Consider the following 50515-nt stretch of genomic DNA (forward strand, 5'->3'; position numbering starts at 1 on the left):
CATAGGCACGGAAATCACCGAAATACTTCGTGATCGCCGCCGTCAGCGTCGTCTTGCCGTGGTCAACGTGACCGATCGTCCCGATATTGACGTGCGGTTTCGTCCGTTCAAACTTTGCCTTTGCCATCTAGGGCCTCCTGATCGCGGGGCGTGGCTTGACAGGCCCCCGGGTTAGTGTGCGCCGCGATTTATAAGGCGGTCGAGGAAAAATCAAGGGCGCGCGTGGGGTTTGTCACTGCCGCCGCGCCGGGTCTGACACAGACCACGCGACCCGGCGGGAACCGGTTGCCCGCAGCGCGCGTTCGCGTCTGATTGACGCCGCGATCAGCGGCCCGGACCCAACGAGAGGACGTAACCATGAGCTTGATGAAATCGCTTGCCCGTGTCGCCGCCGGAGTGATGCTGGCCAAGGGAATCGGCGCCGTCATGAAGAACCGCCAGTCGGGCTCGGCCGGACAGCGTCCGACAGGTTCGCAGTCAGGTCAGGGCGGGCTGCTGGACAGCATTCTTGGCAACAACACCTCGGGCGGCAGCGGCGGCAGCCTCAGCGACATGTTGGGCCAGGTGCTGGGCGGCCGACAGTCTGGATCGGCTGCGGGAAGCGGTCGACCCTATGGCGGCGCGCATTCCGCTGGCGCCCAGGGGGGGCTTGGCGGCATTCTGGATCGTCTGGGCGGCAGCGGCGGTAAATCCGGCGGGCTCGGCGGCATCCTGGGGCAGCTTGGTGGCGGACGCACCGGTCAGGCCGGCGGCCAGGGCGGACTGGGCGATCTGCTTGGAGGTCTGCTTGGCGGGTCCGCTGCCGGTGCGGGTGCCGCGACGGCAGGCGGGCTGGCGCGCAAGGATTCGCAGGCCAGCAACGATGCAAGCTTCGGCGAGTTGTTCAATGATTCGGTGTCGCGCAACGACGAGCCCGAAATCGCCCCGACGCCGGAACAGAACGCTGTCGCCGGGCTGATGCTGAAGGCGATGATCCAGGCCGCGAAATCGGACGGCACCATCGACGACGCGGAAAAGCAGCGGCTTCTGGGTCATCTGGGTGATGATCTGGATGATGAGGAACGCCAGTTCATCCGCGAACAGATGGCGGCGCCGGTCGATGCACAGGCCCTGGCGCGCGAGATCCCCGCGGGTATGGAATCACAGGTCTACCTGATGTCGCTGCTGGCGATCGATTTCGACAGCGCGGCCGAGGCGCGCTATCTGCACGATCTGGCACAATCCATGGGGCTTGACCGCGACACCGTCAACGCCATCCACCGCGAGGCCGGCGTCACCCTGCTTTACAGCTGAGCGCCGACTTCGGCAGATCATCGCAAGTTCGTGATCCGGTCCGAGTTTGATTGATCGGCGTGGCGGGCTCTGCCAAGTTTCCACAGGAAGTTCAGACGCAGAAAACGTCATCATTTCAGACAGGAGCCAGCCATGCGCCTCGCCACCTCTGCCGCGATCTGCCTTTTCGCCGCACTTCCCGTCATTGCAACGGCACAATCCGCCGAAGACGCGCTGGAGGCGCGTCACGGATACATGAAGATGCTTGCGATCAACATGGGCAAGCTGTCGGCCATGGCGAAAGGCGAGATGGCCTATGACGAGGCTGCCGCGTCAACCGCCGCCGCGAACATTGTCGCGCTGACCCAGTATGACGTGCCGTCCCTGTTCATCGAAGGCACCGCCGAGGGCGAGGCCGAAGGGTCCGAGGCATTGCCCGCGATCTGGGAAAACCCCGACGACTTCGCGACCAAGTTCACCGAACTGGCCGACGCGGCGGCAGGCAGCCCCGAGGCCGTGATGGGCGGGCAGGACAATATCGGCCCGGCACTGCAGAAGCTGGGCGGAGCCTGCAAGGCATGCCACGACGACTATCGCAAGAAAGACTGATGTCAGAGGATCAGGCGCGCAGGGTCAGGATCTGGGATCCGGCCCTGCGTTTCTTCCACTGGGCGCTGGCCGCATTGGTCGTGACGACATGGATTCTGGGCAAGTTCGGCCCCAACGTCATGACCCTGCATTTCTGGTTCGGCTACGCGATCATCGCATTGCTGTTGTTCCGCTTGGTTTGGGGGCTGGTCGGACCCAGATCCGCCCGATTCGCCAGCTTTGTCAGGGGACCGGCGGCCGTTCTGGGCTATGTTCGACATCTGGGCCGGCGCGAGCCAAGTCACTGGCCGGGCCACAACCCGCTGGGGGCGCTGTCGGTCATCGCAATGCTGGCAGCCCTGGCCTGGCAGGTCGGGACGGGCCTGATCTCGGACCCGGACGATTTCATCAATGTCGGGCCGCTGGCAGACAAGGTCGGCGGCGAGACCGCGGGCGACGCGGTCGGCTGGCATCACTGGGGTGCGACAGCGATCCTGATCCTGGTTCTTCTGCATGTCGCCGTGATCCTGTTCTATCGCGTCTGGAAGAACGAGGATCTGGTCGGGCCGATGCTGACCGGCTGGAAATGGGTGCGCAAGCGCTGATCCAGGACACCGATTCGACCGGGCCCTGCCCGGTCACATCGCGCACGCGGCGGGCTTGCCCGCCGCGTTAATCCTGATTGCAGGACAATCAGCAGAAACGAGCGAGGGGACAAGCCCCTCGCGCATGACCTGACCAGCGGCCGTGGGCCGCCGGTCGTAAGGGTCGGCAACGCGCAGCGGATCAGGCGAACTTGTTGTCGCGCGGAAAGCCGCGCGGCGCCATGCGACCGGCGCCCGCGCGCTTGCCAAGCCATTCGCCGAGATCGCTTTCGGTGCGGGTCTTGCCGCCACCCATCGGCCAACTCAGCCCTTCGGCCAGCTTCACGAAGGTGGCATCCGACAGGCTGTCGGCCGCCAGCAGCCCACCGCCACTGCCAAAGCGTTGTAATCTGACCCCCTTGCCGCGCGCCATCTCGGGCAGCTCGGTCAGCGGAAAGACCAGCATCTTCCTGTTGGTGCCGACGACCGCCACATGATCGCCGCTGACCGGCTTGCACAGCAGCGCCTCGCCGTTCAGCACCTGCTTGCCGGTCTTGGTCTGCGCCAGGATATCCGAGGCCGCGACCACGAAACCGTCGCCCGCCTTCGAGGCGACCAGATATCTTTCGCCCTCGCGCCAGGGGAAGACGGCAATGACCTCTGCCTCGTTCGGCAGTTCGACCATAAGCCGCAGCGGTTCGCCCATGCCACGTCCGCCGGGCAGGCCGTTCGCGGGCAGTGTGTAGAACCGGCCGTTCGAGGCAAAGACCATCAGCTTGTCGGTCGTCTCGGCGTGCAGCGCGAAGGCCGGGCCGTCGCCGTCCTTGAACTTCAGTTCGGCATCCAGCGGCTGATGCCCCTTCATCGCCCGGATCCATCCCATCCGGGACAGGATCACGGTCAGCGGCTCACGCTCGATCATCGCATCCATGTCGATCGGCTCGACATCGGCAGCCTCGGTGATCAGCGTCCGGCGCTGGCCCTCGGGCGTGGACTTGCCGAACAGGTTGCGGACCTCCTTCAACTGATCGGCGATGCGCGACCACTGCGCGGCCTCATCGGCCAGCATCGCCTGCAGCGTCTCGCGTTCTTCCAGCAAACCGTCGCGTTCGGCGCGCAACTCGATCTCTTCCAGCTTGCGCAAGGCACGCAGGCGCATGTTCAGGATCGCCTCGACCTGCACATCCGACAGCCCGAACTCGGCGATCATCACCGCCTTGGGATCGTCCTCGTAGCGGATGATCTCGATCACCCGGTCAAGGTTCAGGTAGGCGATCAGATAGCCTTCCAACACCTCGAGCCGGGCTGCGATCTTGTCCAGACGGAAATTCGCGCGCCGGACCAGCACCTCGCGGCGGTGATCCAGGAACGCGCGCAGCACCTCTTTCAGCGAACAGACCTTGGGCACGCGCCCGTCGATCAACACGTTCATGTTCAGGCTGAAACGCACCTCAAGATCGCTGACGCGATACAGCGCGGCCATCAGCTGTTCGGGATCGACATTGCGCGCGCGCGGTTCCAGCACGATGCGGACATCCTCGGCGGATTCGTCGCGCACATCGGCCAGGATCGGGATCTTCTTGGTCTGGATCAGTTCGGCCAGCCGCTCGATCAGACGCGATTTCTGGACCTGGTAGGGAATTTCGGTGACTACGATCTGCCACTGGCCGCGGCCCAGATCCTCCTGCTCCCACTTGGCCCGGACACGGAAGGCACCCCGGCCGGTGCGATAGTTCTGGGCGATCGTATCGGCGCTTTCGACGATCACGCCGCCGGTCGGAAAATCCGGCCCCTTGATCAGCGTCGCCAGCGTGTCGTCGCGCGCATCAGGCGTCTTGATCAGATGCAGGCAGGCGTCGATCACCTCGTGCAGGTTGTGGGGCGGAATGTTGGTGGCCATGCCCACCGCGATGCCCGACGCGCCATTTGCCAGCAGGTTCGGAAAGGCCGCGGGCAGCACGACGGGTTCGTTCAGCGTGCCGTCGTAATTGGGGCGGAAATCGACCGAATCCTCGGTCAGCCCGTCCATCAGCGTCTCGGATGTCTGCGCCAGCCGCGCCTCGGTGTATCGCGCGGCGGCCGGGTTGTCGCCGTCGATATTGCCGAAGTTGCCCTGCCCGTCCACCAGCGGATAGCGCATGGCGAAATCCTGGGCCAGGCGCGCCATCGCATCATAGATCGCCGCGTCGCCGTGGGGGTGATAATTGCCCATCACGTCGCCGGTGATCTTCGCGGATTTCCGGAAGGCACCGTTCGGCGAAAGCCGCAATTCGCGCATCGCGTAAAGAATGCGGCGATGCACAGGCTTCAGGCCATCGCGCGCATCAGGCAGTGCGCGGTTCATGATCGTGGACAGCGCATAGGTCAGATATCGCTCGCCTATGGCGCGGCTTAGCGGTTCGGACTGCGTGTTCCGTTCGGGGTCGATAGGAAGATCGTCGGACATGCCGCATTGGATAGGCCGCGCGGCGATGCCGGTCCAGCCGGAATTTCACCTTCGGAACGGGGCAAGCCGCATGGCGTTGTTCCGGGCGATCGGATAAAGAGGCCACAGTCGGCCATCAGGGGAACGACGGCAGCGAAAATGATACGACTTCTTGTGTTGATGTCCGCGACGCTGGTCGCACTTTACGCCGTCATGTCGGTCTATGGGGCGGGCGATCCGCGCGCGCAGAGACAGCAGACCGCGTCCCCGACGCCGCGCTCCGCCGCGCAGGACGCTGGCGCGCGGGATCTGATCGCGCCCCCCGAAGGCCGCACGCCCCCCGCGACGAACAGCGGCGCACCCACGGCCGGGAACACGTCTGCCGAGGCGCCCTCCTCCGCGCCCGAAGTTGTCAGCGTGGCGGCCCAGACCCCCCAGCGGGTCCAGCAATTTCCCGGACCCGCGCTGCGGCCTTCGCCCGAATATGCAGGGCAGGAGCAGCAAGCAGTCGCAGCACCGCCGCCCGGCGCGCAAGGCCCGATTCTCTACGTCACCGGCAACAGCGTGAATTTCCGCGCCGGCCCCTCGACCGGGGACCGGGTGATCGGTGCGCTTGGTCAGGGGGCGGCGGTCGAGGCGCTGGGGCCGACCGACGGCGCCTGGGTCAATATCCGCGATACAAGCGGACGCATCGGCTACATGTCGGGCCAGTTTCTGACCAGCAACGCGCCGAACTGACATGACCGGACGGGTACTGATCACCGGCTGCTCGTCGGGCATCGGTCTGGATGCCGCGCGCCGGATGCAGGCCGAAGGATGGCAGGTGGTCGCGACCTGCCGTCAGGAAGCGGACATCGCCGCCCGCCGCGCCGAAGGGATGGAATGCCATCACCTGGAACTTGCCGATCCGGAAAGCACAGCCCGGCTGGTCCGGCAGGTATTGTCCGGCGGACGGCTGGACGGGCTGGTGAACAACGCGGCCTTTGCGCTGCCCGGCGCGGTCGAGGATATTTCCCGCGACGCGCTGCGCGCCATTTTCGAGGCCAATCTTTTCGGCACGCATGACCTGACGGCGCGGCTGATCCCGCATTTCCGCGAACATGGCGGCAGGATCGTCAATATCAGTTCGGTCCTGGGTCTGGTCGGGATCCCCTGGCGCGGTCCCTATGTCGCCACGAAGTTCGCGATGGAGGGGCTGACCGACGTGCTGCGCCTGGAGATGCACGGCACCGGGGTGCAGGTCGTGATGATCGAGCCGGGACCGATCGCCAGCCGCATCCGGGTGAACGCGATCCCGCATTTCGAAAGATGGGTGAACTGGCAGGACAGCGCACGCGCCCAGCAATATCGCGACACGCTGCTGAAACGGCTGTATCATCCGCCCGGCAAGGATCGCTTCGAATTGCCGCCCTCGGCGGTCAGCGACCGGATCCTGCGGGCGCTGACCGCGACAAGACCGGCGCCCCGCTATTACGTCACCGCCCCGACCTGGCTGTCGGGCGTCGGCCGCAGGCTGCTGTCCACGCGCGCACTGGACTGGGTCGCCCGCCGCAGCTAGGGTCAGCCGCGAAAGGCGGTGCCCATGCAAGACAAGCCCCTGTTCTATCTGGTCGTGCTGGCCGTTCTGGTGGTGCTGGCGATCTTGGTCACCGGCATCGGCGGCTTTGCCAAGGGCGGTGAATTCAACCGCAAGCATGGAAATCGCCTGATGCGCTGGCGGATCATCGCGCAGGCGGTGGCAGTGGCGCTGATTCTTCTGTTCCTGTGGATGAGGTCCGGCTGATGGTGGTCCTGAACAAGATCTATACCCGCACCGGCGACAAGGGCGATACCGCGCTGTCTGACGGCAGTCGCGTGGCCAAGCATGACCCGAGGGTCGAGGCCTATGGCACGGTGGACGAGCTGAACGCCACGCTGGGGCTGTGCCGCCTGCACGCGGGCGGTCGCATGGCCGACCGGATCGCGGTGATCCAGAACGACCTGTTCGACCTGGGCGCCGATCTGGCACGTCCCAACATGCAGGCGGACGATCAGGCCGGCTATCCGGTGCTGCGCATCGTCGATTCACAGGTCACACGGCTGGAATCCGAGATCGACGAGATGAATGCCGATCTGCAGCCGCTGCGCAGCTTCATTTTGCCCGGCGGCTCGGTGCTGGCGGCGCATCTGCATCTGTCGCGCACCGTCGCCCGCCGGGCCGAACGTCGTGCGACCGAACTGGCGACCGGCGGCGATGCCAACGGTGCCGCGATCCGCTATCTGAACCGGCTCAGCGATTGGCTTTTCGTCGCCGCCCGTCAGGCCAATGGCGGCGGGACCGAAGACATCTTGTGGGTCCCCGGCGCCAGCCGTTAGCGCCCCACAACGCTGCGTCGCGGCAATCCTGCGCCGCAAACGCGGCGTCCGACGACGTTTTTCTGCTGTAAATGGGCAGAACCTGCCGATAACAAAGCCACGACAAAGGACGCAACCAAGGGAGAGCAGCCACATGAAGGTTCTCGTGCCGGTCAAGCGCGTGATCGACTACAACGTGAAGGCCCGTGTGAAAGCGGACGGATCCGGTGTCGATCTGGCGAATGTGAAGATGTCGATGAACCCCTTCGACGAGATCGCTGTCGAAGAGGCGATCCGGCTGAAGGAAAAGGGTGTCGCCGAGGAAGTCGTCGCGGTCAGCATCGGCGTCAAGCAGGCGGCCGAAACGCTGCGCACCGCGCTGGCCATGGGCGCCGACCGCGCGATCCTGGTGATCGCTGCCGATGACGTGCACCAGGACATCGAACCCTTGGCCGTCGCCAAGATCCTGAAGGCCGTGATCGACGAGGAACAGCCCAAGCTGGTCATCGCCGGCAAGCAGGCGATCGACAACGACATGAACGCGACCGGCCAGATGCTGGCGGCGCTGCTTGGCTGGAGCCAGGCGACCTTCGCCAGCAAGGTCGAGATCGAGGGCGAGACCGCCAAGGTCACGCGCGAGGTGGACGGCGGTCTGCAGACCATCGAGGTCAAGCTGCCGGCGATCGTCACCGCCGACCTGCGCCTGAACGAGCCGCGCTACGCCTCGCTGCCCAACATCATGAAGGCCAAGAAAAAGCCGCTGGACGAAAAGACCGCCGCCGATCTGGGCGTCGATGTCTCGCCCCGGCTTGAAATCGTCTCGACCCGCGAGCCCGAGGGCCGCAAGGCCGGGATCAAGGTAGGCTCGGTCGACGAGCTGGTGTCGAAACTGAAAGAAGCGGGGGTCGTGTGATGGCTGTTCTTCTGCTGGGTGAAGTCACGAATGGCGAACTGAACCGCGATGCCACGTCCAAGGCCGTGGGTGCGCTGAAATCCCTGGGCGACGTGACGGTGCTGTGCGCCGGCGCACATGCCAAGGCGGCGGGCGAGGAAGCAGCCAAGATCGACGGCGTCGCCAAGGTGCTGGTTGCCGAGGATGCGCTGTATGGCCACCGGCTGGCCGAACCGGCCGCCGCGCTGATGGTGTCCCTGGCGGGCGATTACGACCATATCGCAGCCCCGGCCACGACGGATGCCAAGAACATCATGCCGCGCGTCGCGGCGCTGCTGGACGCGATGGTGATTTCGGACGTGTCGGCGGTGATCGACGCGGAAACCTTTGAACGCCCGGTCTATGCCGGCAACGCCATCCAGACGGTAAAGTCGAAGGACGCCAAGAAGGTCATGACCGTCCGCACCGCCAGCTTTGACACGGCGGGCGAAGGCGGCCCGGCGCCGGTCGAGGCGATCTCGGCGGCCGAGGATCCGGCGCTGTCGAAATGGGTCGGCGACGAGGTTGCGGAAAGCGACCGCCCTGAACTGACCTCGGCGGGACGTGTCGTGTCGGGTGGACGCGGGGTCGGGTCCAAGGACGATTTCGCGATCATCGAGAAGCTGGCCGACAAGCTGGGTGCCGCCGTCGGCGCATCCCGCGCAGCGGTCGACTCGGGCTATGCCCCGAACGACTGGCAGGTCGGCCAGACCGGCAAGGTCGTGGCGCCGGAACTTTACGTCGCCGTCGGCATCTCGGGCGCGATCCAGCACCTTGCCGGGATGAAGGACAGCAAGGTCATCGTCGCCATCAACAAGGACGAGGAAGCGCCGATCTTCCAGATCGCCGATTACGGCCTGGTTGGCGACCTGTTCACCACAGTGCCGGAACTGACCGAAAAGCTGTAGGCGGCATTCGATCCAGAAAACTTCCCGTCGCTCAGTGCGGGAACCGGGGGCTTGCCCCCCGCCGACCGCCCCCTGCCGGGGGCGGTTTTGCATTGCAGCATCTGGCCGCGCCCCCTATCGTCGCCGCGTCAGCAAGAGAGGTGGGGACATGACGATTCAATCGGTTGGCGTGATCGGTGCGGGTCAGATGGGCAACGGCATCGCCCATGTCTTCGCGCTGGCAGGGTACGATGTCCTGCTGACCGATGTCAGCCAGGACGCCCTGGACAAGGCGCTGAGCCTGATCGACAGGAACCTGGAACGTCAGGTCAGCCGCGAGAAGATCTCGGCCGAGGACAAGAAGGCCGCGATGGGCCGGATCTCGACCACGCTGCGGCTGTCCGACCTGGGAAAGACCGACCTGGTGATCGAGGCCGCCACCGAACGCGAAACGGTCAAGCAGGCGATCTTCGAGGATCTGCAGCCGCATCTGAAACCCGAGACGATCCTGACTTCGAACACCTCGTCGATTTCGATCACGCGGCTTGCCAGCCGCACCGACCGGCCCGAGAAATTCATGGGTTTCCACTTCATGAACCCGGTTCCGGTCATGCAGCTGGTCGAACTGATCCGCGGCATCGCGACCGATCAGGCCACCTTCGAGCTGCTGCACGAGGTGGTCAGGAAACTGGGCAAGACCGCCGCCAGCGCCGAGGATTTTCCGGCCTTCATCGTCAACCGCATCCTGATGCCGATGATCAACGAAGCGGTCTATACGCTGTATGAAGGCGTCGGAAACGTGAAGTCGATCGACGAATCGATGAAACTGGGCGCCAATCACCCGATGGGGCCGCTGGAACTGGCCGATTTCATCGGACTGGATACATGCCTTGCGATCATGAACGTGCTTCATGACGGTCTGGCCGATACCAAGTATCGCCCCTGCCCTCTGCTGACGAAATACGTCGAGGCCGGGTGGCTGGGCCGCAAGACCGGGCGCGGCTTCTACGACTATCGCGGAGAGACGCCAGTTCCGACACGTTGAATGTCGTTTTTGGGCGCGAAGCCTGCAGCAATTCATCATTGACTGGCGGAACAATCAAAAAACCGACAGGAAGGGAAATCCATGACCACCCTGAAGATATCGACCGTTGCGTTGCTGCTGACGGCGACGGCTGCGCCCGTTCTGGCAGACGAAGCTGCGACTTGCGGCACGGTCCGCTATTCCGATCCGGGCTGGACGGACATCACCGCCACGAACGGCGTCGCCGCAACCTTGCTGGAGGGCCTGGGCTACACGCCCGAGATCGCGACACTTTCGGTTCCGGTCGGCTACGAGGCGCTGAAGAACGGCGACACCGATCTGTTCCTGGGCAACTGGATGCCCGCGCAGCAGAAATTCCGCGACGATCTGGACGCGGCCGGCACCATCCAGGAACTGGTCCAGAATCTGGAAGGGGCCAAGTTCACCCTTGCCGTGAACGCGCCGGGCGCCGAGGCCGGCGTGGCGGATTTCGCGGATCTGGACGCGCAGAAGGATGCCTTTGACGGCAAGATCTACGGGATCGAGCCCGGCGCGCCCGCGAACCAGTCGATCCAGGCGATGATCGACGCGGACGAGTTCGGCCTTGGCGACTGGACGCTGGTCGAATCCGGCGAACAGGCGATGCTGGCGCAGGTCGGCCGCAACGCGAATGCCGGAACGCCGACCGTGTTCCTGGCCTGGGCGCCGCATCCGATGAACGAGGCGCTGCAGATCACCTATCTGTCCGGTGGCGACGAACGCTTTGGCCCGGATTACGGCGGTGCGACGGTCCACACCCTGGCGCGCACGGAATGGGTCGAGGCCTGCCCGAACGCCGCCAAGCTGTTCAGTCAGCTTGTTTTCGACGTGTCGATGGAAAACGTCCTGATGGGCAAGATCCTTGACGAAGGCATGGACGCGAAAGAGGCGGCCAAGGGCTGGATCGCGGATCACCCAGAGGTCGCGGCAACATGGCTTGAGGGCGTGACGACGCTGGACGGCCAACCCGGTAACGACGCTGTCATGGCTGCGGTAAGCAAGTGAAACCCAATATCCTGATTCTGATGGCGGATCAGCTGTCGGGGGTGCTTTTCCCCGACGGCCCCGCCGATTTTCTGCACACGCCCAACCTGCGCAGGCTGGCCGAACGCTCGACCCGGTTTGCCAACAGCTATACCGGCAGCCCGCTTTGCGCGCCGGGACGGGCCAGCTTCATGTCCGGACAGTTGCCGCGCCGCACGCGCGTCTATGACAACGCGGCCGAATTCTGTTCCGACATCCCGACCTACGCCCATCACCTGCGGCGGGCGGGCTATCAGACCTGCCTGTCGGGCAAGATGCATTTCGTCGGTCCCGACCAGATGCACGGGTTTGAGGAACGGCTGACCACAGACATCTATCCTGCCGATTTCGGCTGGACGCCCGATTATCGCAAGCCGGGCGAACGGATCGACTGGTGGTATCACAATCTGGGCTCGGTCACCGGCGCGGGCGTCGGAGAGATCAGCAACCAGTTGGAATATGACGACGAGGTTGCCTATAACGCCTGCCGCAAGCTGTATGATCTGGCGCGCGGAAATGACGCGCGCCCATGGTGTCTGACCGTCAGCTTCACCCATCCGCACGACCCGTTCGTCGCCCGCCGCAAATACTGGGACCTGTATGAGGGGGCGCCGGAACTGGCCGCGCCCGAGGCTATTCCCTATGATCGGCAGGATCCGCATTCCAAGCGGCTGATGGATGCCAGCGACTGGCGCAATTTCGACATCACCGACGACCATATCCGGCGGGCAAGGCAGGGCTATTTCGCCAATATCAGCTATGTCGACGACAAGATCGGCGAGATCCTCGACGTGTTTGAAAGCACCGGGCAAGAGGCGATCATCCTGTTCCTCTCGGACCATGGCGAGATGCTGGGCGAACGCGGGCTGTGGTTCAAGATGAGCTTCTTCGAGGGCTCGGCACGGGTGCCTCTGATGATCTCGGCACCGACGATGCAGGCAGGGCTGGTCGAAACGCCGGTCAGCACGATCGACGTGTTGCCCACGATCTGCGATCTTGCAGGCATCCCGATCTCGGATATCGCGCCCTGGACCGACGGTGAATCGCTGGCCGATGGCGGCGCAAATCATGGCCCCGTCGCGATCGAATACGCCGCCGAAGGCAGTATCGCGCCTCTGGTGGGATTGCGGGACGGACGCTGGAAATACGTCGCCTGCAAAGCCGACCCAGAGATGCTGTTCGACCTGCAGGCCGATCCCCTTGAACGCCACAATCTGGCCGACGATCCCGCCCATGCGGAAACGCTTGGCCGGATGCGCGGGATGGCGGATCAGCGCTGGGATCTGGACGGCTATGACGCCGAGGTGCGCCAAAGCCAGGCGCGGCGGTGGATCGTCTACGAGGCGTTGCGCAACGGATCCTATTATCCGTGGGACTATCAACCGCTGATGAAGGCGTCCGAACGATACATGCGCAACCACATGGACCTGAACGTGCTTGAGGAAAACCAGCGCTTTCCACGCGGCGACTAACCACATTCCGCGCAGGTAAACATTCGAGGGGGCCGGTTTCCCGGCCCCCGCGTCTTCGGCTTGACCAGTGGATCAGTTGGCGGGCTTGTCGCCGCGCTGTTCCATGAACTGATCGAACTCTGCCTTGTCCTTGGCCTCGCGCAGCTTCTGCAGGAAGTCGATGAACTCGCGGTGTTCATCTTCCAGGCGCTTCAGCGTCTCGTCGCGATAGGCATCGAAGGCCGAGTTTCCAGTGGGCGCGGCGTGATAGCGCGGCGCGTGGCTGCGTTTGCTGCATCCGAACATGCGTTTGCTCCAGATCATATAGGCAAGGATGGCTAGACCGACCGGCCAGAACAGCACGAAACCAAGGATCATCGCCACGATCCATGCGGCCTTGCCGCGTTCGTCCAGCCAGTCACGGGCGCGGCCCAACGGCCCCGGACCGCGCGAGGCGTTCAGCGGGTAGGCCGACATCTGATACGATGCGCTGTGCATCTGTGTGATCCCTCCATGTTAATGTTAATCACATTTACATAGATGGGTGTCCACAAGCCCGCGTCAAGTGTCGCGCAGATATTTTTCAATCGCCGATCAACCCCAGCCCGCGCAGATAGATGATCACGCCGCTTTCCAGCATTTCGGACGGCTCGACCGGGGTCCGTCCGCCGGGTTTTCCGCGCGAGAACAGTTCGACCACACCGTGGCTCAGCGCCCAGACATGGTTGGCGACCATGCGCGGGGGTGGCCGCCGTTCGGGCGGCAGACGCTGCGCCAGTGCCTCGGCTGCTTTCAGCAACATGCCCTGGGCGCGCTCGGATGCCAGCGCCAGATCTGCGTTTCCGGCGATGGAAATGCCGGATTCGAACATCGCCATGTAATATCCGGGGCGCTGCCGGGCGAAATCCAGATAGGCCTGCCCCATCCGCAGAAACGCCGTCAGCGCGCGCGGGCGCCCGGCATCGAACGCCGCTTCCAGCCGTGCGGCGAAATCCAGAAAACCCTGCCGCGCGACCTCTTCGATCAGATCCTCGCGTCCCTTGAAATGCCGATAGGGCGCAGCCGCCGAAACGCCCGCGCGGCGCGCGGCCTCGGCCAGCGTGAAGGCCTGCGGCCCCAGTTCTTCGATCAACGCGGCCGTCGCCTCGACCAGGGCCTGCCGAAGATTGCCGTGATGATAGGATCTGCGTTCGGACAAATCGGCGGCCTTACATGCCTTCGCCGAAATAATCGCCGACCAGCGCCTCCAGCGCATCGGCCAATGCCTCGGCCTCGGGGCCCGAGACGGTGACGGTGACGGTCGAGCCGCGCGGCGCGGTCAGCATCAGCAATCCCATGATCGAATCGCCCGACACGCTCATCCCGTCCTTCGCGACCTCGGCCTGCGCATCGAAGCGTTCGACGACATCGACGAACTTGGCGCTGGCCCGCGCGTGCAGGCCCTTTTCGTTGATGATTGCCAGTTCACGCGTGACGGTCTGGCTCATCTGGCGGGCGTTCCCATGTCCAGGACGGTTTCGGGCGGAACGTTGTAGGAATTGATGTATTTTCGCCCGGCTTCCTTGGCGAAGGCCACGGCGTCGGCCACGGGAAGATGGCGCGATTTCGCCAGCTTCACCAGCATCGGCAGATTGGCCCCGTAAAGAATGGTCCGGTCCCGGAAGGCGCAGGCCGGCAGCGACAGGTTGGATGGCGATCCGCCGAACAGATCCGTCACCACGACGACCCCATCGCCAAGATCGACGGCATCGGCGGCGGCCCGAATTTCAGAGGTCTTGGCGGCACGATCATGGTCATCCTCGATCGCGACAGCAGCGATTCCGGCCTGCGGCCCGACCACATGCTCTACCGCCGAACGATATTCCCGCGCCAGTCCACCATGCGCTACGATGACAATTCCGATCAACGCGCCCCACCAAGTCCAGAAGCCGGCGCGCCGCGATCATCGCGGTCACGCTCGGACGAATGCTGCGTCTGTGCCGTCCCCCTGCCCCCGAAGGACAGTTGCATCGGCATTCGACGCTCCAGTTCACGATGCCTTATTGACACCGGCCACCCGGCATCTGCAAGCGCGACCGACATCTTCTCCGCCAAAGTGACGGAACGGTGTTGCCCTCCGGTACACCCAAAGCCGATCGACAGGTGCGATTTGCCCTCTTCCAGATGCGCGGGCAGCAGAAACAGGATCAGATCGCGGATACGTCCGAAGAATTCCGCGAATCGGGGATCGGCGGCGACAAAGTCCTGAACCTCGGGATCCTGACCGTTCATCTGGCGCAGCCCGGCTTCCCAATGCGGATTGCTCAGGCACCGGCAGTCGAACATCAGATCGACGCCGCGCGGCACCCCGCGCTTGTAGCTGAAGGAATGCAGCGACACGCTGAGCCCGTGATCGGGACGGATGTCGAACCAGCGGGTCAGTTCCGCCTTGAGGTCGTGCGGGGACAGCTCGCTTGTATCGACCAGCACATCGGCGCGCGACCTGATCGGTCCCAGCAGATCCAGCTCGTTCGTGATCCCGGACAGGGGCGATCCGTCGGGCGCCAGCGGATGGCGGCGACGCGTTTCGTTGTAGCGGCGCACCAGCACATCCAGCGCGCAATCCAGAAACAGCACTTCGGGCGCATAGTCCGGATTGCGGGTCAGCCGGTCGATCATCTCGATCACATTCGCCGCAGAAAAGTCGCGGTTGCGCACATCCAGCCCAAGGGCCAGCGGCGTGGGACGGCCCGGACCGTCCAGCAGCCGCGGGATCAGCGACAGCGGCAGGTTGTCTATCGCCTCGAAGCCAAGATCCTCAAGCACGTTGATCGCGGTCGACCGCCCGGCACCCGATGGCCCGGTCACCAGCACAACCCTTTGTGCCTGCTGTGCGCCGGTCTGCGTGTCGTCCGACGTCGCGACCTCATGCGCCATGCCGCACCGATCCTCCATTCCCGTGTCACTACCTTTCATGCCACGCGCCCGGCCACCAGCAACTGCCGCAACGCAGCATAAAGATGCGGGCGATACGGCCCGAGGACAAGTGGCAAGGCGATACCCAAAAGGTCATGTTCTTGCGATTTCGGCAGCCGATCCGCCTCGGACCGGCCCAGATCGGCAATCGCGGCCAGTTGGACGGGGCCGTGATCCGACGCCGCAAGAATGCCCACGCCCCGCGCCTCGATGCGTCCGCGCAGCGGCGCGGGGCAACTGGCGATCAGCGCCGCGCCATCGCGGGTCACATCGGTCCGGTCATCGGCCACAAGCGCCGCGCCGGCCGCCATCATCTGCAACGCGAGACATGATTTTCCTGCCCCCGACGGACCCAGGATCAGCAGACCGCGCCCGTCGACCGCGATTGTCGTGGCATGAAGCTGCACCATGCGAATCACCTTTCCTTCCCGATCATTGCCGGAATTGGTTAATTTTGCGTCCGAAACGCCGCCGAACGACCCCTGTTGGCGATAACATTTTACGTTTGCGCTAACCGTTAGCGCGCCCGTCTTTTTTCAACTCCCGCGCATGCTATAGGCCGCGCATACTGCGTCATGGAACTGTCGCAGGCGAGCATGAAGTCAGGAGCGTTACAGACATGAACACGCGCGTAAACCCGAACTGCCGACTGGAAGATCAGGGTATCGAGGGCCTCGGCCGGGTTTATTACAACCTGCTGGAACCCGCTTTGATGACCGAAGCGGTCGCCCGCGACGAAGGTCGGATTGGCCTTGGCGGCGCCTTTCTGGTGACGACGGGCGCCCATACCGGCCGGTCGCCCAAGGACAAGTTCGTGGTCCGCACCCCCGATGTCGAAGACACGATCTGGTGGGACAACAACAAGCCGATGGCCCCCGACGCCTTCGACCTGCTGCATCAGGACATGCTGGCGCACATGAAGGGCCGCGACTACTTCGTGCAGGATCTGTTCGGCGGCGCCGATCCCCAGGAACGGCTGGATGTCCGCGTTGTCACGGAACTGGCATGGCACGGCCTGTTCATCCGTCACCTGCTGCGCCGCCCCGAGGCCGAGGAACTGGCGACCTTCAGCCCCGAGTTCACGATCATCAACTGCCCAGGCTTCAAGGCCGACCCCGCGCGCCATGGCTGCCGCAGCGAAACCGTGATCGCCCTGAACTTCCAGAAGAAGCTGATCCTGATCGGCGGCACCGCCTATGCGGGCGAGAACAAGAAATCGGTCTTCACGCTTCTGAACTACATCCTGCCGGGCAAGGGCATCATGCCCATGCATTGCAGCGCCAACCACGCGCCGGGCGATCCCGACGACAGCGCGATCTTCTTCGGCCTGTCGGGCACCGGCAAGACGACGCTGTCGGCCGATCCAAGCCGCGTGCTGATCGGCGATGACGAACATGGCTGGTCGGATAACGGCATCTTCAACTTCGAAGGTGGCTGCTATGCGAAGACCATCAACCTGTCGGCCGAGGCAGAGCCTGAAATCCACGCGACCTGCTCGCGCTTTGGCACCGTGATCGAAAACATGGTCTTTGATCCCGACACGCTGGAGCTGGACTTCGAGGACAACTCGATCACCGACAACATGCGCTGCGCCTATCCGCTGGACGCGATCTCGAACGCGTCGGAAACCAGCCTTGGCGGGCATCCCAAGAACGTGATCATGCTGACCTGCGATGCCTATGGCGTGCTGCCGCCGATCGCGCGCCTGACGCCGGCGCAGGCCATGTATCACTTCCTGTCGGGCTTCACCTCGAAGACTCCGGGCACCGAGGTCGGCGTGACCGAACCTGTCCCGACCTTCTCGACCTGTTTCGGCGCGCCCTTCATGCCGCGCCGCCCCGAGGTCTATGGCAAGCTTCTGGCCGACAAGATCGCCCAGTACGGCGCAAGCTGCTGGCTGGTGAACACCGGCTGGACCGGCGGCGCGTTCGGCGAAGGCTCGCGCATGCCGATCCGCGCCACCCGCGCGCTGTTGTCAGCCGCGCTGGACGGCAGCCTGAACGATGTCGAATTCCGCAAGGATGCGAATTTCGGGTTCGAGGTGCCGGTGTCGGTGCCGGGCGTGTCGGACGTGCTGCTGGACCCGCGCCAGACATGGGCCGACCGTCAGGCCTATGATCGGCAGGCGCAAAAGCTGGTCCAGATGTTCAGCGACAATTTCGCGCAGTATCTGGAGGCCATCGACGACGAAGTGCGCGCCGCGGCCATCGGCTGATCGGCAGCGCAAGACCTGCGAAAAGGCCGCGCCTGCGCGGCCTTTTCTTCATCCGCCGGGCAGGCTGTCCCGGGCGCTCGCGCCGACAAGCCAATGCAGGAACGCGGTCATGGCCGGGGTCGCCCGACGATCCGATGGCCATGCCAGATAATAGCGCCCGGCCGAGGCGCTGAGGCCGAACGGCTGCGTCAGCCGCCCTTGGGCGATGTATCTTTCGAACATGGCCACCGGCAGCAGCGCCGCACCCGCGCCGGATGCCGCCAGTTCGGCAAGCGCCACCGAACTGTCAAGAACCGGCCCCTGCACCGCCGGACAGGCAACGCCCGCGGCGTCAAACCAATCGGGCCATTCCGCGCTGCGATAGCTGCGCAACAGGGTCACCTGCGCCAGATCGGCCGGATCCAGCAACTGCCGCGCCAGGCCCGGCGCACAGAGCGGTGACAACGGGGCCTCGATCAGCGGCACCACCTCGTGCCCGGTCCATCCGCCGGTGCCGAACCGGATCGCCATGTCCAGCCCCTCGCGCAGGATCTCGACCCGGTTGTTGTTGGTCGCGATGCGCAGATCAATCCGGGGATGCGCGCGCCGAAACGCGTCAAGCCGGGGCATCAGCCAGCCAAGCGCAAAGGTCGTGTTCACGCCAACCTGCAGCACCTCGATGTCGCGCCGGGCGTTCAGACGCTCGATCGCCCGTGACATCGCATCGAAACCCTGCTCCAGCGCCGGAAACAGCAGGCGCCCCTCATCGGTCGGTGCCAGTCCGCGCGAGGTGCGCAGAAACAGCTTTGCCCCAATCAGATCCTCCAGCCGGGCGATCTGATGGCTGACGGCAGCCTGGGTCACGCGCAGTTCGGTCGCGGCCTTGGTGAAACTGCCTTGACGCATCGCGACCTCGAACACGCGCAGCGCGTTCAGCGGCAGATCGGGACGGTCCATGCAATTACCTCACCTAATGACAGACCATAAGATTTGTCGTTTGCGCCGCTTCTGCAAGCCGAAATAGAAAAGTCCCATGACATGAACTCATGTCCTGATCCGCGCCCACCGGCGCAAAGCATGAAGGAAATCACCATGCGGTTGACCGCCTATTCCTTGTCGCAGATGGCGGCAGGGCTCGCCCTCGGCCTGTCTCTGGCCGGCGCCTCGCTGGCCGAAACACCCGTTGAAACACTTGCCGCCACTGTCGCGCAGATCGAAAGCCAGTTCGACAGCCGCGTCGGCATCGCCATTGTCGATACCGGGTCAAATTTTACCTGGTCCCATCGCGACGACGAACGCTTCCTGATGAACAGCACGGTCAAGGTGCCGATCTGCGGCGCCGTTCTGGCCCGCGCCGATGTCGGCAGCCTGTCGCTGTCCCAGGATCTGCCGATTCGGCAATCGGACCTGGTGGATTATGCACCGGTCGCGGAAAGACATGTGGGCGGTGACATGACGATCGCGGAACTTTGCCTCGCCGCGATCGACCAAAGCGACAATACGGCGGCCAATCTTCTGATCGATCATCTGGGCGGACCGCAGGCCGTCACCGGGTTCTTCCGCGACCTGGGCGATCCGGTCAGCCGTCTGGACAGGTACGAACCCGCACTGAACAGCTTTGCGCCGGGCGATCCACGCGACACGACGACCCCGGCGGCCTTCGCGGAATCGCTGCGCAGGATGCTGCTTGGCGATGCACTGTCCCCGGCCTCGCGCAATCAGTTGGCCGAATGGATGCGCCATGGCGGCGTGACGGGCAAGCTTCTGCGCCGCGACGCCCGCGCCGGCTGGCGGATCCTCGACAAATCGGGTAGCGGCAGCCACAACCGCGACATCGTGGCCGTCATCAATCCCGATGATGCTGCGCCATGGATCGTGACGATCTTCCTGTCCGACATGGACGCGGACTTCGCCACCCGCGACGCCGCCCTGCAAAGGATCGGCAGCGATGTCGTGGCGCTGATCCGCGGCTGACCGACGGGCATCGGGGCAGAAACACCAAACCCCGCGCCACCGCGCGGGGTTTTCGTATCGCGTCGGGCGGCCATCGGCCGCCCGTCCTTGTGACAGCGGGCAGGATCAGCCGATCTTGCCGCCGCCCTGCTTGGTGATCGCCACGACCGACGGACGAACCGGCATCGCATCGTCGAAATCGGGCCAGCGGGTCGACAGATCCTCGTAATAGGACGGACGACCAAAGCCTTCCCAGTCATCGCCGCCATCGGCCGGATGCTGCACCGCCACGAAGAAGGTCGTCAGATCCGGCGTCGGGCACGGGCCGCACATCTCGGCGCCGACCGGCACGCGATAGAACAGCCGCGAGGTGCCGCGTGCGGCGCCTTCGGTATCCATCGCCCACAGCCCGTCCGTGCGACCGGTATCCGACGGCGAATTGCCGTCAGTCGACACCCACAGCCGCCCGTCGCTGTCCACGGCGCAGTTGTCCGGCATTCCGAACCAGCCATTCGCGGTCGTCTCGGTCGAGAAGGTCGCGCCCACCTCGGCGATCGAGGGGTCGCCGCACTGGACCAGGATTTCCCACTTGCCGGTCAGGGCCGCCAGATCGCCGCCATCCTCGCTGATCTCGATGATGTGGCCGAATGCGTTCTCCACGCGCGGGTTGGCGGCGTTTGCCTCTTCGCGCTTGGTGTTGTTGGTCAGCATGACATAGGCCCGGCCGGTCTCGGGGTTCGGCTGGATATCCTCGGGCCGGTCCATCGGCGTCGCTTCCAGCAGGTCGGCGGCGCGGCGCGTCTCGATCAGCACGTCGGCTTGGCTTTCAAAGCCGTTCTCGGCAGTCAGCGGGCCTTCGCCGTGAACCAGCGGCAGCCATTCGACATTGCCGCCTTCGTCGAAGCGCGCGACATACAGCGTGCCCTCGTCCAGCAGGTCCATGTTCGCGGCGCGGTCATCGGGGTTATAGGTGCCCGCGGTCACGAATTTATAGACATAGTCGAAACGCTCGTCGTCACCCAGATAGAAGACCACGCGACCATCCTTGGCCAGCGCGCTTTCGGCACCTTCATGCTTGAAGCGGCCAAGGGCGGTGCGCTTTTTCGGGGTCGATTCGGGGTCGTTCACATCCACCTCGACGACCCAGCCGAAGCGGTTCGGCTCGTTGGGTTCCTTGGACAGGTCGAAGCGGTCGTGGAACCTGCCCCAGTCATAGCTGCCGCCGGGAACGCCGACGCGCTCGTAATTGGCGGCTTCGGCATGATCGGCCGGCAGTTCGCCGGTGAAGTAGCCGTGGAAGTTTTCCTCGGCCATGATGTAGGTGCCCCACGGGGTCACACCGCCGGCGCAGTTGTTGATGGTGCCCAGCACCTCCGTGCCGGTCGGGTCGGCACTTGTCTGCAGACGTGCGTGGCCCGCGGCGGGTCCGGTGATCTGCATCGGCGTCTTGGCGGTGATGCGACGGTTCATCGCGCCGTCCAGAACAGGCTGCCACTTGCCGTCCACCTTGCGGATCTCGATGACCGTGCCGCCATGGGCCGCCATCTCGATATTGACGCGATCCTCGGTTGCCTCGGCCACGACGATCTCGTCGCCCTCGATGGTGACGATGCCCGGGAACATCAGGTGTTCGTTGGTGTATTCGTGGTTCACGACCAGCAGGCCGTGATCGTCGGCACCCTCCAGCGGGATGAAGCCCACGAAGTCGTTGTTATAGCCGAACTGGCGTTCCTGCGCGGCCTCGGACTGGTTCGTCGGGTCGAATTCGGGCGCATCGGCAAAGACCTTGTCGCCCCAGCGCAGCAGCACATCGGCGTCATAGCCTTCGGCGACGTGATGATCGGCATCGACACCGGCCTGAACCTCGGGGAAATCGAACACCGATCCTTCGACGGCGCCCTGTGCATGGGCGTCGCCGGCCGCAAGGATCGCCATCGGGCTGACCGTGGCCGAGATCGCGACCGATGCCATCGATCCGCGCAGGAAACCGCGGCGCGAGAAGCGGGCGGCGATGATCTCGCCCATGGTCGGGGTCTTGGTGGGGTTCAGGCCGGGTCCGTCGGCCTGTTCCAGCTGGCTGGTCCGGAACACATGGCGGGAAGGCTGATCGTCTTTCATGGCGCTCTCCTGGCTGGATGCTGGGCGCGGCCCACGTCATGCGCAGGCCGGTCCCCATCCGCTTAGGCAAGCTGCGTGACGATCAGGCGACAGTGCCGCAAAGCTTTGGTGACGCGGCGCGCGGACCGAATAACCCGCCGGACAGGACCGGCGGGCGCATCAAGGAACGGTCGCGGATCAGACCCCAAGGCACCAGCGCATGACCGCCTTCTGGGCATGCAGCCGGTTCTCGGCCTCGTCCCAGATCACCGAATGCGGGCCGTCCATCACGGCACTTGTGACCTCGTCCTCGCGATGGGCGGGCAGACAATGCATGAACAGCGAATCGGGCTTGGCGCGGGCCATCAGCGCCTCGTTCACCTGGTAGCCGCGCAGCTGGTTGTGCCGGCGTTCCTTGGCCGATTGCGGATCATGCATGCTGACCCAGGTATCGGCGAAGACCAGATCCGCCCCTTCCACGGCGCGTGCGGGATCGCGCTCGATCGTCACGCCGACACCCTGCGCGCGGGCGAATTCCAGCGCCTCGCGTTCCGGGTCCAGCGGCGGCGGGCCGGTGAAGGTGAAGTCAAAGCCGAACTGGCCCGCCGCGTGAATCACGCTGGCGCAGACATTGTTGCCGTCGCCCACCCAGACCACCTTGCGGCCGCCGATCGGGCCGCGATGCTCCTCGAAGGTCATCACATCGGCCATGATCTGGCAGGGATGGGTGCGGTTCGTCAGCCCGTTGATGACCGGCACATCGGCATATTCCGCCATCTCCTGCAGGGTGGCCTCTTCGAAGGTGCGGATCATGATCAGGTCGACATAGCGCGACAGCACACGGGCGGTATCGGCGATGGTCTCGCCATGACCCAACTGCATCTCGGACCCCGACAGCACCATCGTCTGCCCGCCCATCTGGCGCACGCCCACGTCAAAGCTGACACGGGTGCGGGTCGAGGGCTTCTCGAAGATCAGCGCGACCATGCGCCCGGCCAGCGGCAGGTCGTCGTCCGGCGTGCCCTTGGGGCGATTGTTGCGCGCCGTCTTCATGGCCTGCGCCTGGTCGATGATCGACCTCAGGTCGTCCTTGGCGGTGGTGTGGATGTCCAGAAAATGTTTCATCTTGATGTCTTTCGGCGATTTTCTGCAGCAAGCCCGCTTGTGGCGGGCGGGTCAAGGGGGCGCTGCCCCCGTCGCGCGTTCCGCGCGGGTCCCCAGCGTATCGGGGCAAGGAAGACGGGTTATCGTCGGCGCGTCATCACCCGAACGGGCTGGCCTTCGGAATCCGTGCGGACCAGATCGCCCGCAAACCCGGCCTTTTCATAGGCGCGGATCGCCCTGTGATTGTCGGACGCCGGGTCGATTGCCAGCGTCGAGGCCTCGCGCAGCAGCAGATCGCCCAATTCCCGCAACCATGCCCCGCCCTGCCCGCGTCCCGCAGGCGCACCGAAGACGTCAATGGCGATGCTGTCTTCGGGCAGATCGGCGAAATGCGGCGCGGGCCAGTGTCGCGCCGGATAATACTGGGCATAGCCCAGCGGCACATCGGCGCGGCAGGCGATCACCTGCCGCATGACCAGATGGCCCAGATCCTCGCGGATCAGCCGGATCTGGTGATCGGGGACCCGCCACCAGGCCGCAACCTCTGGCTGCGCCAGCCAGCCCGCCAGCATCGGCAGATCCTGACGGGTGACGGGCCGGAAGCTGAAGTCAGCCATTCAGGCTTGCGGCAGCCCGGTCAAGCCGTTCCACCGCCTCGGCGATTTCGTCGTCGCCGATATTCAGCGGCGGCAACAGCCGCAAGGTGCTGTCGGCGGCGGGCACGGTCAGGATTTCCTGCGCATAGCCCGCCTTGACCAGATCGGCGGGCGCCGCCTTGCATTTCAGGCCCAGCATCAGCCCCTGTCCGCGCACGCCCTCGAACACGTCGGGATGGGCCGCAACCAGCCCCTCCAGCTTCTGGCGGAACAGCGCGGCCTTGCGGTTCACCTCGGCCAGGAACGCATCGTCCGCGACGATCTCCATGACCCGCGCGCCCACCGCGCAGGCCAGCGGGTTGCCGCCATAGGTCGATCCGTGGGTGCCCGCGACCATCGCCTTTGCCGCGTTTTCGGTCGCCAGCACCGCCCCCAGGGGGAAACCGCCGCCGATGCCCTTGGCGACCATCATGATGTCGGGGACGATCCCGGCATATTCATGCGCAAACAGCCGGCCGGTCCGGCCCACGCCGCATTGCACCTCGTCCAGTACCAGCAGCGCACCGGCGCTGTCGCACAGCGCGCGGATCTGACGCAGGTCTTCATCGGCGATCGGACGGATTCCCCCCTCGCCCTGCACCGGCTCCAACATGACGGCGGCGGTGGTCTTGGTGATCGCCTGTTTCAGCGCCTCCATGTCGCCCCACGGCAATTGCCGGAAGCCGGGCATCAGCGGACCAAATCCCTTGACCATCTTGTCCGACGCAGCCGCCGCGATGGCGCCGGTCGACCGGCCATGAAACGCCCCTTCGAAGGTCAGGATCTCGATGCGGTCCGGGTCACCGGCATGGTCCCAGTATTTGCGGACCATCTTGATCGCCAGCTCGGCCGCCTCGGTGCCGGAATTGGTGAAGAAGACCGTGTCTGCGAAGGTCTTGTCCACCAGCAGATCGGCCAGCCTTTCCTGCTGCGGTATCTGGTACAGGTTCGACACATGCCAGATCCGCCCCGCCTGTTCGGTCAGCGCCGCGACCAGATCCGGGTTCGCATGACCCAGCACATTGACCGCGATCCCCGACCCCAGATCCAGGTATCGGGTGCCGTCCGTGGCGATGGCCCAGGCGCCTTCGCCCTTTTCGAAAGAGATCGGCGCGCGGTTATAGGTCGGCAGGACGTGCGACATCATGGCGGGTTCCCCGGATGGCATGACAGATTCTGATGGCAGGCGTGATCGGACGGTGACTGTATCCCGGCAAGGCCGGGCGTCAACGTCGGGGACGGGCGTGTATGGCGGTCCATGCGATCATGGCAAAGCCCATAGCGCCGATTTGCGCGTCGCGCAATCACGGTTTCATGCGGTATCCCGAATTCAGCCAGCGCCAGCCGACCGCCAGGATCGCCGCCACGACCAGCGCGCAGATGATCAGCCCGCGCAGCGGCGGCGCATCGCTGACCCCGGTCACGCCGAACCGCGCACCGTCGATCAGGTAGAAGATCGGATTCCAGTGCGACAGCGTGCGGAACGGCTCGGGCAGGGTCTGAACCGAATAGAAGGTGCCCGACAGGAACGACAGCGGCGTGATGACGAAATTCGTGATCGCCGCCATCTGGTCGAATTTCTGCGCCATGATGCCGGCAAGGATCCCCAGCCCGCCCAGCAGCAGCGCGGCCATCAGCACGAAGGCGATGGCCCACAGCGGATGCGCGATGCCCGCGCCCGTCACGATCACCATGCCGGTGCCGATCACCACCGCGACCAGCCCCGCCCGCGCGACCGACCCGCTGAGATATCCGGCCAGCAACTCGGCCGCTGACAGGGGCGGCATCAGCGTATCGACGATGTTTCCCTGCACCTTGGCCGAGGTGATCGAACTCGAGGTGTTGGCGAAGGAATTCTGGATCACCGTCATCATCAGGATGCCCGGCCCCAGGAACTGCAGATAGGGCAGACCCATGATCTCGCCCCGACCGCGCCCCAGCGCCAGCGCAAAGACCAGCACGAACAGCGCCGCCGTCATCAGCGGCGCAAAGATCGTCTGCTGCCACACCGCCATGAACCGCATCACCTCGCGGGTGGCCAATGTGCGCAGGCCCAGCCAGTTGACGCTGCCAAAGCGGCGCACGCCCATGGCGGGGCGATCGGTGATCCTGATATTGTCCATGCGCGCGGTCCTTGAATTCCTGCGTCCCGGGGGCTAAATCTCGGCATCCCGTTTCTGACGGGGTCAATCGCAGGTTTCAAGATGGCGGCGGGCCCGGACCCGCCCGGAAAGGCAGCCATGTCCTGGACGGATGAACGTGTCGACACGCTGAAGCGCATGTGGGGCGAGGGCCAGTCGGCCAGCGCGATCGCCAAGGAACTGGGCGGCGTGACCCGCAACGCGGTGATCGGCAAGGTGCATCGCCTGGGCCTGTCGAACCGCAGCGACGAGGCCGAGGCCGCGCCCGCGGCGGCGACGCCCGCCCCCGAACCCGAGAAGAAGGTCGAGCGCAAGCCCGCGCCCGCCGCCACCGCGACGCGCGCCGAGCCGCTGGCCGATCCTGGCCCCGCCATCGCCGAGGCGGAGCCCGAAGAGCCCGCGACTCAGGCCGCCTTCACGCCGTCGCCGCGCCGCCAGATCGTGCCGGCCGGTCAGCCCCTGCCGCCGCAACCCTCGGCCAACGAGATCAGCCCCGAAGCCCTGGCCTCGGTCCGCGAGGTCGAGAAGAAGGCCCGCAAGCTGACCCTGATGGAACTGACCGAACGGACCTGCAAATGGCCGATCGGCGATCCGGCCACCGACAAGTTCTGGTTCTGCGGCCTGCCCAGCCAGCCCGGCAAGCCCTATTGCGAGGCCCATGTCGGCGTCGCCTTCCAGCCGATGAGTTCGCGCCGCGACCGCCGTCGGTGACGGAACGCGGGCGATGACCCATTTCCCCCGCCTCGCCGCGCTGGCCGTGACGCTGCGTGGCGGCCGGGTGCTGCTGGCGCGCCGTCGCAATCCGCCCGACGCCGGGCTGTGGGGCTTTCCGGGCGGCCATGTCGATCCGGGCGAGACCGCGCTTGACGCCGCCGCCCGCGAACTGGCCGAGGAAACCGGCGTGATCGCCACGCCGCACCGCTATCTGGACAACGTGGATCTGATCCAGCGCGATCCGGCGGGTGTGTTGCAGTTCCATTTCCTGCTGGCCGCGGTCCTGTGCGATTATGTCTCGGGCGAACCGGTGGCAGCCGATGACGCGCTGGAGGCCGCATGGTGGCCGGTCGATCACGTCCTTTCGGGCGCCCTGCCCCTGTCCGCGCATGTCGATACGATCCTGCGCGGCGCCGCCGCCCGCCACGCAGCAGTCTGACCGCGATCAGTCCTTGCGCAAGGCCGCCCACGCGGTCAGCATCGGGGAAACAGCACAAGATTGGACCGATGCCATGATCCGCCTTGCCCTTTCCCTTCTGACGCTGGCGACGCCCGCCGCAGCCGACATCAACCTGTCGATCCCCTTCGGCCCCGACGCGCAAGTGATCTCGGCACAGTTTTCCTGCGATGGCGGCGAACCGTTCCCGGTTCAATACATCAACGCCCAGCCGAACAACCTTGCCCTGCTGCCGGTCGATGGCCAGCAGCGCGTCTTCGTCAACGTCATTTCCGGATCCGGCGCGCGCTATGTGTCGGGTCAGTACGAATGGTGGACCAAGGGCGATCAGGCCACGCTGCGCGATGCGATGGCCGAGGGCGGAACCGACGGCGATGGGCAAAGCTGCACCGCGGCCGATCCCGGCGCGACAGAGTAGGGCCGCCTAGATCCCCTCGATCTGCCCCCGCACCCAGGCCCGCAGGATCACCTGCGCCACGGCCCCCTTGCGCGCCGGGGCGATCCGGTCGTGGCGGCCTTCCAGCGCCTCGGCGATCTCGGATTTCGGCACCCAGATCGCATCCTCCAGCTCATGTGGATCGCGCGTGATCGCCGTGGTCACCGCGCGCCCTGCGCAACCGATCATCAGCGATGCCGGAAACGGCCACGGCTGCGAGGTGACATAGCGCACCTCGTCCACCACGATCCCGGCCTCTTCCAGAACCTCGCGGCGGACGGCCTCTTCCACGGTCTCGCCCGGCTCCATGAACCCCGCCAGCAGCGAATACATTCCCTCGGGCCAGCCCGACTGCCGACCCAGCAGCACCCGGTCGCCGTCCAGCACCAGCATGATGACGACCGGATCGGTGCGCGGGAAATGCTGCCGCCCGCAGGACGGGCATTCGAACCGCCAGCCGGCATGGCTGGCCCGATTGCGATGCCCGCAATTGGCGCAGAATCCGTGCGTCAGCCGCCATTCGAAAATGCCCTTGGCCGCCGCCGCGATACCCGCATCGCGATGGTCGATATCGGCCATGATGGCGCGCAGTTCGATGAATTTCCGCGTCTGGGACAGATCCAGCGTCTGGTCGTCGATGAACTGGGCGGGATGTTCGTCAGGCGGGGCCAGATAGGATACATCGGCCGCGAAATGCGCGACCCCTGCATCGTCCAGCCCCATGAAGACCGTGGGTTCGGGACAGTCCACGACCAGATCCTCGGTCGCCGACAGCCACGCCAGACGGGGCCCCGATGCGGTCAGGTCGAACAGCGGCTTGCCGCGCCAGAATGGCAGCACCATGCTGCCCGGATCGGCCAGCCGCGCCGACAACCAGTCCGCGTCCCCGCGCAGACGGTCGGCACGGTCCAGAAAACTGCCGGCAAAGGTCACGTCGGATTCGGGGATCATCCGTCTTGCCTATCCGGACCGCTGCGGCGAGGCAAGCTGATGGAATCCATCCTGCCTGCCAGGTGACGCCCTGGCCTCGCGCCGGGTCTCTTGCGGGGCCTCGCGCCCGGCATAAAGGGCCACCACCTGCAGGATCAGGATTGCGGCGAACAGCTCCATCGATTCTTCGGCGCGCCCGGCAAACCCGCTGGCCCACTCCGTGACCTCGATGCCGAAAGGCGCCAGCTTGCGTCCCAGCCCGTCGATGGTCTTGGCGACGAACAGAAGGCTTACCACCAGGACCACCAACCATTCATTTGCGCGCAGCAAGCGCAGACGACGCAGGAAACCGGGCATGTCGCAGATCAGAAGCCGCATCACCGCCACCAGGATCAACAGGACGATGGCCGCCCCGATGGCCTTCTGCACAAGGGGCGCATCGCCGGAATAAAGGCGCAGTTGCAGGACTCCCTCCTGGGTAAAGGCCTTGTCCCAATCCAGTTCGCGCATCCCGGCAGCCCACAGCAGAAACGCCGTATGCCATATTCGCCACTGACCGCTGCGAACGAAATGGACCGTCAGCCACAGCGCCGCGATGAACCAGAAGACTGCCGACATCCCTTCGACCGGCCCGCCCTCGTGGAACAGCGCATAGACATCATTGGTGAAGACCAGGCAGATCAGCGTCACCAGCAACGCGATCATGCAGCTAAGTCCGAAAACGGTCCCGGTGCCGAGGGTAAGACGTCGCGACAACCGGATCATGTCGCACCACCGGATTGCGAAAATCGCCGCGCGCGCATCATGACACGGGCAAAAGATGTTCTCTGACAAACGGCTGAAGGGGCGACAAAGGCCTTACTGTAGAATTCGGGCATCCGGAATGGCTATCGCCCGATAGCTGGCGGGACAACACCGTCCCAGGATTGTAACACCAATGTGACAATACTCCCGCGACGATCCGGCCACTGCTCAGGCGCGCCATTCATGGATCGGCCTGCTGATCAGCGCCTGCGACCAGGCGGCCCGACCATCGACATTGCGCAGACAGGAAGCAGCGGTTTCGACGGGCACGGCGCTGGCGGCGCGTCTGCTGCTGGCCACAAGATGCGCGCAACGCTCGCAAGCGGTGTACAGGCTGTGCACGCGCGGTGCCGCGCCTGTGCACGGGCGGTGCAGGCATCCGGCCCAGCATTTGCAGGGGATCGCGGCAAGTGCCCGTTCTGCCCCGTTGCGCGGTGACGCCAAGCAACGCCCGCCACTTTCATTCGGCCTGCAACAGGGCTAGATATCGCGCCGACTGAAAAGGACGCACCCCCCATGGCCCGCCATCTGATCACCTCTGCCCTGCCCTATATCAACGGCATCAAGCATCTGGGCAATCTCGTCGGCTCGCAACTGCCCGCCGATCTTTACGCCCGCTACCTGCGCGCGCGCGGGCACGAGGTGATGTTCATCTGCGCCACCGACGAACACGGCACACCCGCCGAACTGGCCGCCGCCAAGACCGGCGAACCGGTGGCCGATTACTGCGCTCGGATGCACAAGGTGCAGACCGATCTGGCCCAAGGGTTCGGGCTGTCCTTCGACCTCTATGGCCGGTCCTCCAGCGACCGGAACCGGCGGCTGACCCAACATCTGGCGGGCAAGTTGGCGGACAACGATTACATCCGCGAAGTCTCTGAAAAGCAGGTCTATTCCATCGACGACGGGCGTTTCCTTCCGGATCGCTATATCGAAGGCACCTGCCCCAATTGCGGCTATGACAAGGCCCGCGGCGACCAGTGCGAGAACTGCACAAAGCAGTTGGACCCGACCGATCTGATCGACCCGCGCAGCGCCATTTCCGGCAGCACCAATCTGGAGGTGCGCGAGACGAAGCATCTGTATCTGCGTCAGTCCGCGCTGAAGGATCAGATCGCCGCGTGGATCGACAGCAAGAAGGACTGGCCGATCCTGACCACCTCGATCGCGCGCAAATGGCTGAACGACGGCGACGGGCTGCGGGATCGCGGCATCACCCGCGATCTCAACTGGGGCATCCCGGTCAAGCGCGGCGACCAGGACTGGCCGGGGATGGAGGGCAAGGTCTTCTATGTCTGGTTCGACGCGCCCATCGAATATATCGGCGCCACTGCCGAATGGGCCGACGCGAATGGCAGGTCCGAGGCCGACTGGCGTCGCTGGTGGCGCACCGACGAAGGCGCCGAGGACGTGACCTATACCCAGTTCATGGGCAAGGATAACGTGCCCTTCCACACACTCAGCTTCCCCGCCACGATGATCGGATCGGGCGAGCCGTGGAAGATGGTCGATTACATCAAGTCGTTCAACTACCTCACCTATGACGGCGGCCAGTTCTCGACAAGCCAGGGGCGCGGGGTATTCATGGACCACGCGCTGGAGATCCTGCCCGCCGATTACTGGCGCTGGTGGTTGCTGTCGCACGCGCCCGAATCCGGCGACAGCGAGTTCACGTGGGAAAATTTCCAGCAATCGGTGAACAAGGATCTGGCCGATGTTCTGGGCAATTTCGTCAGCCGGATCACCAAGTTCTGCCGCAGCAAGTTCGGCGAGGCGGTTCCCGAGGGCGGCGAATACGGCGCCGACGAGACGCGGCTGATCGCCGACCTGACAACCCGCATCCGCGCCTACGAGGACAGCATGGCCCGGATGGAGATCCGCAAATCCTCGGCCGAATTGCGGGGAATCTGGGTGCTGGGCAACGAATATCTTCAGACCGCCGCGCCGTGGTCAACCTTCAAGACCGACCCGGAAAAGGCCGCCATGCAGGTGCGGCTTGGGCTGAACCTGATCCGGCTTTACGCGGTGCTGTCCGCGCCCTTCATCCCGTTCGCTGCCGACGCGATGCTGCAGGCGATGCGCAGTGACCAGCGCGACTGGCCGGACGACGTGGCCCAGGCCCTGACGGCGCTGCCTGTCGGCCACGAGTTCGCCGTGCCCGAAGTGCTGTTCGCCAAGATCACCGACGATCAGCGCGAGGAATGGGAACAGCGGTTCAGCGGCACGCGCGCCTGATCCCCCCGGTGGACTTTCCCATCCGCGCGGTCTTAGCTGGCGGCGAAGCGAGAGGAGGAAGCGATGACCCACTGCATTCTGATCGGCGCCCCCGTGGATGAGGGCCAGCGCCGTCCGGGTTGCCTGATGGGCCCGGCGGCCTATCGCACGGCGGGACTGGCTGCCACGCTTGGCGCGCTTGGCCACAGCGTCGAGGATCGCGGCGATGTCGCGCCCGCCCCTCCGGGCACCGAGACCTGCGCGAATACCGCAGTCCACCACCTGCCGGAAACGATTGCCTGGACCAATGCCCTGCGCGAGGCGACAGCCGCCGCCCTGCCCGATGGCATGCCGATCATCATGGGCGGCGATCACTCGCTGGCGCTTGGCTCGGTCGCCGGTGTGGCGCTGCACGCCGCGCGCGTCGGCCGTCCGCAATTCGTCATCTGGCTGGACGCGCACAGCGATTTCCACACCGTCGAGACGACGACCTCGGGCAATCTGCATGGCACGCCCATGGCCTATGCCAGCGGCCTGCCGGGCTTTGACCCGATGCCGGCATTCCCGAACCCGATCCCCGGAGAGAACATCTGCATGTTCGGCATCCGCAGCGTCGATCCCGCGGAATATGCGGCGATGCAGCCAACCGACATCACCGTGAACGACATGCGCGTGCTGGACGAACAGGGGATCGTGGCCCCGCTGCGCGAGTTCCTGAACCGCGTGCGCGCGGCGGACGGGCTGCTACATGTCAGCCTGGACGTCGATTTCCTGGACCCGTCGATCGCGCCCGCCGTCGGCACCACTGTTCCCGGCGGCACGACCTTCCGAGAGGCGCATCTGGTCATGGAGCTGCTGCACGAATCCGGGCTGGTCACGTCGCTGGATCTGGTCGAACTGAACCCTTTTCTGGACGAGCGTGGTCGCACCGCCAAGCTGATGGTCGATCTGGTCGGCAGCCTGATGGGCCGAAAGGTCTTCGACAGGCCCACCCGCAGCTACGGCTAGGCACATCCCGACTCCCCGTTTTGGGTCCGCCCTGACGCCAGGGTGAGGCGGTCGGATCGTGGCCTTCCGCGACCGCGGACCCTGCCCAAATGGCCCGAAACGTCGCATTCTCAGACCAAGGTGGCAGGGAAAACCGGCATTTCTTGCACTTTGCGCACTGGATTGGCCACGCGCGACGCGGCAGACTGATCGCGTTCAGCGCAAGGGAGGACGCGATGAACGAGATGTCCGGAAACACCCATGCCGTCGCCCGGCTAGGCGCACAGGTCGGCGCCGCGCTGATCGGTCATGAGCTGCTGGTCGAGCGGTTGCTGATCGCGCTGCTGACAGGTGGCCATGTGCTGATCGAGGGTCCGCCCGGGATCGCCAAGACCCGCGCCGTCAAGGCGCTGGCGACGCATCTGCCGGGCAGCCATGCGCGCATCCAGTGCACGCCCGACCTGCTGCCATCCGATCTGACCGGCACGCAGATCTTTCGACCCGAAACCGGCAGCTTCGACTTCATGCCCGGACCGGTCTTTCACAGCCTTGTGCTGGTTGACGAAATCAACCGCGCACCGCCCAAGGTTCAGTCCGCCCTGCTTGAGGCGATGGCCGAACGGCAGGTGACATCGGGCGGCGTCTCGCGGCAACTGCCCGACCCGTTCATGGTCGTGGCGACCCAGAACCCCATCGAACATGAAGGCACGTTTCCGCTGCCCGAGGCGCAGCTTGACCGTTTCCTGCTGCATCTGCGGCTGGATCTTCCCGATGCCCAGTCCGAGCGCGCGATTCTGGATCTGGTCGAGGCCGAGGGGCTTGCCCCGCCGGCACATGCCGCGACAGCCCTGACGGCAGGCGACGTCGCGCAGGCGCGGGCGGCGGTCGCGCAGGTTCATCTGGCCCCGGCGCTGAAGGATTTCATCGTGCGGCTTGTCATGGCCACCCGACCGGGCGGCGCGATCGCCGACTGGATCGAACACCCGGTGTCGCCACGCGGAACCCTGGCCCTGGCCGCAGGCGTCCGGGCACGGGCATGGCTGCACGATCGCGATCACGGCCTGCCAGAGGATGCCGAGGCGCTGGCCTGCGATGCACTGTCTCACCGCATGGTGCCCACCTGGCAAGCCCAAAGCGAAGGACGCACGGGCCGCAGCCTGATCTCCGAGGCGTTGCAACAGGTTCGCCCGTGGTAGCGATCGCGGGGCTGCCGGATAGTCCGGGGATTCGGCTGCACGACACCGAATTGCTGGCCCTGCGGGACGAGATGGCCGGGCCGCAGCGCCTGCGCCCTGCGACCCGACGCCCCGGCGCCACGCCCGCGCGTCTCGAAGGCGCCGGGATGGATCTTCGCGAAATCCGCGCCTATGTCGTGGGCGACGATCCGCGGCGGCTGGATCCGGCCGCCACGGCACGGACCGGCCAGCCACATATCCGCAGCCTGCACGAGGATCGCGACGACACGACCCTGTTGATCGCGGATTTCCGCGAACCGATGCTGTGGGGCACCGGCACATCGCTGCGTTCGGTCCGGGGCGCGCGGCACCTGGCGCGGGCGGGATGGCAGGCTGCGCTGCGCGGCGGTTCGGTCGCGATGCTGGCGTTGTCCGGCGGCGGACTGGCCGAGATGCCGCCCGCGACGGGCGGTGCCCAGATGGCGGCGATCTGTCGGTTGCTGGCGCATCATCATGATCGGGCGCTGTTGTCGCCCGCATCCCCGTCGCTGACAGAGGCGCTGTCCCATGCCGCGCGGCTGGCACCTGCTGGCGGACGCGTGGTGCTGGCCACGCTGCCCGGCGGCTGGCAGTCGGCCCAGGCTGCACTGGCCCGGCTTGCGCGGCGCCGCGCCGTCACCGTCGCGCTGATCCTGGACGAGGCGGAAATCCAGGCCCCGCGCCCGACCGTGGCGATTCGACAGGGCGCGGGCAGCCGGCTGGTCCAGCTGTCGGTGCCCGATCTGTCCGCCGAAATCGGGCGCATCGAGGCGCTTGGCGCCCGCCCGGTCGAGATCACGCCATGACGCAGCAGGAACTGATGCAGGCCTTGGCCCCGCCGCGACTTCCCTCCTACATGGCGATGCTGACATTCGCCGAGGCGCTGGTGCTGTTCGGGATTGGCCTGCTGGTCGGTCTGGCCGTCTGGTCCCTGCTGCGTCCGCTGCTGGTGCGCAGGCCATCGCGCCGCACCCGGATCCGCGCGACCCGCGATCTGCCGCCACAGGAACGGCTGCTGGCCATCGCCCGCATTCTGGGCCATCTGCCGACGGCGTTGCGACCCGCCGCCTATGGCGCCGCACCCCCACCCGACCCCGCACAGATCGAACGGATCGCCCGCAGGTCACGAAGATGAACCTTGCCGCGCCATGGTTCCTGCTTCTGCTGCCGCTGCCCCTGCTGGTCCGCTGGCTGTCAGCCCCCTTGTCGGTGCCGCGTCCGGCGCTGACCGTGCCTGCGCATCTGGACAGTGCTGCCCGCGAAGCCCGGTCAGGCGGCGCGCGGCACGGCCCTTGGCTTGCGGCCATCGCCTGGATCGCTCTGGTCGTCGCGCTGGCAGGACCAAGAACCGAGGCGGTCAGCACCATCGTTCCGGCGTCGGGACGCGACATCGTTCTGGCGCTGGATCTGTCGGGCAGCATGATGAAAGAGGATTTCCAGCTGGACGGTCAGCCCGTCAGTCGGCTGGACGCCGTCAAGCGGACCGCATCAGCGTTTGTTTCGGCCCGCCGCGGAGACCGGATCGGGTTGGTGATCTTTGGCGAACGCGCCTATTTCGCCTCTCCTCTGACCTTCGACGTGAACGCCGTCGCCCTTGCCATCGACGAGGCACAGATCGGAATTTCCGGACGCGGCACCGCGATTTCGGACGGGTTGGGCCTGGCGACACGGCGGCTGGCCCGCAGCGACGCCCCGACCCGGGTGATCGTGCTGCTGTCGGACGGCGTGGACACCTCGGGCAGCGTTCCGGCAATCGAGGCTGCAAGGCTGGCGCAACGGCACGGCATCCGCGTCCATTCGGTAGCCCTTGGTCCCGACGATCTGGAACAGCAGCCTCAGTCGCGGGACGCCGTCGATGTCGCAACCCTGCGGGCCGTGGCCGAGGTGGCGGGCGGTGAAAGTTTCCGCGTCCGCAATACCGGCGATCTTCAGGCGATGAACGCCGCGCTGGACCAACTTGAACCCAATCCATCACAGCGTCCGCCGATGCGCTACTGGCGCGATCTGTGGATCTGGCCCGCCCTGCTGTCCGCAGCTTGCCTGACGCTGATCGCCCTCAGGAGACGCGGATGGGCGGGCTGATCCTGCTGCGCCCCTGGTGGCTGCTGGCACTGCTGCCGGTCGCGACGCTGGCGTTCTGGTCGTGGCGGCGGGCGCCCGATGCGGGCGGCTGGCAAAGCGTGATGTCGCCACCAATGCTGGCCGCGATGCAGGCGCTGGGGCAACTTGGCGGCCGGCCTGCGGGCTGGCAGCGCTGGCTTGCGCCCGCCGCGCTTGCGGTGATGGTGCTTGGGCTGGCCGGCCCGGCCCTGCCGCGCCGCGATGCGCCCTTGCTGGCCCAGACCGATGCGGTGGTGATAGCCATGGACCTGTCGCCTTCGGTCGCAAAGGGACCGGCGCTGGCCGAGGCGCAACTGGCCGCGGCGACCTTGGTGCAGGGCCTTGCCGGCCGTCCGGTCGGGCTGGTTCTCTATGCGGGCGAGGCGTTCATGGTCGCGGCGCCCACGATCGACGGCGCGACGCTGGAAACGCAACTGGCGGTTCTGGACGCCGACACGATGCCATCGGACGGCAGCCGTCCCGCGGCTGCGCTGGGACTGGCGGCAAACATGCTGCAAGGGGTCCGACGTGCCGATCTGATCATGATATCGGATGGCGGTGGGCTGGACGCACCCGCGCAGGCCGAAGCCGACAGGCTGGCCGGGACTGGGGTCCGGATATCGGCCCTGAAACTGTCCGGTCGGGCCGACGGCGCGCCGGCCGCACGGAACGACGCCCTGCAAGACCTGCTGCGCAACGGCGGTCGTGTCGCCCCGGCAGCCGACGCGCAGAATTTCGCCTCGCGGCTTGAACGCAGCGGCGCGGCGCGGCGCGATCCGACCCTGACCGCACTGCAGTTCCGCGATCTGGGCCGGTTCATCGCCGCGCTTGCCGGGCTGCCACTGCTGCTGATGCTGCGGAGGCAGGGATGAGAGCTGCGCTGCTTGTCCTGACGGCAGCGATCGTCGCGCTGGTGGCGGCGGGGCCTCAGGCGTTTTCGCGACTTGCGTTGCGCCTGGGCTGGGATGGCGCAGCCGCGCGATTCATCGACGATCCGGCCGCACGAGGCGTCGCCCTGTATCGCATCGGGCGATATGCCGACGCCGATGCGGCGTTCGCCAAGGCGGGACGATCGCAAACCTATAATCGCGGCCTCAGCCTCGCGGCGACGGGCGATTATCTGCTGGCGGTTGCCTATTTCGACGCCGTGCTGTTCGCCAATCCCGCAGACGAACAGGCCCGCGCCAACCGCGACCTGATCGCTGCGATGTATCCGCCCGAACAAGGCCAATCGACCGCGCCGGGCCGCATCGCCGCTGCCGGCGGTCTGGCGTCCGAAGATACCCCGATCAAGGACGCGCTGGCCAATGCATCGGGCCCTGAATGGGAACGCAAGCTGGATCGCAAGGGCATCGCGGCCAGCGACGAATGGCTTGCAACGATCACCGACGATCCGGGCGAATTCCTGCGGCTTCGGATCCGCGCGGAATACGACCGCCGCGCGCAGCTTGGCCTGATCCGCCCGGTCGAGGGCGATCCATGGTAATGCGGATCTCGATCCTGATCTGGCTGGCGATGCTGACCGGGGCGTGGGCGCAAGGCGACGCGCGGCTGATGATCCTGCACGACCACGGCAACCCAGTCGTCTCCGAGATGGTCACGCTGACCATCCGGGGCGAATACGATCTGACCGTCTCGCTCGAGGATATGCAGTTCCCGGATTCGCGGGATTATGACTGGATCCAGATTGCCCGGGACGACTGGCACAAGGAACGCGTGAACGGGCGGCTTCTGCAGATCTTCGAACGCAAGGTCGCGATCTTCCCCCGCCAACCGGGGCTGCTGACCATCGGCCCGGTGACACATCACCTGACTTTCGTGACCGGCGACGAGGGGCGCGAGACGGTTGACGTGACCGCGCCCCCCGCCCGCGTGAACGTCAAGCCGTTTCCCGGCAATCGTCAGCCTCTGGCGGCAAGACGATTGACCCTGACGGACGAGTTGTCGGCAGATCCCGGACAATTGCGCAAGGACGAGGTCCTGACCCGCCGCGTGACCATCGAGGCGCTGGGAACCCTGTCGCATCTGCTGCCGCCCCGCCCCGACCTGCGTCAGCCGTGGATGATCAGCTTTACCCAGCCCGAACAGCGCGAAACGATCCCCACGCCTGATGGTCCGGTCGCCCGCGTTGTCTGGGAATGGCAGCTTCGCCCGCATACCGGTGAGCCGGCGATCCTTCCCGCCGAGACGTTCCCCTGGTTCAACACCGACAACCGGCAGGTCGAAATCGCGGCGATGAAGCCGATTCCCTTCGGCCTTGCGGGATTTGGCGCCAATATCGGCGATCCTGGACCGGCGCCGCATTACCTTGGGCTGATCGGCGGGGCGATCGTCGCGGCGGGCAGCATCTTCGCACTTGTCCTGCTGTTGCAGGGCCAAGGGTTCGGGCGCAAGGGCGAAGTGATCCGCCGCCTGCGCCGGATGATGCCCAGCCCACATCTGGGGGCGATGCGCCGTGCGGCACGGGAAAACGATCTGCCCGCGTTGCGCGCCTTGGCGGCTGCGCATCTGCGCTGGCGCGGTCAGTGCGAAACGCCAGCACTGGCCGCACTGGACCGCCAGATCTTCGCCCAGAATCCGCCTCGCGACTTTGACCCCATGCGCTGGTTACGAGACTTCCATCGCGAGACCGCTCCGGACGCCATCAAGGCGCCGGGATCCGGCCAGACGGGTCCGGCACGTGAAAGTGGCTGACGAGGCGATAACCCTCTTGACCCCGATCAGCGAAAACCATAGCAAACGCAGCACTGCGGTGGGTTGGCGGAGTGGTTACGCACCGGATTGCAAAGCCCCCCAGTTTCCGTTCAGTTTCAAATCTGTATCCGAAAATTGTTGTCAGGACATACCGTGAACAAGCGGTGAACCTGCTAACCGCCTATTTTGCAAGAAAATCGCAACTTCTAAACATCCGCGGCGCTCACGCCCCAGTCGTTTTTCTGCGCAGGTGAGGTCAGATGACGCGCGGGGGTCCGAGGCCCTCCGGGCCTACCATACAGCCAATAACAAATTGGTTTCGTTTAATTTTTCAAGGTTGTGCCCCACGCCGAAAGTCCACGTGGGGCACAATCTTGATAGTCACTATTCTGGCCCCAGATCCGCAATCATCTGAAATCATCGGTTGGCCAGTTGAGATGTCAGCCGCACAAAGCGAGAGCGAGCAGTGAAGGTAGCCCCCTACACTGTCCGCACCGGCAGAGCCTCGGCTCGAGCGATCGTCTCCAAGAGTGGCTTCGCGAACAGACCTTACAGGGAAGCGCCCAATCTTTTACACGAGTATATGGTCGTTATTGCACCGTCTCGCGGGGACGATGGCGACGGCAATATGGGAAATAAGACATGCCAGTGTTCGACATTCCGCCTCATCGTTTGGTCGATTTGAATGATGAGGATCTTCGCGAATTATTGGCGCGCCTTTGCGAGGCGGAGCGCGAGCGGCAAGGCGGACACAGAAACGAGGTACGATGGGGAGGCAATCAGACCGCCGCCGACGGAGGGCTCGATGTCGTTGTGGAACCGCTCGGATCATTTGTACCCGTTAGCCCGCTCGCACGTAGATACGCAGGGATCCAGGTCAAAGTAGCCGACCTTGCCACAGCCGCGATCAAGGATGAGATGCGCTACGGCGGTTCACTTCGTCCAGCGATTTCTGCACTCGCTGCTAGGAGCGGTTCCTATCTCATTGCCAGCGCGCGAGCAAACTGCTCCGAGTCGATGCTAAAGCGACGTGTTGATGCAATGCGTGCTGCTGTTGCGGACGATCCCAACGAAGCGAACTTGGAACTGAGCTTTCTTGACCGCAATGCAATCAGTCGATGGGTAAGCGCACATCCGTCGGTGGCCGCGTGGCTGCGCAAGCGCTTGACACTTCCATTCCTCGCGGGCTGGCAGCCGTTCGGACGTTGGTCGTCAACACCAGAAGGTGAATCTGACGATCTGATCTGCGAGGGTGGTCTCATATTTCGCATCGGGCGCCACGACTTGATCCGAAATGTCCCTGAAGCTCTTGATGCGATCCGAACGCTTGTCCGTGATGGAAATGGTTCTGTGCGCATCGCCGGGCTTTCCGGAATTGGCAAAAGCCGCATCGTTCAGGCGCTTTTTGAGCCGGTCGGAGATGTGACTGAGTTATCCACCTCGCATGCTATTTACACGGATTTGGGCCATTCGCCTGAGCCAACGCCCATGATTATGCTCGAAGCGCTTATCGAGCGTGATGCCCCTGCAATCTTGGTCGTCGACAACTGCCCACCGTGCACCCACCAAGCATTGGCTCGCAGACTAGCGGAACGCCCGGGACCCGTTCGACTGATCACCGTTGAGTATGACGTGCGCACAGATCGACCAGAGCAAACCGACGTAATTCGCGTCGAAGCCGAAGGTTCCGATATTGTCGAGGCGCTGCTTCGCCGTCGCCGCGGCTACCTATCATCCGCAGATGCACAACGCCTTGCCGAACTCGCTCAAGGTAATGCGCGGTTGGGGTTCGCCCTTGCTCACGCTGCCCCCCAAACGGGTACACTTTCAGCATTCGAGGACTCTGTACTCTTCGATCGCCTTTTCTGGCAACGCGAAGGGCGAAATGAGGAACTGGCACGCGCGGCAGAGGTTCTGTCTCTCGTCTACTCCTTCGAAGTAGATGGTGAGGAAGCACCGGATGAACTCACCTTTCTCGGCTCATTCGCAGAGCTCTCCCGCGGCGCAATGCATCGGCATGCCGCCACCCTTTTCGACCGAGGACTCGCTCAGGCCCGAGGTAGGTGGCGAGCCGTTCTGCCGCATGCTCTCGCGAATCGACTCGCCCAGCAAGGCCTGCGATCAATACCATGGCGAAATATCGCGGAAGGATTTGCCGACAAGGGCCGCCTACGCCGTTCGCTCGCGCGGCGGCTTTCGTACTTGCACGATTCCGATGAAGCTCGCCGTATTGTTAATCATTGGATGCAGGCTGGAGGACCCTTGAATGGTCCAGCTCCGGACATGCAGGTGCTCGAAGCCGTCTGTCACCTCCTCCCAGATGAGGCACTACAAGTCGTAGATAATATGATAGCTGCTGTTGCGGGTGAATCTGGGGATTTCCATCTCGTCGAGAGCCTGACACGCATGATCTCACGAATCGCTCATTCCGAGGCTTTATTCCCACATGCCTGCGCAAGCTTGGTGAAACTGGCGATTTCAGTCGACGAGCAACAGACATCGAACACCGACAGCGCGTTGAGCAGCCTATTCGGCCTGTATCTATCTGGAACGCTGTCCCGAACAGCAGCACGGACCAACGTAGCGCGTCGCTGTCTTCATTCAAATGACCCGAAAGAGCGCGCATGCGGGATCCGCATGCTTCGCTCGGCGTTGCGAACCGGCAACTGGTCCTCTTCCATCCTATCCTACGACGATGCTCGCCCAGATGCGTTCGGATGGGAACCCCGTGGGCAAGAGGTAGTCGAATGGTTCTCCAGATGGCTCGATCTGGCGGCCGAGATCGCTCAGCACGCGCCTTCAGGGATCGGCGAGATCGCCCGAAAGTCGCTGGCGGAGGAAATCGATGCCATATGGAGACGTGTGCCGTCACTTCGGCCAAGGATCGACGAGATCGCGCGTCAACTGCACGCAGCAGCGCCGTGGGCCGAGGGATGGCATAGCCTTCAGCGAATGCTGCATTTGATCAAGAAACGCGGTGAAGAGTTTCCTGAAAACGACTTGGCTGAGGTGCGCCGACTTATCGAACACATGGCTCCGACTGACCTAAAGACTAGGGTGAGCGCGGAGATCGCAAGAGGGTGGGATCTTGGGTCTGACAACAATGATTATGCCGCTGCCGAGTTACGGCGATCAGAGCGTTTGATGTTGCTCGGACAAGGATTGGCTACTGCCACCGAAGATCTGAGATCTACTGGACGAGATCTGTTCGAGTGCAAGGGTAGACCCCTGTATTTCCTAGGAATCGGCTTGGCTCAAGGGGAGCAACCAACGGAAAAAATATGGGAAATCGTCCGCGATCTACATTTGATTGATCCGCTCCAGTCACAGCAGACCACAATCCTCTCAGGCTTTCTTCACCAACTCGACAAGACTGACCCAGGCGCAGCGAGCGCAATCCGTGCTGAATGCAGGAGAACTCCGGCCCTACGCCGCGAATACGCTCTGTTCCTGCCGAAGGGCACTCTCTCAGCGGAACAGCTTCGCGATGTTATTCAAATTGCCACCGAGGTAGGGACCGCTGCGTGGCAACTCACCGATATCGTATGGCGCGAAGAACGGGGGCTAGACGACGAAGGTCGCGTTTGCCTGTTACAAGCCTTTATGAAAAGGGCGGATGGACCCCTTCTGGTATCGGACGCACTCAACATGTTGCGCCATGCTGAAAAAGGCAAACGCGAAATATGGCCGGAGGCACTTAGAGCAATTGGGTTGGAAGCAGCGATCGCGATCATTGAAGACCACGAATTAAATGGCAATCTCGATCATGAAGTTGCTCGCGTACTCTCCTCTTGCTTGCGTGGTGACAAAGGTGCCGATGCGAATCGTGTTATGGACGCGATCATCTCGCGCGCGGCGCGTCGTTACGGGAGCACCTACGATTTGACGGCAACGCTCGGGACGCTAGCGCGGCAATCGCCCCACGTCTTCCTGAGCAAAGTTTTCCCCGACGGAACAGAGCTGCCGTCCATCAGATTTCGAGACAGTTTGCAGCCCGGGGCTTTGTCACGGCTCCCCCCGGAAGCTCTGATCGACTGGTGTAACGAAAATGCCGACCGGTGGACCCGTGTGGCGCCGGAAATCTCATCCTTCACGCGTGGGAGCGAGGAGAAGGAAAGAACCGGGGGCGTTTCTGAGGTCGCCGCTGCGCTTCTCAAAGCAGCTCCGAATCCTGAAGATGTGGTGGAAGCATATTTACAGCATCTTGCCCCGATGAGCTGGTCTGGTAGTCGAGCGGATATAATGGAGCGCCGATTGGCGGCGATAGAAGCTCTCCACGACCACCCTTCACCGGAAGTTGGTCGCACAATCGCGCGTCTCGCGCCGGGCATCCGAGAACGTATTGATCGTACCCGTCATGCGGAGCAGAAAGAACACCGCGAGCGAGACCAGCGGTTCGAGTGATGGCCATGCTACCGATCATCATCCATATCGTATAGAGTGCATGCGTGTTCTCGGTTTGGACAGAGAAACAGGGTCTGCGTACGTTCAGTGCGCCAAAGCGCAAACCCTACGAATCGGCTAGAATGGGTCACCGAGAAATTCGAGCAGCGATGAACGAAGGGCATCAAGTGCTTCGTCGCGGTCGGCGCACGATCCGTGCGCTTGGGTCAGCTTGACGCGCCACTGCCACGACCCGCGGCCCTGCAGGCTGACGAAGAAGACCTTCCCGACCAACTCGCCGTCCATGAAAACCGACAGATCGTTGGGCGAGAAATCCCCGTGGTGCGTGCGAGCGCGGGCGTATGTCCATCGTTTCTCCATTCTCGAATATAGAACGGAGGGTGAACGATTCGACAAGGTGGCTTTCAGTCTGCTGCCTCGATCAGCTCGGGACCGTCGTCGCGGATCCCAAACGGCACCACGGGATGATGCCGGAGGCTGGTTCCTGCACCGATCTCCGGATCACTGGCACCCTTCAGCCACGCGTCGCGCTCATCCGAGTTCAGGATCACCGGCATCCGCGTGTGAACGTCGTCGACCGTATCATTTGCGGCACGGGTCACGATCGTGCAGGTCAGGAGGTCATGCCAGCGCGAAGACAGGCCCCCGAACCAAAGCACCTCCTCATTGCCGGCCGACTGGATGAAATGCGGCTGCTTGCTGCCCTTCTCGCCAGTCCATTCGTAGTAGCCGGCGGCCGGGATCAGGCAGCGTCCATACTTCCAGGGCCCGCGGAATGTCGGCTTGCTGGCTGCGTCCTCGATCCGGGCGTTGAAGGTCGTCACTTTCCATTCCTTGGGGTTGTCGCCCTTGAACCACGACGGGATTAGCCACCAGCGCGCATATTCGCCGACTCCGGCGGAATTGATCGTCAGGACGTCCTGTGTCGGCTTCACGTTGAACCTGCGCGGGATCGGATTGATCTTCAGTTCCGAGAAATCATGCTCGGTTCCGCGAAGGTTCGGATCCACGAATCGTCCACACATGTGTGCAAACTAGCAGACGGCAAACGCTTCGACCAACCACCGCTTGTGACCAGGAATGTGCTTCCGGCCCTAGCATCTCGCCAGGTTGGCAAAGTGGCCTTGTCATTTTAGGGTTGGTGAATCGCTGTTGGTACGGAAGGTGAATTGTATGTTTAGCCTAGTGATGGCTGGGAATGATACGGATTGGGACGTGCCGGTTGAAGAGGAGCATTTCGGCACCTTCCCTCTTTATCGATTTCTTGAATATACAGATCCTTCTATCGTCACACGCTTCGAACCCATTACCGCCACCACACTTGAGTACCTAAAAGATCTCCCCACTCTTTTCATGAGTGAGATCCATCGAGACGACGATGACAATGAATTTATTCGGATTCGCTTGGGCAGGGTTTTTGACCTCTCTGTGGTCGAGCGAGAGATCCACTTCAAATTCATGCTTTCACATAACTTTGGAGAGTGTCCGGTTCTAGACCGGAGATCCTTCCGTAGGGTCCTCACGATGGACGATTTTGAACTGCACCGCACACACTGGGCAATTAAGTCCGCCGAACTCGGCTCTATACTAAAGCATATTGTCCCCAATGCACCGGGCACTCTCGAATCGACGCCGAAGGCGGAACCGCCCAAACCATTAAAGTCAAATGAAGGCGTTGTCTCTACACTTCAAGAATTTATGGCATTGGTACTCGAGCTTGAAGAAAATGCGGGCGAGGAAATTTTCTATCGAGGACACTCAGACTCCAGATACTTGTTGGCGCCTTCCTTGCTTCGTCGGAATAAGGATGGTGCCTACAAGTACCTCCCAAAAGAAGTGACGATGGTTCGTGAACTGCTCAGCGTTCAGGATGCGCAGTTTTCCAACGACCGCTCGATGCTTGATAAGTTAGTGCGCATGCAGCATTTCGGTCTACCGACCCGCCTTCTCGATGTAAGTTCCAATCCACTCGTTGCGCTTTATTTTTGCTGCTCCGAAACCAAAACGGATAGCGATGGAAATGAATTAGAGGGTGAGGTTGTCATTCTTCGATCTCCTACCAACGACGTTCTCCATTTTGACTCCGATCGCGTAAGTTGCATCGCGAATCTTTGTCTGATGACGGATGACGGATGACGAGAAGAACGAAATGAACCTTAGTTTAGAAAAAATGGCTTTCAACAAAGAGCCCGTGGTAAAAAAACTTCTGCATTTCATAAAAGGCGAAAAGCCATATTTTGAAGGGCGCATTGAACCTCAGGATCTACAGAAAATAGTGTTCGTCCGAGCGAGGCACACTCACGAGCGTATGGTTTCACAATCCGGCGCATTTCTGCTGTTCGGTAAGGACGCGATACTCCCTGAAACCGGGCATAGTAGCATCAAGGTGTCTCGTATTCGAATCCAGAACAAGCCCCAAATACTTGCGCAACTAGCCAAGCTCAACATCAAAGCTAGCACAATCTATCCGGGAATCGAGAAGGCGGCGAGCGACATTGCAAAGAAGCACGAATTGAATTGAGCACTTCGGCTATATCCACTAATCGTGCTCTACATCTAAGATGCGACACTGCGAAGCAGTCCTGACTTTGCGCAACGGTCGTTGACCTTGGCTCTAGCCCTACGACCACTCTAGCAATAATCACCTGCAGACCTGTCGTGGCGATCATCAGAACCGTATCTTGCACAACCTCGCCACGACTGTGTGAGATCAATAGGGGCTCGTACTTGCGGAGACAACAGTGACGGCAACGGGTGGGTTACCACTCGTAGGATCTCGAGTGCCCAGTCTAACGCCACTGACGTACATTGTCTGGCTTAAGGAGGAAGGGAGGATCTCCTTCCAGAGCCTTCACTTCTGATCGTGCATTGGGAAGAGAGCCATTGGCTTCTTTGGCAAGGCTCTCCGCATCAGCTTCATTCTCGCAGCAAGCGATCCAGTGTTGCTTGTTCTCACCAAATCTGAGTTCAACAATAAAATACTTCATAATACTACGATGGGACTTTTCTTCTATGAATGCAAACTCAAAACTATTGGACCCGCCTGGTCCTGCGTTTGCGTAACCTCACCGCGCCCCTGCATCGCGCAGCGCCCTGCTCAGGGCATCGGCCTCCTTAACGGCCTTGCGCGCTTGGTCGCTGTTCCAGACCGCGCGAGTCTTGCCGCGCAGCCGTTCCCACACCGACCAGCCCTGAGCGATCAGATAACCGACCAAGCCGATGATCTCGGCCACGTCGGCCGCGTCGATCGGCAGGAAGACACCGAAGATCGCCAGCAGCGCGAAGATCAGCGCCACGACCTGGGCGATGAAGCTGCGGTTGGTCAAGAACAGCGTCCAGCGGGGACCGTCGCCCTCTTGGGCGGCGATGTCGTTGGCCATCTTCACAGTGGCCGAGATCTCTCGAATGATGCGGAACATCAGGTCAACTCCTTACAGATCGGAAAGGCAGAGTTTCTGCTCGGCGGCGCGGCGGTTGGTCAGGCCGCGCACGACCTTACCGCCGGCCTTGTTCCAGCGCGGCAGCTGGTTGCATGCTCCGCGCCAGTCGCCCGCGTTGGCCAGCCGCGCGAGGGTCGAGCCGCATGCGGCCCCTGCCCCAACATTGTAGGTCCAGCTGGTCAGGGCGACCTGCACGCCCTGGGGCTGCTCTGGCAGCGCCGGCACGCAGCGCGTCAGCTGATCGCGGTATTCGCCCAGGGCGCCCATCAGCTTCTCGCTGCACTCGGTCGAGGTGTAACTGTCGCCCGGCTTCACGCCGCGGGTCTCGCCGTAGCAGACCGTCCAGACCGGCGGGCTGGCGATCCGGTCGAGATAGGCTTCCGTCCGTTCCCCTTCCCAAGGCCCCACGAACGCCGCGGCGGCGGCGAGGATTGCGGCGGCGCCGGCCGTGGTGGCGGCCCGCCTCTTTGTCGAGAACATCGATTTGAACCACGCCCCCAGCGCGGCGAGAAACTGCGTCATCGTCATCTCTCCATGAAAAAGCCCCGCGCGAGGCGGGGCGGAATTCTGTCCAAATGTACAAGCTGACAGGCGAGTCAGATCGAGACATAAGCGACCTAACGACCGGACGGCGTGTGTTGTGTGTTACGAGTATTCCCGTCCGGTTGTTCTATCCTGGTGGCAGCAGCATGAACGGGACCGGCCTGGTCCGATCGAACACGCGCTTGTCGCCACATTCGAATTCCAGCGACAGATAGACCGTCACCCTGCCCGGCCGGACCTGCGGCGGAACATCGAGGACCAGCCGCATCGGCGTTTCGGTGGTGCCGACCTGGCGCGCGGGCTTTTGAGAGCCGCCGGCAGATGGAATGTTCGTCTCATCGGTGAACAGTGCGGTGCGGGTCAGCAGCGTGCACCCTGCCCCGGTCCGCGTGCGCTTCACCACCATGTTCAGCGTAATGGCGTCGCCCAGATAGACCGGCTCCTTCACGTAGCTGAACCCGGGCGCCTCGCTGATCACCCGATCCTCGCCGTTGGCGCGCTTCACTTCCTGGGTCAGCACGTCCAGCTTCTGCGCGATCTCGGTCAGCTGCTCGGGGCTGGTCCAGATCGCTGCCAGCCGGTCGGTGGTCGGCGTGAACACCAGCACCAGCGAGGCGGCGAACCCGGCAAAGGCGACGCGGGTCGCCCATTTCTTCGCTTCGTCCGCCACGAACGACCAGAACGGGTGTTCCTTCTCCGCCATAGATCAGCGTTTCCTCTGTCGCAGATGTAAACTTTTTGGCCGCCACCCCTGGTGCCGTTCGGCGCATCCCCGGATAGGGTGGATTGGCAGACAGGAGAGCCAAGGCCGTGAAGATTCTTGCCAAGCACGAAGACTACCAGATCACATTTCATGAACGCCCAGAGGACACGGGCGGCCCTCTGGTAATCACCTTCGGCGGTCAAGACTCCAAGCTGACACCCACAGGTTTCGGCACGGGTTGGTGCCAACGCTGGGGCTGGGACACGATCTATGTCGCCCAACGGGCGGCGACGCAGTATCAGCACCTGTCCGTGCAGGTTTTCTTCGATGCTGTGGCCGAGATTTGCAAAGGGCGTGACGTCGTCTGCTATGGCTCAAGCTTGGGCGGCTACTGTGCGTTTTATTTCGGCGGCGTCCTCGATGCTCGGATCGTCACCGCCGCACCGATGCTGCCCGCGTGGCCACCGCTGGGACGCCTCGGGGACCAGATACAGCTGCAGCACGTGCCTCTGGCCGAGGTTCCTCGGTCCTCGCGCGCGCCGATCATCATCTATGACCCGATCGTCGCCCACGATCAGATGATGATCGACCAGATGATCATGCCGACCTACCCAGACGTGCGCCTGGTTCCTGTCGAATTCGGCGGACACGAAGTTCTTGAAACGCTCAAGAGGGCCGGACTTCTCAGCCCGGTCATCGAGGCCATGATCGGTCGAGACGAGATCCTTCCGCTCGAGTTTGACGGCTACAGCAATCCGCTCTGGCTGTTCCGGCGCGGACGTCATTTCATAAAGTCAGACCCGGAACAGGCACGCGACCTGGTGGAGCGCAGCCTGACCTTGGAGCCGTCGAAGCACGTGATCGGAAACTTGCTCAGCCTGCTGATCCGTGTCGGCGACTTGCCGGCCGCCCAGGCCTTGCTTGATCAGGTGCGAGGCAGCGCAGATCCAAAAATGCAGGTGCCACCGGGGATTCTCGAGAGAGCCCGCATGGCAGGACTTCGCGAATAAGTTCAGCCTCGAACGGGTTGAGAAGCGGGCAACCGGCGGCTGCCCGTTTGGTCTCGCAGCACTCCCAGCTCACCCATAGGCATCCGGGAACCAGATCGGTCCGCCGAAGATGTTCTCGAGATGCGCGTAGATCTTGAGCCGGTCCTTGTCGGATGGAATCTGATCCGTGGCGAACATCGCGTAGAGATCGAATTCGGCGGTCTCGGCACCATTCGGCGGACCCAGGGTGAAGCCGGTCCGGACACCGCTGAGGACGCGATCCGTCAGGATCTGGCTTCTGAGCTTGGCGTCGCTTGCGAGCGTCACCCCGGGATCGGTCACCTTGAGAACCGTCCGCGCGCCGCTGGCGCGCAGCTCCCACTCGACGAGGATCGGCCGGCCGTCGAAGTATTCAGAAGGCACACCGCAGAACGTCCAGCCGCCTTCATAGTCGAGGACGAGGATATGGCCGAAGGCGGCATTGTCGGCGTCAGCCTTGATCGAGAAGCTGCCCCCGCCGGTCGCCTGGAACAGGATTTCCTCTTCGGCCATCTGGTCGTTCAGGCTCAAGAGCAGCATCCCGTAATTCGGGGCAAAACCCGTCAGCGTCGCTGACATCGGATCGGCCGAGAAGATCAGCCGATCTCCGGTCAGGATCGGCCTCGCCGCCTCGCTCGCCGCGGCGTACCCGTTGATGTTGCCGACCGGATCCCCGTTCGCGGCGACCATGCTGCCCGCGATGTCGGTGTAGATGCTGGCGGTCGGAACCTCGACGACGGTGCGGGACGCCGGCAGCAAGGCCGGCAAGGCTTCACCCTGGTAGGGCTCCCAGACGACATCGGACGCCGTCTCGCCGCCAAGACCCGCGGGATAATAATCCTGGGCGATCTCCCATGCCAACGCCTGGAGATACTGCGCCTCATCCACGGTGACCGAGGTGCTGCCGATCGCGTTCGGCAGGCCGACGGGACTGGTCGCGAAGAGCACCGCGTAGGCAAGGCACCAGTCGGCATATGATCCCAGCCGCGAATGCATGTAAGCGTGGTGACCGTCGTTGTTGACCCATCCGGTATCGTCCGCGTGGTAGTCGTAATAGCTGCTGATCGAGGCCGGCTTCTCCGGGCTGCCGTCGCGCACATCATCGTGCAGCCTGATCTCCAGCTGATGGAACGGGAGGATGTAGACCGAGACATCGGAATGCCCGTTCGCAACCAGCCGCGATTGCAGGAATTGCTGACGCACCCGAATGGGAACATCCGTGCCCAGTGCCCTTTGGCGCCATTCGTCCCGAACACCATCGGACGGCGTCGCGCCGTCATCGATCATCGGCTGGCGCGGCCCGGCCAGGAAGATGCTCTTGATGCCCTGTTGCGCCGCGCGCTGAACATAGAGCCACTCGCCTTCAAAATCCGTCTGCGCGCCGAGCATGTGCTCCCGGTCGTGCCATCGGTAGGGATCCGCGAACTCGCCGTTGGAGCCGCCGGAGGCCTGCTCCCAGATCACCAGCGCCTGATAGTTCGCCAGGTCGTTCCTGGGATCGTTGCCGGCGGGGAAGGTCCCGAAGTTCCAGGTGCTCCAGGTTCCGTTCGCCGGACCGATGATCGCGCCGTTGCCGATCCCGGGCAAGCCGCCGGGCAACGGCCCCGCTCCGCCCACCACAGGCCCGAACCGGGATCCGGTATAGGCAGCCCGAAACAGCTGGCTCCATTCATGCGACGGGCGGGCAGGATCTTCGTTCACCCCCCAGGTATCGAACAACCACGAGGCCGCCTGGCTTTCGCCCTGGACCATGATGTTGGCGGTATTGAGGTTCAGCCCGGTATTGATCAGCGCGAACGCCGCCACGGTAATCGAGGCCGAGGACAGCACCGGGCCCCCGACGGCATTGGTGGCGGAGAAGGTGATCACAAACTCGCCCGAAGACCCGGCCGCATAGGAGAGATCGGGACCATCCGCCGTGACGGACCCGGTCACGTCCGTTCCATTGAAGGTCGCCACGAACTCCACGGTGATCGGGGTGTCTCCCTGCCAGGTCGGCGGAACGATCGTGATTGTATCGCCCTGCTGCGGCGATGCCGGGCTGATGGCGGGCTCGGTCGCGACCGAAGGTGCGACCGGAATACGCTGGACCGTCACCGTGACCGTCTCGGTCCTCGTGCCAGCGGCATTCGCGGCGGTCTCGGTGACGGAGACGACGCGGTTCGCGCCGGTGATCGGGGGCGTGTAGCTCAACTCGCTGAACTCGGCAT

The 50515-nt window shown here is 63.9% G+C and carries 53 protein-coding genes; 30 read left to right on the top strand and 23 right to left on the bottom strand.

Annotated elements, in window-relative coordinates; all coding sequences use genetic code 11:
- The coding region (locus J7359_RS17685; protein WP_233252549.1) for a GTP-binding protein at positions 1-127 on the bottom strand (127 nt) is incomplete at its 3' end.
- A 230-nt stretch (positions 128-357) separates the two neighbouring features.
- Between J7359_RS17685 and J7359_RS17690 the strand changes: the two genes are divergently transcribed.
- The 3 genes from J7359_RS17690 (at position 358) to J7359_RS17700 (ending at position 2465) form a co-directional block, all read left to right on the top strand.
- Positions 358-1293: a tellurite resistance TerB family protein gene (locus J7359_RS17690; RefSeq protein ID WP_209058581.1), complete on the top strand. Its 936-nt coding sequence runs from the start codon at positions 358-360 to the stop codon at positions 1291-1293.
- A gap of 132 nt (positions 1294-1425) precedes the next feature.
- Positions 1426-1881, top strand: a complete 456-nt coding sequence (locus J7359_RS17695) for a cytochrome c (protein ID WP_209058582.1) — start codon at positions 1426-1428, stop codon at positions 1879-1881.
- Positions 1881-2465, top strand: coding sequence for a cytochrome b/b6 domain-containing protein (locus tag J7359_RS17700; protein WP_209058583.1), 585 nt, complete (start codon positions 1881-1883; stop codon positions 2463-2465). The genes J7359_RS17695 and J7359_RS17700 overlap by 1 nt, the downstream gene beginning before the upstream one ends.
- A 181-nt stretch (positions 2466-2646) precedes the next feature.
- Here the strand turns inward: J7359_RS17700 and parC are convergent, their stop codons facing one another.
- Positions 2647-4890, bottom strand: coding sequence for a DNA topoisomerase IV subunit A (gene parC / locus J7359_RS17705; protein WP_209058585.1), 2244 nt, complete (start codon positions 4888-4890; stop codon positions 2647-2649).
- A gap of 138 nt (positions 4891-5028) precedes the next feature.
- On the opposite strand from parC, the gene J7359_RS17710 reads away from it, so the two are divergent.
- From J7359_RS17710 to betC, 9 genes are all read left to right on the top strand, one after another.
- A complete protein-coding gene (locus J7359_RS17710) occupies positions 5029-5607 on the top strand; it encodes an SH3 domain-containing protein (RefSeq protein ID WP_209058587.1) in 579 nt (192 codons plus the stop codon).
- Between the two features lies 1 nt (position 5608).
- Positions 5609-6427 (top strand): SDR family NAD(P)-dependent oxidoreductase, encoded by an 819-nt coding sequence (locus J7359_RS17715; protein ID WP_209058589.1) that lies wholly within the window; start codon positions 5609-5611, stop codon positions 6425-6427.
- A 24-nt stretch (positions 6428-6451) separates the two neighbouring features.
- Positions 6452-6652, top strand: coding sequence for a twin transmembrane helix small protein (locus J7359_RS17720; RefSeq protein ID WP_209058591.1), 201 nt, complete (start codon positions 6452-6454; stop codon positions 6650-6652).
- A complete protein-coding gene (locus J7359_RS17725) occupies positions 6652-7224 on the top strand; it encodes a cob(I)yrinic acid a,c-diamide adenosyltransferase (RefSeq protein ID WP_209058593.1) in 573 nt (190 codons plus the stop codon). The genes J7359_RS17720 and J7359_RS17725 overlap by 1 nt, the downstream gene beginning before the upstream one ends.
- Positions 7225-7357: 133 nt before the next feature.
- The gene (locus J7359_RS17730) at positions 7358-8116 is read left to right on the top strand and encodes an electron transfer flavoprotein subunit beta/FixA family protein (protein WP_209058594.1); all 759 of its coding nucleotides are present in this window, start codon (positions 7358-7360) and stop codon (positions 8114-8116) included.
- Complete coding sequence (locus J7359_RS17735) at positions 8116-9042, top strand: FAD-binding protein (RefSeq protein WP_209058595.1); 927 nt, start codon at positions 8116-8118, stop codon at positions 9040-9042. Before J7359_RS17730 ends, J7359_RS17735 begins: the two co-directional genes overlap by 1 nt.
- 148 nt (positions 9043-9190) lie before the next feature.
- On the top strand, positions 9191-10066 hold the full coding sequence (locus tag J7359_RS17740) for a 3-hydroxybutyryl-CoA dehydrogenase (RefSeq protein WP_209058596.1): 876 nt from the start codon (positions 9191-9193) through the stop codon (positions 10064-10066).
- Between the two features lie 81 nt (positions 10067-10147).
- Complete coding sequence (gene choX, locus J7359_RS17745; protein WP_209058601.1) at positions 10148-11089, top strand: choline ABC transporter substrate-binding protein; 942 nt, start codon at positions 10148-10150, stop codon at positions 11087-11089.
- Complete coding sequence (gene betC / locus J7359_RS17750) at positions 11086-12579, top strand: choline-sulfatase (RefSeq protein WP_348524416.1); 1494 nt, start codon at positions 11086-11088, stop codon at positions 12577-12579. The genes choX and betC overlap by 4 nt, the downstream gene beginning before the upstream one ends.
- Before the next feature lie 72 nt (positions 12580-12651).
- Here betC and J7359_RS17755 read toward each other — a convergent pair whose 3' ends face one another.
- The 6 genes from J7359_RS17755 to J7359_RS17780 form a co-directional block, all read right to left on the bottom strand.
- Complete coding sequence (locus J7359_RS17755; protein ID WP_247740510.1) at positions 12652-13035, bottom strand: DUF2852 domain-containing protein; 384 nt, start codon at positions 13033-13035, stop codon at positions 12652-12654.
- 106 nt (positions 13036-13141) lie between these two features.
- A complete protein-coding gene (locus tag J7359_RS17760) occupies positions 13142-13756 on the bottom strand; it encodes a TetR/AcrR family transcriptional regulator (RefSeq protein WP_247740506.1) in 615 nt (204 codons plus the stop codon).
- Positions 13757-13766: 10 nt separating this feature from the next.
- Positions 13767-14045: an HPr family phosphocarrier protein gene (locus J7359_RS17765; protein ID WP_209058607.1), complete on the bottom strand. Its 279-nt coding sequence runs from the start codon at positions 14043-14045 to the stop codon at positions 13767-13769.
- Entirely contained in the window at positions 14042-14464 is a 423-nt protein-coding gene (locus J7359_RS17770) for a PTS fructose transporter subunit IIA (protein ID WP_209058609.1), read from the bottom strand. The genes J7359_RS17765 and J7359_RS17770 overlap by 4 nt, the downstream gene beginning before the upstream one ends.
- Positions 14461-15474 (bottom strand): RNase adapter RapZ, encoded by a 1014-nt coding sequence (gene rapZ, locus J7359_RS17775; protein ID WP_209058611.1) that lies wholly within the window; start codon positions 15472-15474, stop codon positions 14461-14463. The genes J7359_RS17770 and rapZ overlap by 4 nt, the downstream gene beginning before the upstream one ends.
- 35 nt (positions 15475-15509) lie before the next feature.
- Positions 15510-15923, bottom strand: a complete 414-nt coding sequence (locus J7359_RS17780; RefSeq protein ID WP_209058613.1) for a serine kinase — start codon at positions 15921-15923, stop codon at positions 15510-15512.
- 209 nt (positions 15924-16132) lie between these two features.
- Here J7359_RS17780 and J7359_RS17785 point away from each other — a divergent pair, with 209 nt between their 5' ends.
- On the top strand, positions 16133-17728 hold the full coding sequence (locus J7359_RS17785; RefSeq protein WP_209058615.1) for a phosphoenolpyruvate carboxykinase: 1596 nt from the start codon (positions 16133-16135) through the stop codon (positions 17726-17728).
- 48 nt (positions 17729-17776) lie between these two features.
- Here J7359_RS17785 and J7359_RS17790 read toward each other — a convergent pair whose 3' ends face one another.
- Positions 17777-18664, bottom strand: coding sequence for a LysR family transcriptional regulator (locus tag J7359_RS17790; protein ID WP_209058617.1), 888 nt, complete (start codon positions 18662-18664; stop codon positions 17777-17779).
- 135 nt (positions 18665-18799) lie between these two features.
- On the opposite strand from J7359_RS17790, the gene bla reads away from it, so the two are divergent.
- The gene (gene bla, locus J7359_RS17795) at positions 18800-19681 is read left to right on the top strand and encodes a class A beta-lactamase (RefSeq protein ID WP_209058619.1); all 882 of its coding nucleotides are present in this window, start codon (positions 18800-18802) and stop codon (positions 19679-19681) included.
- Positions 19682-19786: 105 nt separating this feature from the next.
- Here bla and J7359_RS17800 read toward each other — a convergent pair whose 3' ends face one another.
- The 5 genes from J7359_RS17800 to J7359_RS17820 form a co-directional block, all read right to left on the bottom strand.
- Positions 19787-21778 (bottom strand): PhoX family phosphatase, encoded by a 1992-nt coding sequence (locus J7359_RS17800; protein ID WP_209058620.1) that lies wholly within the window; start codon positions 21776-21778, stop codon positions 19787-19789.
- A gap of 177 nt (positions 21779-21955) precedes the next feature.
- The gene (gene argF / locus J7359_RS17805) at positions 21956-22882 is read right to left on the bottom strand and encodes an ornithine carbamoyltransferase (RefSeq protein WP_209058622.1); all 927 of its coding nucleotides are present in this window, start codon (positions 22880-22882) and stop codon (positions 21956-21958) included.
- Positions 22883-23001: 119 nt separating this feature from the next.
- Entirely contained in the window at positions 23002-23478 is a 477-nt protein-coding gene (locus J7359_RS17810; protein WP_209058624.1) for a GNAT family N-acetyltransferase, read from the bottom strand.
- A complete protein-coding gene (locus tag J7359_RS17815) occupies positions 23471-24643 on the bottom strand; it encodes an aspartate aminotransferase family protein (RefSeq protein WP_209058626.1) in 1173 nt (390 codons plus the stop codon). Before J7359_RS17815 ends, J7359_RS17810 begins: the two co-directional genes overlap by 8 nt.
- Positions 24644-24800: 157 nt before the next feature.
- The gene (locus J7359_RS17820; protein ID WP_247740507.1) at positions 24801-25619 is read right to left on the bottom strand and encodes an ABC transporter permease; all 819 of its coding nucleotides are present in this window, start codon (positions 25617-25619) and stop codon (positions 24801-24803) included.
- A 117-nt stretch (positions 25620-25736) separates the two neighbouring features.
- On the opposite strand from J7359_RS17820, the gene J7359_RS17825 reads away from it, so the two are divergent.
- From J7359_RS17825 to J7359_RS17835, 3 genes are all read left to right on the top strand, one after another.
- Positions 25737-26348: a GcrA family cell cycle regulator gene (locus J7359_RS17825; protein ID WP_209058628.1), complete on the top strand. Its 612-nt coding sequence runs from the start codon at positions 25737-25739 to the stop codon at positions 26346-26348.
- Positions 26349-26361: 13 nt separating this feature from the next.
- Positions 26362-26790 carry an NUDIX hydrolase gene (locus J7359_RS17830; protein ID WP_209058630.1) on the top strand — a complete coding sequence of 143 codons (429 nt, stop codon included), beginning with the start codon at positions 26362-26364 and terminating at the stop codon, positions 26788-26790.
- 73 nt (positions 26791-26863) lie between these two features.
- Positions 26864-27226 carry an MliC family protein gene (locus tag J7359_RS17835; protein ID WP_209058631.1) on the top strand — a complete coding sequence of 121 codons (363 nt, stop codon included), beginning with the start codon at positions 26864-26866 and terminating at the stop codon, positions 27224-27226.
- A 6-nt stretch (positions 27227-27232) separates the two neighbouring features.
- On the opposite strand, the gene nudC is transcribed toward J7359_RS17835, so the two are convergent.
- Positions 27233-28195, bottom strand: coding sequence for an NAD(+) diphosphatase (gene nudC / locus J7359_RS17840; RefSeq protein ID WP_209058633.1), 963 nt, complete (start codon positions 28193-28195; stop codon positions 27233-27235).
- A 9-nt stretch (positions 28196-28204) separates the two neighbouring features.
- Positions 28205-28930 carry a hypothetical protein gene (locus J7359_RS17845; protein WP_209058635.1) on the bottom strand — a complete coding sequence of 242 codons (726 nt, stop codon included), beginning with the start codon at positions 28928-28930 and terminating at the stop codon, positions 28205-28207.
- 564 nt (positions 28931-29494) lie between these two features.
- Between J7359_RS17845 and metG the strand changes: the two genes are divergently transcribed.
- The 10 genes from metG to J7359_RS17895 all read left to right on the top strand — a co-directional run bounded on the left by metG (position 29495) and on the right by J7359_RS17895 (position 42591).
- Positions 29495-31213, top strand: a complete 1719-nt coding sequence (metG, locus tag J7359_RS17850) for a methionine--tRNA ligase (RefSeq protein WP_209058637.1) — start codon at positions 29495-29497, stop codon at positions 31211-31213.
- 63 nt (positions 31214-31276) lie between these two features.
- Positions 31277-32200, top strand: coding sequence for an arginase (rocF, locus tag J7359_RS17855; RefSeq protein ID WP_209058638.1), 924 nt, complete (start codon positions 31277-31279; stop codon positions 32198-32200).
- A gap of 215 nt (positions 32201-32415) precedes the next feature.
- Positions 32416-33375 carry an AAA family ATPase gene (locus J7359_RS17860; RefSeq protein WP_209058640.1) on the top strand — a complete coding sequence of 320 codons (960 nt, stop codon included), beginning with the start codon at positions 32416-32418 and terminating at the stop codon, positions 33373-33375.
- Positions 33369-34199 (top strand): DUF58 domain-containing protein, encoded by an 831-nt coding sequence (locus J7359_RS17865; protein WP_348524417.1) that lies wholly within the window; start codon positions 33369-33371, stop codon positions 34197-34199. Before J7359_RS17860 ends, J7359_RS17865 begins: the two co-directional genes overlap by 7 nt.
- The gene (locus J7359_RS17870) at positions 34196-34528 is read left to right on the top strand and encodes a hypothetical protein (RefSeq protein ID WP_209058642.1); all 333 of its coding nucleotides are present in this window, start codon (positions 34196-34198) and stop codon (positions 34526-34528) included. The genes J7359_RS17865 and J7359_RS17870 overlap by 4 nt, the downstream gene beginning before the upstream one ends.
- Positions 34525-35475 (top strand): VWA domain-containing protein, encoded by a 951-nt coding sequence (locus tag J7359_RS17875; RefSeq protein ID WP_209058644.1) that lies wholly within the window; start codon positions 34525-34527, stop codon positions 35473-35475. Before J7359_RS17870 ends, J7359_RS17875 begins: the two co-directional genes overlap by 4 nt.
- Positions 35463-36365 carry a VWA domain-containing protein gene (locus tag J7359_RS17880; protein WP_247740508.1) on the top strand — a complete coding sequence of 301 codons (903 nt, stop codon included), beginning with the start codon at positions 35463-35465 and terminating at the stop codon, positions 36363-36365. The genes J7359_RS17875 and J7359_RS17880 overlap by 13 nt, the downstream gene beginning before the upstream one ends.
- The gene (locus J7359_RS17885) at positions 36362-36979 is read left to right on the top strand and encodes a hypothetical protein (RefSeq protein ID WP_209058646.1); all 618 of its coding nucleotides are present in this window, start codon (positions 36362-36364) and stop codon (positions 36977-36979) included. Before J7359_RS17880 ends, J7359_RS17885 begins: the two co-directional genes overlap by 4 nt.
- Complete coding sequence (locus J7359_RS17890) at positions 36973-38187, top strand: BatD family protein (RefSeq protein ID WP_209058647.1); 1215 nt, start codon at positions 36973-36975, stop codon at positions 38185-38187. The genes J7359_RS17885 and J7359_RS17890 overlap by 7 nt, the downstream gene beginning before the upstream one ends.
- A gap of 642 nt (positions 38188-38829) precedes the next feature.
- Positions 38830-42591 carry a hypothetical protein gene (locus J7359_RS17895; RefSeq protein ID WP_209058648.1) on the top strand — a complete coding sequence of 1254 codons (3762 nt, stop codon included), beginning with the start codon at positions 38830-38832 and terminating at the stop codon, positions 42589-42591.
- Positions 42592-42708: 117 nt separating this feature from the next.
- On the opposite strand, the gene J7359_RS17900 is transcribed toward J7359_RS17895, so the two are convergent.
- Both J7359_RS17900 and J7359_RS17905 read right to left on the bottom strand, forming a co-directional pair.
- Positions 42709-42951, bottom strand: coding sequence for a hypothetical protein (locus tag J7359_RS17900; protein WP_209058649.1), 243 nt, complete (start codon positions 42949-42951; stop codon positions 42709-42711).
- 44 nt (positions 42952-42995) lie between these two features.
- Positions 42996-43616 (bottom strand): SOS response-associated peptidase, encoded by a 621-nt coding sequence (locus J7359_RS17905; RefSeq protein WP_209058650.1) that lies wholly within the window; start codon positions 43614-43616, stop codon positions 42996-42998.
- A 148-nt stretch (positions 43617-43764) separates the two neighbouring features.
- On the opposite strand from J7359_RS17905, the gene J7359_RS17910 reads away from it, so the two are divergent.
- A complete protein-coding gene (locus J7359_RS17910) occupies positions 43765-44727 on the top strand; it encodes an FRG domain-containing protein (protein ID WP_209058651.1) in 963 nt (320 codons plus the stop codon).
- Positions 44717-45112: a hypothetical protein gene (locus tag J7359_RS17915; RefSeq protein ID WP_209058655.1), complete on the top strand. Its 396-nt coding sequence runs from the start codon at positions 44717-44719 to the stop codon at positions 45110-45112. Before J7359_RS17910 ends, J7359_RS17915 begins: the two co-directional genes overlap by 11 nt.
- Positions 45113-45380: 268 nt before the next feature.
- On the opposite strand, the gene J7359_RS17920 is transcribed toward J7359_RS17915, so the two are convergent.
- The 4 genes from J7359_RS17920 to J7359_RS17935 form a co-directional block, all read right to left on the bottom strand.
- Positions 45381-45578 (bottom strand): hypothetical protein, encoded by a 198-nt coding sequence (locus J7359_RS17920; RefSeq protein ID WP_209058660.1) that lies wholly within the window; start codon positions 45576-45578, stop codon positions 45381-45383.
- A 78-nt stretch (positions 45579-45656) separates the two neighbouring features.
- Positions 45657-46010: a hypothetical protein gene (locus tag J7359_RS17925; RefSeq protein ID WP_209058662.1), complete on the bottom strand. Its 354-nt coding sequence runs from the start codon at positions 46008-46010 to the stop codon at positions 45657-45659.
- Positions 46011-46022: 12 nt separating this feature from the next.
- Entirely contained in the window at positions 46023-46559 is a 537-nt protein-coding gene (locus J7359_RS17930; RefSeq protein WP_247740509.1) for a lysozyme, read from the bottom strand.
- A 142-nt stretch (positions 46560-46701) separates the two neighbouring features.
- Positions 46702-47277, bottom strand: coding sequence for a hypothetical protein (locus J7359_RS17935; protein ID WP_209058664.1), 576 nt, complete (start codon positions 47275-47277; stop codon positions 46702-46704).
- A 107-nt stretch (positions 47278-47384) separates the two neighbouring features.
- On the opposite strand from J7359_RS17935, the gene J7359_RS17940 reads away from it, so the two are divergent.
- Complete coding sequence (locus tag J7359_RS17940; protein WP_209058666.1) at positions 47385-48287, top strand: hypothetical protein; 903 nt, start codon at positions 47385-47387, stop codon at positions 48285-48287.
- Between the two features lie 69 nt (positions 48288-48356).
- Here J7359_RS17940 and J7359_RS17945 read toward each other — a convergent pair.
- A partial coding sequence (locus J7359_RS17945) for a hypothetical protein (protein WP_209058668.1) occupies positions 48357-50515 on the bottom strand: 2159 nt, incomplete at its 5' end.

This window comes from Paracoccus sp. R12_2 (assembly GCF_017744015.1).
Taxonomy (GTDB): Bacteria; Pseudomonadota; Alphaproteobacteria; order Rhodobacterales; family Rhodobacteraceae; genus Paracoccus.

What these genes read in the sequence shown, in the direction of transcription:
- J7359_RS17755 (WP_247740510.1), bottom strand. Translation starts at nt 13,035, where the DNA reads ATGTCGGCCTACCCGCTGAACGCCTCGCGCGGTCCGGGGCCGTTGGGC.
- J7359_RS17725 (WP_209058593.1), top strand. Translation starts at nt 6,652, where the DNA reads ATGGTGGTCCTGAACAAGATCTATACCCGCACCGGCGACAAGGGCGAT.
- J7359_RS17930 (WP_247740509.1), bottom strand. Translation starts at nt 46,559, where the DNA reads ATGACGATGACGCAGTTTCTCGCCGCGCTGGGGGCGTGGTTCAAATCG.
- J7359_RS17825 (WP_209058628.1), top strand. Translation starts at nt 25,737, where the DNA reads ATGTCCTGGACGGATGAACGTGTCGACACGCTGAAGCGCATGTGGGGC.
- J7359_RS17815 (WP_209058626.1), bottom strand. Translation starts at nt 24,643, where the DNA reads ATGATGTCGCACGTCCTGCCGACCTATAACCGCGCGCCGATCTCTTTC.
- J7359_RS17820 (WP_247740507.1), bottom strand. Translation starts at nt 25,619, where the DNA reads ATGGACAATATCAGGATCACCGATCGCCCCGCCATGGGCGTGCGCCGC.
- J7359_RS17905 (WP_209058650.1), bottom strand. Translation starts at nt 43,616, where the DNA reads ATGTGTGGACGATTCGTGGATCCGAACCTTCGCGGAACCGAGCATGAT.
- J7359_RS17910 (WP_209058651.1), top strand. Translation starts at nt 43,765, where the DNA reads ATGTTTAGCCTAGTGATGGCTGGGAATGATACGGATTGGGACGTGCCG.
- J7359_RS17780 (WP_209058613.1), bottom strand. Translation starts at nt 15,923, where the DNA reads ATGGTGCAGCTTCATGCCACGACAATCGCGGTCGACGGGCGCGGTCTG.
- J7359_RS17765 (WP_209058607.1), bottom strand. Translation starts at nt 14,045, where the DNA reads ATGAGCCAGACCGTCACGCGTGAACTGGCAATCATCAACGAAAAGGGC.
- nudC (WP_209058633.1), bottom strand. Translation starts at nt 28,195, where the DNA reads ATGATCCCCGAATCCGACGTGACCTTTGCCGGCAGTTTTCTGGACCGT.
- rocF (WP_209058638.1), top strand. Translation starts at nt 31,277, where the DNA reads ATGACCCACTGCATTCTGATCGGCGCCCCCGTGGATGAGGGCCAGCGC.
- J7359_RS17730 (WP_209058594.1), top strand. Translation starts at nt 7,358, where the DNA reads ATGAAGGTTCTCGTGCCGGTCAAGCGCGTGATCGACTACAACGTGAAG.
- J7359_RS17885 (WP_209058646.1), top strand. Translation starts at nt 36,362, where the DNA reads ATGAGAGCTGCGCTGCTTGTCCTGACGGCAGCGATCGTCGCGCTGGTG.
- J7359_RS17890 (WP_209058647.1), top strand. Translation starts at nt 36,973, where the DNA reads ATGGTAATGCGGATCTCGATCCTGATCTGGCTGGCGATGCTGACCGGG.
- J7359_RS17800 (WP_209058620.1), bottom strand. Translation starts at nt 21,778, where the DNA reads ATGAAAGACGATCAGCCTTCCCGCCATGTGTTCCGGACCAGCCAGCTG.
- J7359_RS17935 (WP_209058664.1), bottom strand. Translation starts at nt 47,277, where the DNA reads ATGGCGGAGAAGGAACACCCGTTCTGGTCGTTCGTGGCGGACGAAGCG.
- rapZ (WP_209058611.1), bottom strand. Translation starts at nt 15,474, where the DNA reads ATGGCGCATGAGGTCGCGACGTCGGACGACACGCAGACCGGCGCACAG.
- J7359_RS17720 (WP_209058591.1), top strand. Translation starts at nt 6,452, where the DNA reads ATGCAAGACAAGCCCCTGTTCTATCTGGTCGTGCTGGCCGTTCTGGTG.
- J7359_RS17700 (WP_209058583.1), top strand. Translation starts at nt 1,881, where the DNA reads ATGTCAGAGGATCAGGCGCGCAGGGTCAGGATCTGGGATCCGGCCCTG.
- parC (WP_209058585.1), bottom strand. Translation starts at nt 4,890, where the DNA reads ATGTCCGACGATCTTCCTATCGACCCCGAACGGAACACGCAGTCCGAA.
- J7359_RS17710 (WP_209058587.1), top strand. Translation starts at nt 5,029, where the DNA reads ATGATACGACTTCTTGTGTTGATGTCCGCGACGCTGGTCGCACTTTAC.
- J7359_RS17920 (WP_209058660.1), bottom strand. Translation starts at nt 45,578, where the DNA reads ATGAAGTATTTTATTGTTGAACTCAGATTTGGTGAGAACAAGCAACAC.
- J7359_RS17870 (WP_209058642.1), top strand. Translation starts at nt 34,196, where the DNA reads ATGACGCAGCAGGAACTGATGCAGGCCTTGGCCCCGCCGCGACTTCCC.
- J7359_RS17915 (WP_209058655.1), top strand. Translation starts at nt 44,717, where the DNA reads ATGACGGATGACGAGAAGAACGAAATGAACCTTAGTTTAGAAAAAATG.
- metG (WP_209058637.1), top strand. Translation starts at nt 29,495, where the DNA reads ATGGCCCGCCATCTGATCACCTCTGCCCTGCCCTATATCAACGGCATC.
- J7359_RS17785 (WP_209058615.1), top strand. Translation starts at nt 16,133, where the DNA reads ATGAACACGCGCGTAAACCCGAACTGCCGACTGGAAGATCAGGGTATC.
- argF (WP_209058622.1), bottom strand. Translation starts at nt 22,882, where the DNA reads ATGAAACATTTTCTGGACATCCACACCACCGCCAAGGACGACCTGAGG.
- J7359_RS17810 (WP_209058624.1), bottom strand. Translation starts at nt 23,478, where the DNA reads ATGGCTGACTTCAGCTTCCGGCCCGTCACCCGTCAGGATCTGCCGATG.
- J7359_RS17735 (WP_209058595.1), top strand. Translation starts at nt 8,116, where the DNA reads ATGGCTGTTCTTCTGCTGGGTGAAGTCACGAATGGCGAACTGAACCGC.
- J7359_RS17860 (WP_209058640.1), top strand. Translation starts at nt 32,416, where the DNA reads ATGAACGAGATGTCCGGAAACACCCATGCCGTCGCCCGGCTAGGCGCA.
- J7359_RS17790 (WP_209058617.1), bottom strand. Translation starts at nt 18,664, where the DNA reads ATGGACCGTCCCGATCTGCCGCTGAACGCGCTGCGCGTGTTCGAGGTC.
- J7359_RS17880 (WP_247740508.1), top strand. Translation starts at nt 35,463, where the DNA reads ATGGGCGGGCTGATCCTGCTGCGCCCCTGGTGGCTGCTGGCACTGCTG.
- bla (WP_209058619.1), top strand. Translation starts at nt 18,800, where the DNA reads ATGCGGTTGACCGCCTATTCCTTGTCGCAGATGGCGGCAGGGCTCGCC.
- J7359_RS17695 (WP_209058582.1), top strand. Translation starts at nt 1,426, where the DNA reads ATGCGCCTCGCCACCTCTGCCGCGATCTGCCTTTTCGCCGCACTTCCC.
- choX (WP_209058601.1), top strand. Translation starts at nt 10,148, where the DNA reads ATGACCACCCTGAAGATATCGACCGTTGCGTTGCTGCTGACGGCGACG.
- J7359_RS17835 (WP_209058631.1), top strand. Translation starts at nt 26,864, where the DNA reads ATGATCCGCCTTGCCCTTTCCCTTCTGACGCTGGCGACGCCCGCCGCA.
- J7359_RS17740 (WP_209058596.1), top strand. Translation starts at nt 9,191, where the DNA reads ATGACGATTCAATCGGTTGGCGTGATCGGTGCGGGTCAGATGGGCAAC.
- J7359_RS17925 (WP_209058662.1), bottom strand. Translation starts at nt 46,010, where the DNA reads ATGTTCCGCATCATTCGAGAGATCTCGGCCACTGTGAAGATGGCCAAC.
- J7359_RS17900 (WP_209058649.1), bottom strand. Translation starts at nt 42,951, where the DNA reads ATGGAGAAACGATGGACATACGCCCGCGCTCGCACGCACCACGGGGAT.
- J7359_RS17830 (WP_209058630.1), top strand. Translation starts at nt 26,362, where the DNA reads ATGACCCATTTCCCCCGCCTCGCCGCGCTGGCCGTGACGCTGCGTGGC.
- J7359_RS17690 (WP_209058581.1), top strand. Translation starts at nt 358, where the DNA reads ATGAGCTTGATGAAATCGCTTGCCCGTGTCGCCGCCGGAGTGATGCTG.
- J7359_RS17895 (WP_209058648.1), top strand. Translation starts at nt 38,830, where the DNA reads ATGCCAGTGTTCGACATTCCGCCTCATCGTTTGGTCGATTTGAATGAT.
- J7359_RS17715 (WP_209058589.1), top strand. Translation starts at nt 5,609, where the DNA reads ATGACCGGACGGGTACTGATCACCGGCTGCTCGTCGGGCATCGGTCTG.
- J7359_RS17875 (WP_209058644.1), top strand. Translation starts at nt 34,525, where the DNA reads ATGAACCTTGCCGCGCCATGGTTCCTGCTTCTGCTGCCGCTGCCCCTG.